The organism is Alkaliphilus hydrothermalis, from assembly GCF_016908555.1.
Lineage (GTDB): Bacteria > Bacillota > Clostridia > Peptostreptococcales > Natronincolaceae > Alkaliphilus > Alkaliphilus hydrothermalis.
The window spans coordinates 1-57,671 of sequence record NZ_JAFBEE010000004.1 but is presented as its reverse complement, the minus strand read 5'-3'; the positions used below and the strand labels follow the sequence as shown (position 1 = coordinate 57,671).

57 protein-coding genes, 1 other RNA gene and 2 riboswitches (1 of these 60 running past the window's edge) are annotated in these 57,671 nt (G+C 36.2%); of the genes, 51 read left to right on the top strand and 7 right to left on the bottom strand.

Annotated elements, in window-relative coordinates; genetic code table 11:
• Positions 1-326, top strand: the final stretch of a protein-coding gene (locus JOC73_RS04415) for a metallophosphoesterase (protein WP_204400655.1). Its footprint begins 766 nt before the window's first position; 326 of the gene's 1,092 nt are visible here — the last part of the coding sequence; its start codon lies beyond the left edge, outside the window; the stop codon is at positions 324-326.
• A 68-nt stretch (positions 327-394) separates the two neighbouring features.
• Here the strand turns inward: JOC73_RS04415 and JOC73_RS04410 are convergent, their stop codons facing one another.
• Both JOC73_RS04410 and speD read right to left on the bottom strand, forming a co-directional pair.
• Entirely contained in the window at positions 395-1,174 is a 780-nt protein-coding gene (locus JOC73_RS04410; RefSeq protein WP_204400654.1) for an MBL fold metallo-hydrolase, read from the bottom strand.
• Positions 1,175-1,303: 129 nt separating this feature from the next.
• Positions 1,304-2,128 (bottom strand): adenosylmethionine decarboxylase, encoded by an 825-nt coding sequence (speD, locus tag JOC73_RS04405; protein WP_204400653.1) that lies wholly within the window; start codon positions 2,126-2,128, stop codon positions 1,304-1,306.
• A gap of 526 nt (positions 2,129-2,654) precedes the next feature.
• On the opposite strand from speD, the gene JOC73_RS04400 reads away from it, so the two are divergent.
• The 9 genes from JOC73_RS04400 to grdD all read left to right on the top strand — a co-directional run bounded on the left by JOC73_RS04400 (position 2,655) and on the right by grdD (position 11,560).
• Positions 2,655-3,125 carry a tRNA (cytidine(34)-2'-O)-methyltransferase gene (locus JOC73_RS04400; RefSeq protein WP_204400652.1) on the top strand — a complete coding sequence of 157 codons (471 nt, stop codon included), beginning with the start codon at positions 2,655-2,657 and terminating at the stop codon, positions 3,123-3,125.
• 253 nt (positions 3,126-3,378) lie between these two features.
• Positions 3,379-3,490, top strand: a riboswitch (glycine riboswitch).
• A gap of 219 nt (positions 3,491-3,709) precedes the next feature.
• Positions 3,710-4,099 carry a GrdX family protein gene (locus JOC73_RS04395; RefSeq protein ID WP_243427856.1) on the top strand — a complete coding sequence of 130 codons (390 nt, stop codon included), beginning with the start codon at positions 3,710-3,712 and terminating at the stop codon, positions 4,097-4,099.
• Positions 4,100-4,190: 91 nt separating this feature from the next.
• Positions 4,191-5,138, top strand: a complete 948-nt coding sequence (trxB, locus tag JOC73_RS04390) for a thioredoxin-disulfide reductase (protein ID WP_204400650.1) — start codon at positions 4,191-4,193, stop codon at positions 5,136-5,138.
• 39 nt (positions 5,139-5,177) lie between these two features.
• On the top strand, positions 5,178-5,495 hold the full coding sequence (gene trxA / locus JOC73_RS04385) for a thioredoxin TrxA (RefSeq protein WP_204400649.1): 318 nt from the start codon (positions 5,178-5,180) through the stop codon (positions 5,493-5,495).
• A 68-nt stretch (positions 5,496-5,563) separates the two neighbouring features.
• Positions 5,564-6,850 (top strand): glycine/sarcosine/betaine reductase component B subunit, encoded by a 1,287-nt coding sequence (locus JOC73_RS04380; RefSeq protein ID WP_204400648.1) that lies wholly within the window; start codon positions 5,564-5,566, stop codon positions 6,848-6,850.
• A gap of 61 nt (positions 6,851-6,911) precedes the next feature.
• On the top strand, positions 6,912-7,382 hold the full coding sequence (grdA, locus tag JOC73_RS04375) for a glycine/sarcosine/betaine reductase complex selenoprotein A (protein ID WP_204400647.1): 471 nt from the start codon (positions 6,912-6,914) through the stop codon (positions 7,380-7,382).
• Between the two features lie 47 nt (positions 7,383-7,429).
• Positions 7,430-8,737: a glycine reductase complex selenoprotein B gene (gene grdB / locus JOC73_RS04370; RefSeq protein ID WP_204400646.1), complete on the top strand. Its 1,308-nt coding sequence runs from the start codon at positions 7,430-7,432 to the stop codon at positions 8,735-8,737.
• An 85-nt stretch (positions 8,738-8,822) separates the two neighbouring features.
• The gene (gene grdC / locus JOC73_RS04365; RefSeq protein WP_204400645.1) at positions 8,823-10,361 is read left to right on the top strand and encodes a glycine/sarcosine/betaine reductase complex component C subunit beta; all 1,539 of its coding nucleotides are present in this window, start codon (positions 8,823-8,825) and stop codon (positions 10,359-10,361) included.
• 11 nt (positions 10,362-10,372) lie between these two features.
• Positions 10,373-11,560 (top strand): glycine/sarcosine/betaine reductase complex component C subunit alpha, encoded by a 1,188-nt coding sequence (gene grdD / locus JOC73_RS04360; RefSeq protein WP_204400644.1) that lies wholly within the window; start codon positions 10,373-10,375, stop codon positions 11,558-11,560.
• A gap of 62 nt (positions 11,561-11,622) precedes the next feature.
• Here grdD and JOC73_RS04355 read toward each other — a convergent pair whose 3' ends face one another.
• Complete coding sequence (locus JOC73_RS04355) at positions 11,623-12,276, bottom strand: TetR/AcrR family transcriptional regulator (protein ID WP_204400643.1); 654 nt, start codon at positions 12,274-12,276, stop codon at positions 11,623-11,625.
• A 245-nt stretch (positions 12,277-12,521) separates the two neighbouring features.
• Here JOC73_RS04355 and JOC73_RS04350 point away from each other — a divergent pair, with 245 nt between their 5' ends.
• From JOC73_RS04350 to JOC73_RS04285, 14 genes are all read left to right on the top strand, one after another.
• On the top strand, positions 12,522-13,847 hold the full coding sequence (locus JOC73_RS04350) for a glycine/sarcosine/betaine reductase component B subunit (protein WP_204400642.1): 1,326 nt from the start codon (positions 12,522-12,524) through the stop codon (positions 13,845-13,847).
• Positions 13,848-13,859: 12 nt separating this feature from the next.
• Positions 13,860-15,176, top strand: coding sequence for a betaine reductase selenoprotein B (gene grdH / locus JOC73_RS04345; protein ID WP_204400641.1), 1,317 nt, complete (start codon positions 13,860-13,862; stop codon positions 15,174-15,176).
• A gap of 706 nt (positions 15,177-15,882) precedes the next feature.
• Entirely contained in the window at positions 15,883-17,373 is a 1,491-nt protein-coding gene (locus JOC73_RS04340) for a glycine betaine uptake BCCT transporter (RefSeq protein WP_204400640.1), read from the top strand.
• Positions 17,374-17,668: 295 nt separating this feature from the next.
• Positions 17,669-18,139, top strand: coding sequence for a glycine/sarcosine/betaine reductase complex selenoprotein A (gene grdA / locus JOC73_RS04335; RefSeq protein WP_204400639.1), 471 nt, complete (start codon positions 17,669-17,671; stop codon positions 18,137-18,139).
• Positions 18,140-18,405: 266 nt separating this feature from the next.
• A complete protein-coding gene (gene rpoN / locus JOC73_RS04330) occupies positions 18,406-19,806 on the top strand; it encodes an RNA polymerase factor sigma-54 (protein ID WP_204400638.1) in 1,401 nt (466 codons plus the stop codon).
• A gap of 362 nt (positions 19,807-20,168) precedes the next feature.
• Positions 20,169-21,191 (top strand): sugar-binding transcriptional regulator, encoded by a 1,023-nt coding sequence (locus JOC73_RS04325; protein ID WP_204400637.1) that lies wholly within the window; start codon positions 20,169-20,171, stop codon positions 21,189-21,191.
• A 95-nt stretch (positions 21,192-21,286) separates the two neighbouring features.
• On the top strand, positions 21,287-22,297 hold the full coding sequence (gene gap / locus JOC73_RS04320; RefSeq protein ID WP_204400636.1) for a type I glyceraldehyde-3-phosphate dehydrogenase: 1,011 nt from the start codon (positions 21,287-21,289) through the stop codon (positions 22,295-22,297).
• Positions 22,298-22,550: 253 nt separating this feature from the next.
• The gene (locus tag JOC73_RS04315; RefSeq protein WP_204400635.1) at positions 22,551-23,738 is read left to right on the top strand and encodes a phosphoglycerate kinase; all 1,188 of its coding nucleotides are present in this window, start codon (positions 22,551-22,553) and stop codon (positions 23,736-23,738) included.
• Positions 23,739-23,843: 105 nt separating this feature from the next.
• Positions 23,844-24,590, top strand: coding sequence for a triose-phosphate isomerase (gene tpiA, locus JOC73_RS04310; protein WP_204400634.1), 747 nt, complete (start codon positions 23,844-23,846; stop codon positions 24,588-24,590).
• Positions 24,591-24,611: 21 nt separating this feature from the next.
• The gene (gene gpmI / locus JOC73_RS04305) at positions 24,612-26,147 is read left to right on the top strand and encodes a 2,3-bisphosphoglycerate-independent phosphoglycerate mutase (RefSeq protein ID WP_204400633.1); all 1,536 of its coding nucleotides are present in this window, start codon (positions 24,612-24,614) and stop codon (positions 26,145-26,147) included.
• A gap of 33 nt (positions 26,148-26,180) precedes the next feature.
• A complete protein-coding gene (eno, locus tag JOC73_RS04300) occupies positions 26,181-27,473 on the top strand; it encodes a phosphopyruvate hydratase (protein WP_204400632.1) in 1,293 nt (430 codons plus the stop codon).
• 211 nt (positions 27,474-27,684) lie between these two features.
• On the top strand, positions 27,685-27,915 hold the full coding sequence (gene secG / locus JOC73_RS04295; RefSeq protein WP_204400631.1) for a preprotein translocase subunit SecG: 231 nt from the start codon (positions 27,685-27,687) through the stop codon (positions 27,913-27,915).
• A 40-nt stretch (positions 27,916-27,955) separates the two neighbouring features.
• On the top strand, positions 27,956-29,995 hold the full coding sequence (locus JOC73_RS04290; RefSeq protein WP_204400630.1) for a sodium-translocating pyrophosphatase: 2,040 nt from the start codon (positions 27,956-27,958) through the stop codon (positions 29,993-29,995).
• Positions 29,996-30,058: 63 nt separating this feature from the next.
• On the top strand, positions 30,059-30,376 hold the full coding sequence (locus JOC73_RS04285; RefSeq protein ID WP_243427855.1) for a DUF1294 domain-containing protein: 318 nt from the start codon (positions 30,059-30,061) through the stop codon (positions 30,374-30,376).
• A gap of 123 nt (positions 30,377-30,499) precedes the next feature.
• Here JOC73_RS04285 and JOC73_RS04280 read toward each other — a convergent pair whose 3' ends face one another.
• The 4 genes from JOC73_RS04280 to JOC73_RS04265 all read right to left on the bottom strand — a co-directional run bounded on the left by JOC73_RS04280 (position 30,500) and on the right by JOC73_RS04265 (position 33,245).
• The gene (locus tag JOC73_RS04280; RefSeq protein ID WP_204400629.1) at positions 30,500-31,360 is read right to left on the bottom strand and encodes an energy-coupling factor ABC transporter ATP-binding protein; all 861 of its coding nucleotides are present in this window, start codon (positions 31,358-31,360) and stop codon (positions 30,500-30,502) included.
• An 80-nt stretch (positions 31,361-31,440) separates the two neighbouring features.
• Positions 31,441-32,208: a cobalt ECF transporter T component CbiQ gene (gene cbiQ, locus JOC73_RS04275; protein WP_204400628.1), complete on the bottom strand. Its 768-nt coding sequence runs from the start codon at positions 32,206-32,208 to the stop codon at positions 31,441-31,443.
• Positions 32,205-32,507: an energy-coupling factor ABC transporter substrate-binding protein gene (locus JOC73_RS04270; protein WP_204400627.1), complete on the bottom strand. Its 303-nt coding sequence runs from the start codon at positions 32,505-32,507 to the stop codon at positions 32,205-32,207. Before JOC73_RS04270 ends, cbiQ begins: the two co-directional genes overlap by 4 nt.
• A gap of 45 nt (positions 32,508-32,552) precedes the next feature.
• Positions 32,553-33,245 carry an energy-coupling factor ABC transporter permease gene (locus JOC73_RS04265; RefSeq protein WP_330613107.1) on the bottom strand — a complete coding sequence of 231 codons (693 nt, stop codon included), beginning with the start codon at positions 33,243-33,245 and terminating at the stop codon, positions 32,553-32,555.
• A 137-nt stretch (positions 33,246-33,382) separates the two neighbouring features.
• A riboswitch (cobalamin riboswitch) is annotated at positions 33,383-33,559 on the bottom strand.
• Between the two features lie 194 nt (positions 33,560-33,753).
• Between JOC73_RS04265 and rnr the strand changes: the two genes are divergently transcribed.
• The 27 genes from rnr to JOC73_RS04130 all read left to right on the top strand — a co-directional run bounded on the left by rnr (position 33,754) and on the right by JOC73_RS04130 (position 57,481).
• Positions 33,754-35,880, top strand: coding sequence for a ribonuclease R (gene rnr, locus JOC73_RS04260; protein WP_204400626.1), 2,127 nt, complete (start codon positions 33,754-33,756; stop codon positions 35,878-35,880).
• 302 nt (positions 35,881-36,182) lie between these two features.
• The gene (locus JOC73_RS04255) at positions 36,183-36,872 is read left to right on the top strand and encodes a cation:proton antiporter regulatory subunit (protein ID WP_204400625.1); all 690 of its coding nucleotides are present in this window, start codon (positions 36,183-36,185) and stop codon (positions 36,870-36,872) included.
• Positions 36,873-36,938: 66 nt separating this feature from the next.
• Positions 36,939-37,406 (top strand): SsrA-binding protein SmpB, encoded by a 468-nt coding sequence (gene smpB / locus JOC73_RS04250; RefSeq protein WP_204400789.1) that lies wholly within the window; start codon positions 36,939-36,941, stop codon positions 37,404-37,406.
• A gap of 47 nt (positions 37,407-37,453) precedes the next feature.
• Positions 37,454-37,781: a transfer-messenger RNA gene (ssrA, locus tag JOC73_RS04245) on the top strand.
• 767 nt (positions 37,782-38,548) lie between these two features.
• Complete coding sequence (locus JOC73_RS04240) at positions 38,549-39,034, top strand: tyrosine-type recombinase/integrase (RefSeq protein WP_243427854.1); 486 nt, start codon at positions 38,549-38,551, stop codon at positions 39,032-39,034.
• Between the two features lie 181 nt (positions 39,035-39,215).
• Positions 39,216-39,428 carry a hypothetical protein gene (locus tag JOC73_RS04235; RefSeq protein WP_204400623.1) on the top strand — a complete coding sequence of 71 codons (213 nt, stop codon included), beginning with the start codon at positions 39,216-39,218 and terminating at the stop codon, positions 39,426-39,428.
• Positions 39,429-39,552: 124 nt separating this feature from the next.
• On the top strand, positions 39,553-39,933 hold the full coding sequence (locus tag JOC73_RS04230) for a hypothetical protein (RefSeq protein WP_204400622.1): 381 nt from the start codon (positions 39,553-39,555) through the stop codon (positions 39,931-39,933).
• A 362-nt stretch (positions 39,934-40,295) separates the two neighbouring features.
• Positions 40,296-40,805, top strand: a complete 510-nt coding sequence (locus JOC73_RS04225) for an RDD family protein (RefSeq protein WP_204400621.1) — start codon at positions 40,296-40,298, stop codon at positions 40,803-40,805.
• 424 nt (positions 40,806-41,229) lie between these two features.
• Positions 41,230-41,832 (top strand): GNAT family N-acetyltransferase, encoded by a 603-nt coding sequence (locus JOC73_RS04220; protein ID WP_204400620.1) that lies wholly within the window; start codon positions 41,230-41,232, stop codon positions 41,830-41,832.
• Positions 41,833-42,191: 359 nt separating this feature from the next.
• The gene (locus tag JOC73_RS04215; RefSeq protein WP_204400619.1) at positions 42,192-42,731 is read left to right on the top strand and encodes a hypothetical protein; all 540 of its coding nucleotides are present in this window, start codon (positions 42,192-42,194) and stop codon (positions 42,729-42,731) included.
• A gap of 313 nt (positions 42,732-43,044) precedes the next feature.
• Complete coding sequence (locus tag JOC73_RS04210) at positions 43,045-43,392, top strand: ASCH domain-containing protein (protein WP_204400618.1); 348 nt, start codon at positions 43,045-43,047, stop codon at positions 43,390-43,392.
• 606 nt (positions 43,393-43,998) lie between these two features.
• A complete protein-coding gene (locus JOC73_RS04205; RefSeq protein WP_204400617.1) occupies positions 43,999-44,487 on the top strand; it encodes a GNAT family N-acetyltransferase in 489 nt (162 codons plus the stop codon).
• A gap of 145 nt (positions 44,488-44,632) precedes the next feature.
• A complete protein-coding gene (locus JOC73_RS04200; protein ID WP_204400616.1) occupies positions 44,633-45,280 on the top strand; it encodes a hypothetical protein in 648 nt (215 codons plus the stop codon).
• Between the two features lie 219 nt (positions 45,281-45,499).
• Complete coding sequence (locus tag JOC73_RS04195; RefSeq protein WP_204400615.1) at positions 45,500-46,369, top strand: M23 family metallopeptidase; 870 nt, start codon at positions 45,500-45,502, stop codon at positions 46,367-46,369.
• A gap of 349 nt (positions 46,370-46,718) precedes the next feature.
• Positions 46,719-47,288, top strand: coding sequence for a class I SAM-dependent methyltransferase (locus tag JOC73_RS04190; protein ID WP_204400614.1), 570 nt, complete (start codon positions 46,719-46,721; stop codon positions 47,286-47,288).
• Between the two features lie 242 nt (positions 47,289-47,530).
• Entirely contained in the window at positions 47,531-47,929 is a 399-nt protein-coding gene (locus tag JOC73_RS04185; RefSeq protein WP_204400613.1) for a PH domain-containing protein, read from the top strand.
• Between the two features lie 290 nt (positions 47,930-48,219).
• Entirely contained in the window at positions 48,220-48,687 is a 468-nt protein-coding gene (locus JOC73_RS04180; RefSeq protein ID WP_204400612.1) for an NUDIX hydrolase, read from the top strand.
• Between the two features lie 204 nt (positions 48,688-48,891).
• Positions 48,892-49,248 carry a hypothetical protein gene (locus JOC73_RS04175; protein WP_204400611.1) on the top strand — a complete coding sequence of 119 codons (357 nt, stop codon included), beginning with the start codon at positions 48,892-48,894 and terminating at the stop codon, positions 49,246-49,248.
• Positions 49,249-49,577: 329 nt separating this feature from the next.
• Positions 49,578-50,015 carry an NUDIX hydrolase gene (locus JOC73_RS04170; protein ID WP_204400610.1) on the top strand — a complete coding sequence of 146 codons (438 nt, stop codon included), beginning with the start codon at positions 49,578-49,580 and terminating at the stop codon, positions 50,013-50,015.
• Positions 50,016-50,464: 449 nt separating this feature from the next.
• A complete protein-coding gene (locus JOC73_RS04165; RefSeq protein ID WP_204400609.1) occupies positions 50,465-51,511 on the top strand; it encodes a hypothetical protein in 1,047 nt (348 codons plus the stop codon).
• A 254-nt stretch (positions 51,512-51,765) separates the two neighbouring features.
• Positions 51,766-52,377 carry a nitroreductase family protein gene (locus JOC73_RS04160; RefSeq protein ID WP_330613105.1) on the top strand — a complete coding sequence of 204 codons (612 nt, stop codon included), beginning with the start codon at positions 51,766-51,768 and terminating at the stop codon, positions 52,375-52,377.
• Positions 52,378-52,532: 155 nt separating this feature from the next.
• The gene (locus JOC73_RS04155) at positions 52,533-53,057 is read left to right on the top strand and encodes a GNAT family N-acetyltransferase (protein WP_204400608.1); all 525 of its coding nucleotides are present in this window, start codon (positions 52,533-52,535) and stop codon (positions 53,055-53,057) included.
• A gap of 211 nt (positions 53,058-53,268) precedes the next feature.
• On the top strand, positions 53,269-53,931 hold the full coding sequence (locus JOC73_RS04150) for a Type 1 glutamine amidotransferase-like domain-containing protein (protein ID WP_204400607.1): 663 nt from the start codon (positions 53,269-53,271) through the stop codon (positions 53,929-53,931).
• Between the two features lie 398 nt (positions 53,932-54,329).
• Complete coding sequence (locus JOC73_RS04145) at positions 54,330-54,929, top strand: GNAT family N-acetyltransferase (protein WP_204400606.1); 600 nt, start codon at positions 54,330-54,332, stop codon at positions 54,927-54,929.
• Positions 54,930-55,041: 112 nt separating this feature from the next.
• A complete protein-coding gene (locus JOC73_RS04140; protein WP_204400605.1) occupies positions 55,042-55,242 on the top strand; it encodes a nitroreductase family protein in 201 nt (66 codons plus the stop codon).
• A gap of 111 nt (positions 55,243-55,353) precedes the next feature.
• Positions 55,354-56,286 (top strand): alpha/beta hydrolase family protein, encoded by a 933-nt coding sequence (locus JOC73_RS04135; protein WP_204400604.1) that lies wholly within the window; start codon positions 55,354-55,356, stop codon positions 56,284-56,286.
• 106 nt (positions 56,287-56,392) lie between these two features.
• Complete coding sequence (locus JOC73_RS04130; RefSeq protein WP_204400603.1) at positions 56,393-57,481, top strand: hypothetical protein; 1,089 nt, start codon at positions 56,393-56,395, stop codon at positions 57,479-57,481.
• The last annotated feature ends 190 nt before the right edge of the window (positions 57,482-57,671 follow it).

Here is a 57,671-nt window from a genome sequence, read left to right as displayed (position 1 = left end):
AAGGGGTGGCTAGATATAACAAGCCATTATTTAAACAAGTCTTGTCCCAATCAAAAGAGAGTCACTACAATGTATTACTATCCCATCAGCCATTATTCTTCCGTCAAGCAGTGGAAATGGGGGTGGATTTACAGCTTTCAGGACATACCCACAAGGGGCAAATACTACCATTAAGTTTGATGATTAACTTATTTTATAGATATGCCTATGGACTATATCAATATCGAGAGGGTCATATCTATACCACTTCTGGAACAGGTACATGGGGTCCCCCAATGAGGTTGTTTTCCGATTGTGAGATTGTGAAGTTAGTAATCTATCAATAAGAACACTGCAAAACGCCAGCAACCTTACGTATTTTTGTATACGTACCGGTAGCTGGCGTTTTTTTACTTTAAATCTTACCTCTGCAACAGGCAGGATGAGGCAAATTCTTACTAAACTGAATCATCTGTCCCCGCTGTTGAATTAAAGCGCTAGGGATTGAGTGACAGAGCATTTTATCTAAAAATTCTTTTGTAATATGGTACTGGTCTCCAAAATGGATGGGGACTAATAGTTTAGGTTGTAAAACTTGGGCAAAATATTGACCTGCTAGATGGAATGATTCTTCAAGTCGTGGATCAACAGGAACAAAGGCAATATCAACTTTTTCTGTGATTTTATTAACCTCAAACTTAAAATCTTCTTCTTCTTTAATTTGTTGCTCTTCAGTGAAGCTCTTCCAGTTCCACCAGTTTAAATCCCCTGAATGATAAATGTGTAGACCATCCACCTCCACCATAAAGGAGCCTCCTCTATCGGTGGTGCCGTAGGCTTTAATTAGCGTTTTATCCTCTATCGCTACAGACTCATATACTTTTAAGGTATAAGCGTTTTTAATGTGGGAAGGAATCTCAATTTCATCTGCAAAGATATAAGAAATATTGGGGTTGGCATCCTGCCATTGGAAAATTACAGGATTAAAGTGATCCCTATGATTGTGGGTAACAAGTACCAGTACATTTTTCTTGTCCTTCAATAGTTCAGCAGTAATAACGCCATTTTCTAAAGTTCTGGTCTGCCCTTCAAGTACTTCATCTAGGTAATAATCAAAAATTACAAAATGATTAGAGGTTTCAACTGCAAAACCACTGTGGAAAAGGTGATGAATCTTTGCTTCCAATTTAGCCATTTGGTGACCTCCTTTGATTATCTATAATATAATCATACCAAAATATCATCAAAAATAAACGAATTAGTTTGCTAATAATACTGAACTCAAAAAATTTAAAACGGTTACAGATAAACTGTAACCGTTTAATTATACTTTTGGAATATTTCTTCCGTAGAAGATTTCTGCCATCTCTTTTTTCAATCTTTGCTTTATCTTCTTTTTTTCACCAGGCAATAGGTCTTTTTTGGTAATACCGAATAGGTAGTTATCTAAATCAAATTCCTTAAGAATCATCTTGGTATGGAAGATATTTTCTTGATATACGTTCACGTCGATCATTTGATATCTATTTCTAGTCTCACCAGCAATGTAGTTTTGAATAGAATTAATCTTGTGATCAATGAAAAATTTCTTACCAGTCACGTCTCTAGTAAAGCCTCTAACTCTGTAGTCAATATACATAATATCAGAATCAAAACTATGAATCAGATAATTTAGAGCCTTTAGGGGAGAAATATGTCCACAGGTAGAAACGTCAATATCCGCCCTAAAGGTACTGATACCTTCATCGGGATGACTTTCTGGATAAGTATGGACTGTAATATGACTCTTATCTAAATGGGCAACTACACCATCTGGTAAAGGTCCTGGGGCTTCACTGTTGTGATCTTCTTCGCCGTGATTTTCATTGGAAGCTACTAAGCCTTCTGAAACCAGCATGGTAACACTGGCACCTTGGGGATCATAGTCTTGCTTTGCAATATTTAATATGTTGGCACCAATAATGTCTGCTACGTTAGTCAAGATATTGGTCAATCTCTCAGCACTATACTGTTCATCTATATATTCAATATAATTCTTCCGATCTTCCACAGTTTTGGCATAACAGATGTCATACATATTAAAGCTTAGGGTTTTAGTTAGGTTATTAAAACCGTATAATTTTAGTTTTTTCAATGGTTTAACGTCCATATCTTAAATTAGCCTCCTCCTTTGCATTAGTCTATATAAATAATAACTCTATTATTTATTATTCCTTGCGATTACAATTATAAACCTCTTGAAGAAATATATCAAGTAATTTAAATAACTTAAAAAGTATTTATATTTATGTAGTCGATGGATAGCAATAAAATCCTTTAAAAAAGCGAAAAAGGACCAATAAACCTAAAAATCAACACACAAAAAACCTATACTAGTTAAGAAATATGGTATAATTTATTTATTGTCCAGGAAATCATTATTTAGACTACAGGAATGAGTATAGAAATGTTAGACACAAATATGGGGCAAACTACTACAGCTAAAAATACCGCTATTCATCTTTTAAATGAGGGCTGTAAAATCGACATTACACCGCCGACGCTTAGCTGTGAGGGCAAAATAGTCAGTATTCAATAATTATTAATTAATAATTACTAATTACTAATTAATAACTAATAAATAATAAATATTAAATATTAAATAAACCTAAATAAATATAGTAGGAGGAAAACACATGCCATTAAACGTGGTTTTATTTGAGCCAGAGATTCCGCAAAACACAGGCAATATCGCAAGAACCTGTGTGATTACCAATTCCATACTACACATAATTGGACCCACGGGCTTTTCTTTAGATGAAAAACATGTTAAACGGGCTGGATTGGATTATTGGGACTTGTTGGATTTAAGGTATTACGATCATTATGAAGCATTTTTAGTAGCTAACCCAAATGCAAAAGTCTATTACTGTGAAACAAGGACCCAGACAGTATATAGTGACGTAGATTTCCCAGAAAATTGCTATATTATGTTTGGGAAGGAGACTACAGGTATTACAAAGTCAATTCTAGAAGCAAATCCTGATAATTGTATTCGTATACCAATGTTCCAGCATGAAAAAGCAAGGTCTCTAAATCTATCCAACACTGTAGCGATAGTAGTCTATGAAGTTTTAAGGCAATGGAATTATCCAGGTATGGTTTAAAAGCAGGGTATAAAACCATCAGTCCAATATTGTGAAAATTTAAAATCGTTATTGGTTCATGGGTTTTGATATGCCTTTAACAGTGCAAAATGCTCATTTATACAAAATAATAAAAATTACGATAAAAAAATACATTAAATTCATAATAAAAAGTGTTGCCACTGTCGAGGGTCTATAATATAATGAGTATTGTAATAGGAAATAACAATACATAAATTCATTGAAAAAAATTATAATTCAATATATTTACTGGAAGATAAATGCGGGAGAGACTCATTCCACTAGGATTGGGCGCCGAAGGAACAAGCTAAGGACTGCGCCAGATTCTTAGTGAACATCTCAGGCAAAAGGACCGTGTTTGGACAGTACTCTGGAAAGCGGGAGCACCGAAGGAGCAATTTCTATTTCTTACTTATATAGGGTAAGCTGGAAAGAATCTCTCAGGTTTTAAGAACAGGGACAACTATGGTAGAGGCGTTTTCATAGTTATTCCTGTTTTTTGTTTTTGTATAATTGTATATTTTTCTTGAAACTTGGAGATATCTAACAAACAGGTGGGTATGTCTTATAATGAGGTGTTAATATTGAAAAAGAAAGCTACAATCATTACCAACAACAAAGTTGTCTTAGATAAATACAATGATAAATTTCATTTAGAATTCATTGACGGAACACTGTTGGAGGTATTGAAGATTACACGAGATAAAATTCATGAAGGACATAAGTTGCTTACTCATCCTCTATCTGGTAGTGTAAAACCAAATGAAACCGTTTACAAAAGTGTGTTGGTTTCCAATGAAAAGGGTAAACTGGATATGGACTCCTTAATGATTATAGAATCAGCCATAGAGACGGCTGAAAAGTTCATTAATATGAAGCGACCGCCCCAATGGAACGAAGGGATATTGGAGGACTTTATGGAGATTGACTGTACTTTAATAGATAGTGGAATTGAAAGTATGAAGGGTTTCTAGAAAGGGTTTTCTTCAAAATGGTCTATTGCTTAGACTTTTGATAGATTTAGTACATAACAAACAATTATTTTAAATAAGGAGTGAATAGCAAATGGAAAAAATCTATGACGTTGTCATCATTGGTGCTGGTCCAGCAGGTTTATCAGCAGGATTATATGCAGCTAGAGCAAAAATGTCTACTCTAATTTTAGAAAAAAGTAAGACAGGTGGACAAATTGCAACTACAGAAGAAGTTGCCAACTATCCAGGATCTATTGAGCATGCATCTGGACCTTCTCTAACTGCAAGAATGGTAGAACAGTGTAAAGAGTTTGGTGCAGAGATGGAAAAGGACACTGTAGTTTCTGTAAATTTTGATGAACCAATTAAAGTAATTCAAGGTGAAAAGAATACTTACCATGCAAGAGCGGTAATCGCTGCTCCAGGGGCAAGTCCAAGATTATTGGGCGTACCAGGTGAGAAAGAATTAACTGGTAAAGGTGTATCCTACTGTGCAACTTGCGACGCTGACTTCTTTACAGATTTTGAAGTATTCGTTGTAGGTGGAGGAGACTCTGCAGTTGAAGAAGCAATGTTCTTAACTAAGTTTGCCCGTAAGGTAACGATTGTACATAGAAGAGAAGAATTAAGAGCAGCAAAATCAATTCAAGAGAAAGCTTTCAAAAATCCAAAGATTGATTTTATGTGGAATACGGCAATTAAAGAAATTAAGGGAGACGGTGTAGTAGAAGCTGTTACTTTCGAAAACTTAGTAACTGGTGAAATTACTGAATACGAAGCCCATGAAGATGATGGTACTTTCGGTATCTTCTGTTTTGTTGGTTACCTTCCACAAACTGATTTATTCAAAGGTCTTTTAGACATGGATAAAGCAGGTTACTTCATTACAGATGACAATATGAAGACTAACGTTCCAGGCGTATATGCGGCTGGGGACTGTAGAGTTAAGTCTTTAAGACAAGTAGTTACTGCTGTGGCAGACGGAGCAATTGCAGCTGTTCAAGCTGAAAAATATATTGATCATACATTCCACGAATAAGCTTTTTTATAAAAGGTTATTTTAAGGAGGTGAAGAGGGATGTTAGCAATCGATAAGGATACATTTGAAGCAGAAGTGCTTCAAGCAGAAGGATATGTTTTAGTAGACTTTTGGAGTGATGGTTGTGAGCCTTGTAAAGCATTAATGCCAGACATTGAAGTTTTAGAAGAGCAATATGGCCAACAAGTTAAGTTTACAAAGCTTAATACTACTCAAGCAAGAAGACTTGCCATCAAAGAGAAAGTATTAGGATTACCAACAATCTGCATCTACAAAGATGGTGCAAAAATTGATGAGGTAACTAAAGAAGATGCAAATAAAGCCAACATTGAGGCGATGATTAAGAAGTACGTATAGTACTACTGTATTTTAATTTTGGGCCTTTCTTAGCAAAGGCCCGTTACAAATAAAGGGAGGTGAAGCTTGTGCGATTAGAATTAGGTAAAATCTTTATTAACGATGTACAGTTCGCTGACACAACTAAAGTTGAAAATGGTGTTTTATACATCAATAAAGAGGAAATGATCCAAGAAATTGGTGGAGATGAGCACATTAAAAGCATAGATGTTGAATTGGCTCATCCAGGTGAAGAGGTTAGAATCACACCTGTAAAGGATGTTATCGAGCCAAGAGTTAAAGTAGAAGGTCCAGGAGGAATTTTCCCTGGGGTTTTAAGCAAGGTTGATACAGTTGGAACAGGTCGCACTCATGCATTAAAGAATGTAGCGGTTGTTACTGCTGGTAAAATTGTTGGTTTCCAAGAGGGAATTATCGACATGACAGGTCCTGGTGCAGAGTATACTCCATTCTCTCAACTACACAACGTTGTAGTAATCGCAGAGCCTATCGATGGTTTAAAGCAATATGACCACGAAGCTGCTGTAAGAATGATTGGTTTTAAAGCTGCTGCTTACTTAGGTAAGATTGCTAAAGACCTTCAACCAGACGAAGTTAAAGTATATGAAACTGAGCCTCTATTAGAATCAGTTCAAAAGTACCCAAATCTTCCAAAGATTGGATATGTATACATGCTTCAAACACAAGGACTGCTTCATGATACTTATGTATATGGTGTAGATGCTAAGAAAATTGTACCTACATTATTATACCCAACTGAGATTATGGATGGAGCAATCATCAGCGGAAACTGTGTATCTGCTTGCGATAAGAACCCATCTTATGTTCATATGAACAACGGTATCATCGAAGAGCTTTATGAGCAACACGGTAAAGAAATCAACTTTGTTGGTGTAATCATCACTAACGAAAACGTATATCTTGCTGATAAAGAAAGATCATCTAACTGGACTGCAAAACTTTGTAAGTACTTAGGATTAGATGGTGTAATCGTTTCTCAAGAAGGTTTCGGTAACCCAGATACTGACCTGATCATGAACTGCAAGAAGATCGAAGCTCAAGGCGTTAAGACAGTTATCGTAACTGACGAATATGCTGGTAGAGATGGTGCTTCGCAATCTTTAGCTGATGCTGATGTTGCTGCTAATGCAGTAGTAACAAACGGTAACGCTAACGAAACAATCGTATTACCTCCAATGAAGAGAGTAATTGGAACAACTAAATTCGTAGATGTAATTGCTGGAGGATTCGATGGTTCTTTAAGACCAGACGGTAGTATTGAAGTTGAAATCCAAGCGATCACAGGTGCTACAAACGAAACAGGTTTCGTTAAGTTATCTGCTAAAGGTTACTAATAGTTACCTAAATTAAACCCATTAAAATGGTAAAAATAAAAATTCAGGAAGGATGGTTAGAATGTCTTTATTTGATGGAAAGAAAGTTATCATCATTGGCGATAGAGATGGAATCCCAGGTCCAGCTATCGAAGAATGTTTAAAGGCAACTGGCGCAGAAGTATTATTCTCTGCTACAGAATGTTTTGTCTGAACCGCTGCAGGCGCTATGGACCTAGAAAACCAAAAGAGAGTTAAGGATTTTACTGAGAAATTCGGTGCTGAAAATGTTATCGTACTTCTTGGTGCAGCTGAAGCTGAATCTGCTGGATTAGCAGCAGAAACTGTAACAGCAGGAGACCCTACTTTCGCAGGTCCTTTAGCAGGAGTCCAGTTAGGACTTAAAGTATTACACGCTGTAGAGGCTGAATTCAAAGAAAACGTTGATGCAACTGTATTCGACGATCAAATCGGTATGATGGAAATGGTTCTTGATGTAGATGCTATTTCAGCTGAAATGAACGACATCAGAAGCCAATTCTCAAAATACTAATTCCTATAAAATAACATTCCCGTTAAAATTTAGAGAGGGGGGAAACTATGAGCAAAAAGAGAGTAGTTCATTATATCAACCAATTCTTCGCTGGTATCGGTGGAGAAGAAAAGGCGGACATCAAGCCTGAAATTAGAGAAGGCGTTGTAGGTCCAGGTATGGCATTAAATGCTGCAATTGCTGAAGAAGCAGAAATCGTGGCAACTGTCATCTGTGGTGACTCTTACTTCAATGAAAACGTTGAAGAAGCACAAGCAGCCATCATTGAAATGGTGAAGGGATATAATCCTGATTTGTTTATAGCAGGTCCAGCATTTAACGCAGGCCGTTATGGAGTAGCAAGTGGTACAATCGCTAAGGCGGTTCAAGACCAGTTACAAATTCCTGTAATGTCTGGTATGTATATTGAAAACCCAGGTGCAGATATGTTCAAGAAGAGTATCTACATCATTGAAACTGGTGATTCTGCTGCAGCTATGAGAAAGGCTGTGCCAGCTATGGCTAAGCTAGCTCTTAAGTTATTAAAGGGTGAAGAAGTAGGTTCGCCAGCAGAAGACAATTACATTTCTAGAGGAATCAGAAAGAATTATTTTGCTCAAGATAGAGGTTCTAAGAGAGCCGTGGACATGCTTCTTAAGAAGCTAAAGGGTGAGGAATTCGTTACAGAGTATCCTATGCCAGACTTCGACAGAGTAGAGCCAATGCCAGCAGTTAAGGATATTACAAAGGCTAAAATTGCCCTAGTTACTTCTGGTGGTATCGTACCAAAGAACAACCCAGATAGAATTGAGTCTTCAAGTGCTTCTAAATACGGAGAGTATGATATTTCTAACTTCAGCGATTTAACAGAAGCAGATCATGAAACTGCCCACGGTGGATATGACCCTGTTTATGCTAACATTGATCCAGATAGAGTATTACCTGTTGACGTATTAAGAGACTTAGAAAAAGAAGGCGCTATCGGTGAGCTTTACAAGTATTTCTACACAACTGTAGGAAACGGTACGTCTGTTGCTAACTCTAAGGCTTTTGCTGCTGAGTTTGCTAAGAAATTAATAGCTGATGGTGTAGATGCAGTTATCTTAACTTCTACCTGAGGTACTTGTACTCGTTGCGGTGCAACGATGGTTAAAGAAGTTGAAAGAGCTGGTATCCCTGTAGTACACATTTGTACTGTAGTACCAATCTCTTTAACAGTAGGAGCAAACAGAATCGTTCCTGCTATTGCAATCCCACATCCATTAGGAAACCCAGGATTAGATGCAGCAGAAGAAAAGAACTTAAGAAGAAAAATTGTTATGAAGTCTTTAGAGGCTTTAACAACTGAAGTAGACGGACAAACTGTATTTGAATAAATATAATAGGCCGGTTGTTAGTAGCAACCGGTTTCTTTTATATAAATAAAGCTAAACGTGTTTAAATTATTTGGAGGTGAATCTCATGGCATATGCAGTAGTAAAAGGTGCAGGATACATATTAGTCCATACACCAGATATGATTACTCACAATGGTACAACTCAAACAACAGAAAGATTGGTAAATCCAGATTCTGAGTACCTAAAGAAATTAACTAACTATTACCGTACATTTGAAGAGGTAGTAAGTTACCCACCAAACCAGACTTACATTGGTACAATTAAGCCTGAGGAATTAAAGAATTATCCAATGCCTTGGTTCCAACAAAAGGTTGAAGGGGCAACAAGAAATGGTAAGCAGGGAGAAATCATGCCTCAAGATGAATTCATTGCCCTGTTAAAGATTTCAGACGTTTTTGACTTAGTTAAGTTAAGTGCAGAATTTACTGCAATGGTTAAGCCTAAAATGGAAGCTCATCCTTTAATGACTGATGCTATGGTTGCTAAGCTTAAGGATGGAGACGATATGGCAGAAATCGAGAAGTTCATTAAGGAAGAACATGCTGAAGCACTGTACCACAACGAGCAATTAATCGGTTGTGTTAAGAGAGCCCATGACATAGATCCTAACTTAAATGCTCATATCATCTTTGAAAACTTAGTTGTTAAGGCATCAGGAGCTCTTGCTTTCCAAAACTTACTTGCAAAGAACAACATTGATCCTACAACAATCGAATATGTAATTGAGTGTTCAGAAGAGGCTTGCGGAGATATCAACCAAAGAGGTGGCGGTAACTTTGCGAAGGCTATCGCTGAGATGGTTGGAGCTGTTAATGCTACAGGTTCAGATACAAGAGGATTCTGTGCTGCCCCAACTCATGCTTTAATCGAAGCAGCTGCTTTAGTACAATCTGGTGTATTTGAAAACGTAGTAATCGTTGCTGGTGGAGCTACTGCAAAGCTTGGTATGAACGGTAAAGACCACGTTAAGAAGGAAATGCCAGTATTAGAAGACGTACTTGGTGGATTTGCGGTTTTAGTAAGCAAAAATGACGGAGTACATCCAGTGTTAAGAACTGACCTAGTTGGAAGACACAAGGTTGGAACTGGTTCTTCTCCACAGGCAGTTATCACTGCATTAATCACTGAGCCATTAGATAAAGGTGGTTTAAAGATTACTGATGTAAATAAATACTCAGTAGAAATGCAAAACCCAGACATCACTAAGCCAGCAGGAGCAGGAGACGTTCCAGAGGCTAACTACAAGATGATAGCTGCTCTTGCAGTTAAACGTGGTGAGTTAGAAAGAACACAAGTAGCTTCTTTCGGTGATGACCATGGTATGCCAGGTTGGGCTCCAACTCAAGGACATATCCCATCTGGGGTTCCATACTTAGGTCACGCTGTAGATGCTTTCTTAAATAATGAAATCCAAAGAGCAATGATCGTTGGTAAAGGATCATTATTCTTAGGAAGAATGACAAACCAATTTGATGGTATCTCTATCGTTATGGAAAAGAATGATGGTCAAACAGGAGATAAAGCTACAGGAGTATCAGAAGCAGAAGTAAAAACGATGATCGCAGAAGCAATGAGAAACTTTGCGTCACACTTATTACAATAGGGGTGAACTAAATGGCTGAAAATAAAGTATTAAAAGAAATGATCGGTAAAGTATTTAATGATATTGCTGATGCTATGGAAACTGGTCAATTCTCTAAACCTGTTCGAATTGGTTTAACGACTCTTGGTAGTGAAAAGGGAGTAGAAAACCTAGTAAAGGGTGGAGAACTGGCTTCTAGCCGTGGTGGAGGCTTTGAAGTAATTCTGATCGGACCAAAGGTAGATACAAAGCTACAGGTAGTAGAAGTAAACTCTGAAGATGAAATGCACAAGAAAATGGAAGAACTATTGGACAACGGAACAATAGATGCTTGCGTTACTATGCACTACAACTTCCCAATCGGAGTATCAACAGTTGGAAAAGTAATTACACCTGGAAAAGGAAAAGAAATGTTCATTGCAACAACAACAGGAACTTCTTCTCCCCACCGTACAGAGGCTATGGTAAAAAATGCTCTATACGGAATTATAGCTGCTAAAGCTACAGGTATTGAAAATCCAACAGTAGGAATCCTAAATGTTGATGGAGCAAGACAAGTAGAAAGAGCTCTTAAGGAATTAAATGCTAACGGATATACAGTTAATTTCACAGAGAGTGGCCGTTCTGACGGTGGAGCAGTTATGAGGGGGAATGACCTTTTAGCTGGAACACCAGACGTTATGATCCAAGATACATTAACAGGAAACATCCTTATGAAGATGTTCTCTGCCTTCACAACAGGTGGAGACTATGAAGCATCAGGATACGGGTACGGACCAGGAATCGGTGAAGGATTCGACAGAACAATTATGATCCTTTCAAGAGCTTCTGGAACACCAGTAGTAGCTGGAGCGATTCAATACGCTGCTGCACTTGTAAGAGGAAATCTTAAAGAGGTTGCTAAGAGAGAATTTGCAGCTGCTAAGAAGGCTAAGCTAGATGAAATTTTAAAGTCCCTTACAAAAGATACTAAGAAGGCTTCTGCCGATGATGAAGAAGTTACAGCTCCTCCATCAGAGGTAGTAACTGGTTCTATTTCTGGAATCGACATCATGGATTTAGAAGATGCAGTAAAAGCCCTTTGGAAAAAAGGAATCTATGCAGAGAGTGGAATGGGTTGTACAGGTCCAATCGTGATGGTTAATGAAGCAAAGATAAATGATGCAATGTCTGTTTTAGCTGAAGCTGGTTTCATAGCTAAAGAAGCAAGTCCTTGCTAGGCCTGAAAATTTAAATCAATAAAAAATCCCTTAACTGTGAAGTTAGGGGATTTTTTATTGAGCTAATCACTATAGCCCATGATGGTCCTATGAATGTATTTAACTGTTTTTTCAATTGCTTCTTCAATAGAGTATTCAATCTGGGAATTTAGTACTCTATTAAACATTCCTTGATAAATTAGCAAAGTCATTTCACTAATATCTTTAACATCTTCTTCTTTGATGATCCCTATCTTAACGCAGGAGTTGAGGGCAGCGATATTTCTGTCATAAATATTACGTTTTAGGAACATAGGAAGAATATCCTCCGTCTGTTCTCCTAATTCTTCAGGAAAAATAGAGTAGTATTCCTGTAGGGCCTCCTCAAGGGAATCGGTATGCTTATTAAAGAAGATACTCTGATATATTCGCGGATTACTAAAAGAATAATAGCAAAAGCATCTCCAAATCTCCAAGAATCGCTCAAGGGGATTGGTGGCTCCTTTGATATAGTTTGGTAGATCTAACACATAATCCTTTAAGTACTTAATTGAGGCATAGAAGGCTAAATGCTCTAGGTCTGTAAAGTAATTATAAAGGGTAGCGCTATTATATCCTGCTATATCAGCAACTTTCCTAACTGTAACGGCAGCCATTCCTTCTTCCTCTATAATTTGATTAGTTGCCTCAATGAAATAACTCATCATTCTTCGTTTTTGAATCTCTTTTTTATTCATTTATAAGTCACCTATCTTATTAGATTCTTGATTTTGCAAGTATCATATATTTAAAACCTAACAATTATTATACCACAATGGATATACAGATGCAAAAAATATAATTTATCAGGATATGCACAAATAATCAAGTTAATAAAATAATCGGATTTACTTTTTGAATATTTTGAGATATAATAATATCATCATTAGATGTAATAAATACAACAGTAATTTATTTTATAGAAGGGAGTGTAAATGTAAATATGAAACTACAATTTGGAAATTTTCATGTAAAAGAGATTCAATTCGGAACAGAAACAAAATACGAAAATGGAGTTCTAACCATCAATAAGGAAGAAGCATTGGCAGTAGTAAGGGAAGACGAGCACATTACTGAAGCAGAGCTTGTAATTGCAAGACCGGGAGACAAAACAAGAATTGTACCAGTGAAGGAGGCAATTGAGCCTAGACACAGAATTGGTGGAGGAACCATTTTCCCAGGAGTAACCGATGAATTAATGCAGGCAGGAAATGGAACAACCCATTGCCTAAAGGGTTGTAGTGTTTTGGTAGTAGGAAAGCATTGGGGTGGATTCCAAGATGGTCTAATAGACATGAGTGGAGAAGGAGCTAAATATACATACTTCTCTCAGTTACAAAACATATGCCTAGTAGCGGATACCGATGAGGAATTTGAAAAAAGAGAACAACAAAAGAAAAACCGTGCCTTAAGATGGGCAGGTATGAGATTAGCAGAGTATTTAGGAAAGGTAGTAGCAGAGCTACAGCCAGAAGAAGTAGAAACATTTGAATTAGAGCCAGTAACTAAGCGTACTGCAGAAGTACAAGCATTGCCAAGTGTTGTATACGTAATGCAGTTGCAATCTCAGATGGAGGAATCAGGATATAACGACCTAGTATATGGATGGGATACGAACCATATGGTACCAACCTTTATGCATCCAAATGAACTAATGGATGGAGCCATCATTTCAGGAAGTTTTATGCCTTGTTCATCAAAGTGGTCAACCTATGATATGCAAAACAACCCAACCATGAAGAGACTATATCAAGAGCATGGTAAAACCATCAATTTCCTAGGAGTAATCCTGTCAAACTTAAACGTAGCATTAGAGCAAAAACAGCGATCTGCCTTATTTGTAGCACAAATTGCTAAGAGCTTAGGAGCAGATGGGGCTATTGTAGCAGAAGAAGGCTATGGAAATCCAGATGCAGACTTTATCGCTTGTGTTGTAGAACTAGAAAAAGCAGGGGTAAAGACAGTTGGAATAACAAATGAGTGTACAGGAAGAGACGGAGGGTCTCAGCCATTAGTAGCCCTAGATGAATTAGCAAATGCAATCGTTTCCTGCGGAAATGTATCAGAATTAATTGAGCTTCCACCGATGGAAACAGTAATCGGAGAATTACAAGCCTTAGCAAGAGACGGATTATCAGGCGGATGGGATAATGACCCGATACTTGGACCATCAGTAAGAGAAGATGGGTCAATCATTATGGAAAACAACGCAATGTTCTGTGGAGACCGAGTATTAGGATGGTCTACAAAGACAATGGTGGAATATTAAGGAGGTGTAGGGATGAAAAAAGCAATATTATACTTGAATCAGTTCTTTGGACAAATCGGAGGAGAAGAATTAGCCGATCATGCACCAGAAATAAGAGAAGGGTTAGTAGGACCAGCCCTAGAGTTAAGCAAGCAATTGTCAGGAGTTGCAGAAGTAACCCATACAATTATTTGTGGAGATAACTTCATGGGTTCAAATCAAGAAGAAGCCATCAAAACAATTTTAGGATTTTTAGAAGGAAAAGAATTTGATATATTCTTTGCTGGGCCAGCCTTTAGAGCAGGAAGATATGGAAGTGCCTGCGGAAACATCTGTAAAGCAGTAAAGGAAAAATTTAATGTACCTGTAATTACTTCCATGAATGACGAAAACCCTGGAGTAGAGATGTTTAAGAAAGAAATGTACATCTTTGAAGGAGGAGCCAGTGCAGCAGCCATGAGAAAAGACGTAATGGCAATGGCTCAATTTGGTAAGAAAATCTTAACAGGGGAAGAACTGTTATCAGCTAAGGAAGAAGGATACTATCCTAGGGGAGAAAGACATCAAATCTGGTTAAATCCTCCAGTGTCAGCTTCTGATAGAGGGGTTGATATGCTAATTAAGAAATTAAAGGGGGAAGCCTATACAACAGAGCTTCCAATCCCAAAATCAGATTTAGTACCGATCGCTCCAGCTATTAAGGACTTAAGTAAAGCCACAGTAGCTATTGCCACATCAGGTGGGATCGTACCAGTAGGAAATCCTGATAGAATCCAATCAGCCTCAGCAACAAAGTGGGGAAAATATGATGTATCAGAGATTGACGACCTAGTAAAGGGAGAGTTCATGACAATCCATGCAGGCTTTGACCCAGCGGCAGCTAACGCTGACTCCGATGTAATCGTACCATTGGATGCCCTGAGGGCCTATGAAAAAGCAGGTAAAATTGGAAAGGTACATCAATACTTCTACTCAACAGTAGGAACAGGAACTACTCAAGGGGAAGCAGCGAGAATGGGTAGAGAAATAGCAGCAGAATTATTGGCAGATGGAGTGGATGCAGTAATCCTTACCTCCACCTGAGGTACTTGTACACGTTGCGGTGCAACGATGACAAAAGAAATTGAAAAAGCAGGAATTACAATTGTACAAATGGCAAACTTAATCCCGATAGCAAAAACAGTAGGCGCCAACAGAATGGTACCAACTATATCCATTCCATATCCTTTGGGTGATCCAAGCACACCAAAGGAAGAACAGTGGAAGTTGAGACATCATAGGGTAGGAGTAGCGTTAGATGCTCTAGCTACGGAAATAGAAGAGCAAACTGTATTTAAGGTAAAAATCTAAAGAGATAACACTGTATTTATTAATGCCCATCCGTTCACTGGAGAACGGATGGGCATTTTAAATTCCTCAGTAAATAATCTGATAGACAAGGATGACGTAGACCCTTATCCAGAAGAAACGAATAATTACATTCCTCACTAAAGACTAAAAGTACCACCAATGATTACTACTATGTTTATAAAATAATACAGATTAATCTACGAACATAGTTAATACATTAACGAACTTATATATTAATCATGGCTATAAAATAATCACGATTATACATTTTTTATAATAAATTTTCAGAATTTTGATCTTAAGTTCTTTAATAGAATCAATACTAAAAATAACATAAAATGCTGAAAGATGCAATGGTATAAAATATTAAAAGCTAGAGATAAAAAGAGAAACACGTTGGAAATACTAAATTTTTAAAGGGTCAGATTGTATTTGTTATTAAATTTTCAAAAAAAACAGATTATAATGAAAAAACATAGTTACAAAATAAACGCATATATGCTATAATAATTATTAGTTAGATGCATAAAAAAAGTATAGCAAATTATGAAAAATATACTATAAAAATGATATATTTTTCTGGCATATTGTTATATTTTTAACAAAGCATCAATTTTAAACTAAACTGTATCTTATCTAAGAATAAGAGGAGGGAAGAAGAGTTCTGAATGTTAATACTTAAAACTACTTAAAAGGAGAGGAATCTATGAAGAAAGATAATAATGTATTTATAATCTCTATTGTAGTTGTATTGGCAATTGTTGCTTGGGGACTAGCAGCTCCAGCAAACTTTGAAAGTACAGCAAACGGACTTTTTAATTATCTTGTAGGAAATTTTGGATGGTTTTATCTCGTTTCTATGTTTTCTTTTGTAGCCTTTTCGGTTTGGATTGCCTTTAGTAAGTATGGCAAAGTAAAACTAGGAGAAGATGATTCAGAACCTGAGTACAGCTATATTTCATGGTTTGCAATGCTCTTCAGTGCAGGTATGGGAATAGGGCTTGTATTCTGGGGAATCGCTGAACCGCTTAATCACTTTGTGGCTCCCTTAGGTATGGCGGGTGGTACTGCTGAAGCTGCAAGCTTTGCAATAAAAAAATCATTCTTTCATTGGGGACTACATCCTTGGGCAAACTATAGTGTACTTGCACTGGCATTAGCTTATATGCAATTTAGAAAAGGGAAACCAGGCTTAATTAGTAGTATTTTCATTCCTTTATTAGGTGAAGAAAGAGTTAAGGGGCCTATCGGTAAAACTATTGACATATTAGCAATATTTGCTACCGTTGCTGGAGTAGCCACTTCCTTAGGGCTGGGAACACTGCAAATCAATAGTGGGCTAAACTATATGTTTGGTATCCCTGAAAATGCAGCAGTTCAAATTATTATTGTCGCAGTGGTTACTGTATTGTTTATGATCTCAGCAATCTCTGGATTAGATAAAGGAATTAAGTTCTTATCTAATGCTAATGTTGGTTTAGCTACTATATTATTGATACTTACTATGATCGTAGGTCCTACCCTATTAATTATCAACTCCTTAACAGAAGGCATTGGAATGTATTTGGGTGAATTTATAAGAGATAGCTTCCATATTGAAGCCTTTGGTAATGGAGAATGGTTTGGATGGTGGACAATATTCTACTGGGCATGGTGGATAGCATGGGCACCTTTTGTAGGCACCTTTATTGCAAGAATCTCTAAAGGTAGAACGATTAAAGAGTTTGTTGGGGGTGTTCTATTAGCTCCAACCTTGGCTTCATTTATTTGGTTTGCAGTATTTGGATCTTCTGCAATAAACCTTGGAGTAGAAGTAGCTACTGAAGCTATAAAGTCAACACCAACAGCATTTTTCGTAGTAATGAGTAAGTATCCTCTAGGAGGGCTTATTTCAGTAGTAGCAGTTATTCTACTTTGTACCTTCTTTGTTACCTCCGCAGATTCAGCAACCTTTGTGCTAGGAATGATGTCTTCTAACGGAGACTTAAATCCTTCAAATCAGAAAAAAATAATCTGGGGAGTTATTCAATCCTTGTTAGCCTTAGCTTTAATGTTGGCGGGTGGATTGGGGATGTTACAGACAGCATCTATAGCTGCGGCTTTCCCATTTGCTTTTGTAATGATTTTTGCAATGGTATCTCTTGTAATGGTACTTCGAAGCGACTTCAAGGAAACAACTAAAGTTAAAGTAAAATAAACCGCGTAATATAAAGAATCTCCATTCCTAGTAGAGTGGAGATTCTTATTTTTGAACCCTTCAATTCATTACACGGCTCCTAGACGTACTGTAGTAATAATCAGAAAAATAATTACGTTTATAATGTAAACACATTTACAAATTTACTGAAAAGTGATATAATAGATTTGTTAGAAATTTATTTGAGAGTGCTTTTTAAAAGTACATAGAAGTTGATTCGTTCCGACGCAGAAGTTTAGCACTTGGATTAAAATTTAAGTAAACACAAAAGAAACTTAAGAAAGGGTGGTCAATAATGAGTATGTATGAAGGTAAAAAAGTCATCATCATTGGCGATAGAGATGGAATTCCTGGTCCAGCTATCGAAGAATGTTTAAAGTCCACTGGAGCCGAAGTATTGTTTTCTGCCACAGAATGCTTTGTCTGAACCGCGGCAGGTGCAATGGACCTAGAAAATCAAAAGAGAGTTAAGGATTTTGCTGAGAAATTCGGTGCAGAAAATGTAATCGTACTTCTCGGTGCAGCTGAAGCTGAGTCTGCTGGATTAGCAGCAGAGACGGTAACAGCAGGAGATCCAACTTTTGCAGGTCCTTTAGCAGGAATCCAGTTAGGACTTAGAGTATTCCATGCAGTAGAGCCAGAATTCAAAAACGAAGTAGATGCATCTGTATATGACGATCAAATCGGTATGATGGAAATGGTATTAAATGTAGATGAAATCATAAGCGAAATGTCTAGTATTAGAAATGAGTTTTGTAAGTTTTAATAACAAGTTTAATTAATATGTTAATATGATACTGCCATATCATAAATCCCCCTCTAACTATATGTTGAGGGGATTTTTTTGCCCAATTGTAGGAATGAATCATCGATGACAGAATACTATTATATTAGGACAGGTTATAGGAAGTTGAAAAAATTCCCAATGCAAAATACGTGCCAACTTTAAAGGATTTTCTGTAAAGTCTTTATTAATTATTGGTGGAATGTTATAATAGGACTATAAGTCTAAAAAGGTGAGGATGGTACAAAATGAGAATGGGCTACAACTTACAACTAGAGCAAACTCAGAAACTAGTAATGACGCCCCAGCTGCAGCAGGCGATCAAAATATTACAGCTAAATGCCATTGAATTGGACCGGTTTATTCAAAAGGAAATGGAGACCAATCCCCTTTTAGAAATCAATGAATCCTATGAGACGGAGTATGAAAAAGATCTTAATGAATCTACAAAGAATAAGTTAAAGGAGAAGGAGATTGATTGGAAGGAATTTAGTGATGATTATCATAGTAGAGGTATTCAACAGAGTGGGGGAAGCTACTCAGGGGATAACGAAATGAGTTATGAAAATATGATTTCCGTTAAACCATCATTACAGGATTTTTTAATGAACCAATATCACTTGACTCTTTTAAATAAGAACTTTAATGAAGTAGGGGAATACATCATCTATAGTTTAGATGAAAATGGTTATCTGAATATCCCCCTAATGGAAATTGCAGAAGAATTTAATATTGAGCCTTCTGTAGTAGAGAATATATTAACAGTAATCCAAACCTTTGAACCAGCTGGAATCGCAGCTAGAAATCTAAAGGAATGTTTAATCATACAATTAAAACAGCTAGGAGTTATGAAGGAAAATGCATATCAATTAATAGAGGAGTATTTAGTAGAGATTGCTGATAACAAGTACCCACAAGTGGCAAAAAAAATGGGTATAACAGTGGAGGAAGTCCAAAATATCTGTGACTTTATTCGAACATTGGAGCCAAAACCAGGGAGAAAATTTTCCTCAGCGAATCATACTTATATCGTACCTGATGTGGTGGTGAAAAAGATTGGTGAGGATTATGTTGTAATTATCAATGACCGCATTGGACCAAGATTAATGATTAGGGATGACTATCGTAAAATGTTATCCAACAATGATGAAAATTCTGATACGGTTAAGTTTATAAATGATAAATTAAACTCAGCCAGTTGGTTGATTAGAAGTATTGAACAGAGACGCCAAACTATCTACAAAGTGGTGGAGAAGATTATCGAAAAGCAAAGGGACTTCTTTGACCACGGGAAAAAATATCTAAAGCCCATGACCTTAAAGGAAATAGCAGAGGAAATAGAGGTTCATGAGTCCACCGTCAGTAGAGCCACCAATGGTAAGTATGTAGAGACACCCTCAGGGACCTTTGAGCTAAAGTATTTTTTCACCAGTGGGATTGAAGGGGAGGATGGAGAAGGAGTTTCTGCCGAGAGTATCAAGAGTATCATCAAGGAAATCATAAATGAAGAAAATCCTAAAAAACCCCTAAGTGATAGTAAGATTGCAGATATCCTTACGGAAAAGGGAATGCCGATTTCCAGGAGAACTGTAGCGAAGTACAGGGACGACCTGTTGATACCTGCATCATCTAAACGTAAACGATTCTAATTTGCCTGTTGAAAAGCCATCATCTTCTGCGTCACTGCAATAATCCAGCACCCTTGCGTATTACTTATACGCGGCAGTCGCTGGATTATTTTGATTCTTGAATCTAATGACTTTTGAACAGGCAAATACTTGACTCATTTGAAAAGCCATCATCTTCTGCGTCACTGCAATAATCCAGCACCCTTGCGTATTACTTATACGCGGCAGTCGCTGGATTATTTTGCTTGTTCTTTAAGAAAATCATTGAATTATAAAATTCTGTATTATATAATTACCTTAAGTTACCTGTATTTTTTTATAGCAATTGGGACATAATACGCATACGCGGGACTAATTAAGTCCCTGAGGAGGGAAGGTGAAAGATGAAGGATATTATTAACATTCAAAAGAAAATTATCCCCGAGGCTTTTGCCACATTTGAAAAGCGTTACGATATTTTGCGAAACATTTACATATTACAACCAATAGGAAGAAGAGCATTAGCCAATAGATTATCCATTGGGGAAAGAATAGTTCGAGGTGAGATGGAGTTTTTGAAGGAACAGGGACTCATTGATGTGAATCCAGCAGGAATGATGATTACCCATGAGGGATTAGTCTTGATGGATCAGCTGAAGGAGATTATTTATCACCTAAGGGGAATCAGTGGTCTACAGGAACAGCTCAAGAAAAAGCTTCAGATTAACAGTGTCTACATAGTACCAGGCAATATAGAAAATGATAAGTATGTATTGAGGGACCTATCTAAAACAACTTCCCGCATACTAGAGGGGTCATTGGTGGAAAATAGTATCGTTGGAGTAACTGGCGGTAGTACGATGGCTGAGGTAGCCAATGAAATGACCCAACAATCAAAGAAACGTGGGATTGTTGTTGTCCCAGCTAGAGGTGGTTTGGGCAAAAAAGTAGAGAGTCAGGCAAATACAATTGCGGCTGTTATGGCCAATAAGCTAAATGGGAGCTATCAACTACTTCATGCCTCAGATACAATGAGTCAAGAAGCCATAGAGAGTATTTTACAGGACCCAGAGATTAAGAAAATTACAGATTTAATTAAGCAGGTCAATATTTTAGTGTTTGGCATTGGTAGATCAGATAAAATGGCAGAAAGAAGGGAACTGTCTCAAGAAATAATTGAACTTTTGCAAAGTAGAAGGGCAGTTGCAGAAGCTTTTGGTCACTACTTCAATCGAGACGGAGAAATCGTTCACGAAATGAAGACAGTAGGAATCAACCTAGAGGATTTTTGTAAGGTCCCCACAACAATAGGTGTGGCAGGGGGGCCTAAAAAAGCTGAAGCAATTGTAGCCATCAGTAAAATCAAGAAGGACTTAATCCTTGTTACTGATGAGGGAGCTACTAGAGAAATACTAGAGAAATACTAGTATCATTTCTTTAATATAAAACGATGCATATAACCAATATTGTTATTGGAAAACTATTAAGAATTCATTTATATAAATCTAAGGAGGTTAAATTTATGACTGTAAAAGTAGCGATTAATGGATTTGGAAGAATTGGTAGAAATGCCTTCAAGGTGGCCCTTGAAGAACAAAGAGATTGGGAGATTGTTGCCATCAATGATTTAACCGATCCAGCAACATTAGGACACTTATTAAGATATGACAGTTTATATGGTAAATTTCAAGGAGAAATTAAGGCATTGGATGATGCGCTTGTTGTTAATGGCAAAACAATCAAAATTTATGCTGAAAAAGACCCAGAAAAATTACCATGGAAGGAAATCGGTGTAGATGTAGTTATTGAAGCTACAGGGGTATTTAGAAGTAAAGACAAGGCTATGAAGCACATCAATGCAGGCGCAAAGAAGGTTGTTATCACAGCTCCAGCGAAAAATGAAGATATCACAATTGTAATGGGAGTAAATGAAAAGGACTATGACCCAGTAAATCACCACATCATTTCAAATGCTTCTTGTACGACTAACTGCTTAGCTCCTTTTGCTAAAGTTATTGACGAGAATTTTGGTATCAAGAAGGGTTTAATGACCACAATTCATGCCTATACAAATGACCAAAGAATCCTTGACTTACCTCATTCGGATTTGAGAAGAGCTCGAGCAGCAGCTCAATCCATCATTCCAACGACTACAGGTGCAGCTGAAGCAGTAGCATTAGTATTACCTCAATTAAAGGGCAAATTAAGTGGTATGGCAATGCGAGTTCCTACTCCTACAGTATCTGTTGTTGACTTTGTAGCAGAAGTAGGAAAGAATACATCTGCTGAGGAAGTAAATGCAGCTTTAGAGGCAGCAGCAAAGGGAGAATTAAAGGGAGTGATGAATTTCTCTGATGAGCCTTTAGTATCTGCTGATTATCGCCAAGACCCACATTCATCAATTGTAGATGCTCTTTCTACAACTGTGATAGGAGAGAATTTAGTGAAGGTAATTGCTTGGTATGACAATGAGTGGGGTTACTCTGTAAGGGTAGTAGATATTGTATCCTACATCGTTAAGCAAGGATTATAGTATTGGTAAGATAGTAGAATAAACAACGTACAAAACATAGTATAAAAACATGAGAGTAAAGACAGCCTCAGCTTTTAGAGCTGAGGTTGTTATAAGCGTTATTGACTGTTTTATTTCATTTAAATAATTAGCAACATGTGGTAATATATATAAGGAATATTACAAAGAAGCTTTAACATCCAATTAGTATGTAATCCTATGAGATAAGCATAATAAGTAAAAAAGCTAAAAGGGTAAGAGGAGGATTTCTAAGATGAAAAAAACAGTAAAAGACTTTGACGTAAAAGGTAAGAAAGTATTGGTAAGATGTGACTTTAATGTTCCAATGGATAAGGAAGGGAACATTACTGATGATCGGAGAATTCAAGCGGCACTACCAACAATTACATATTTGTTGGAGGAAGGGGCGGCAGTGATCCTAATGTCCCATTTAGGAAGACCAAAGGGAGAGGCAAATCCTAAATATTCCTTAGCTCCAATAGCCCAAAGAATATCTGATTTATTAGATATGGAAATATTATTTGCTGAAGATGATGAAGTAGTAGGGGAAGTGACAAAGGAACAGGCGAAAGAACTGAGCCCAGGTAAAATTCTACTTCTACAAAATGTGAGATATAGAAAAGAAGAAGAGAAAAACGAAAATGGTTTCTCAGAAGAATTAGCATCTTTAGGGGATTTATTTATTAATGATGCCTTTGGTACTGCCCATAGAGCCCACAGTTCTACAGCAGGCATTGCAAATTTTTTACCATCAGGTATGGGTTTCCTAATTGAAAAAGAAATTAATTACATGGGTAAGGCTTTGGAAAATCCAGAAAGACCTTTTGTTGCAATTTTAGGTGGATCAAAGGTTTCTGACAAAATTGGAGTAATCGAAAACCTTTTAGAAAAAGTAGATGTTTTACTAATCGGAGGAGGAATGGCATACACTTTCCTTAAGGCCCAAGGGTATGAGATTGGAAAATCCTTATTAGAAGAAGATAAGATGGACTTAGCTTTAGAGATGATTAAACAGGCTAAAGAAAAAAATGTAGATCTGTTACTTCCTGTAGACTCGGTTGTAGCCAGTGATTTTGCTGCAGATGCAGCCCACAAAACTGTTATCAATGAAGATATGCCTTCTGACTGGATGGGACTTGATATTGGAAGCCAAACGGTTGAGTTATATGCACAAAAGATAAAGGAAGCTAAAACTGTTATCTGGAATGGACCAATGGGAGTATTTGAAATGCCGAACTTTGCTAAAGGTACAAAGGACGTTGCTAAAGCAATGGCAGAGAGTGAGGCCATTACCATTATCGGTGGTGGAGACAGTGCAGCAGCAGTTGAGCAACTGGGCTATGCTGACAACATGAGTCATATCTCTACTGGTGGTGGAGCATCATTAGAATTTCTTGAGGGAATTGTATTACCAGGGATTGAGGTATTGACGGATAAATAGAAGAAAGAATAGATAGAAATTGCAAATATGTAAATAGTTTGAGTAGTGCAATTTCACCTAATTGATAAAAGAAAACGAACGAAGGAAGAAGAAAGGGGTCTATTGATGCGTATACCTATTATTGCAGGGAATTGGAAAATGAATAAGAATAATGATGAAGCCCTTCATTTGGTGAATGAATTGAAGAATGAAGTCAATGATACAGATGTAGAAGTGGTACTTTGTTGTCCTTTTACTGCCTTATCGGAGGTAAAGAAGGCTACTGAAGGTACAAAAATTAAGCTTGGGGCTCAGAATATGCATTGGGAAGAGTCAGGGGCTTACACAGGTGAGATATCAGCCGACATGTTATTAAACATAGGGGTTGAGTATGTGATTATTGGACACTCAGAAAGAAGACAGTATTTTAATGAAACTGATGAAATCGTAAATAAGAAGGTGAAAAAAGCTTTAGAAAAAGGCTTAAAGCCAATTCTTTGTATGGGGGAAACCCTTGAGGAAAGAGAAGGGGAAAAGACTTTTGAAGTTGTAAAGCGACAAGCAATTAAGGGGCTTGAAGGTATCAGTAATGATGATCTTGAAAAAGTTGTGATTGCCTACGAACCAATCTGGGCAATTGGAACAGGAAAGACTGCTTCATCCAGTGATGCAAATGCGGTGATCGCCTACATTAGAGACGTTGTAAAGGAACTTTATAATGATACAATTTCTGAAAACATTAGAATTCAATACGGAGGAAGTGTAAAGGCCTCCAATGCATCTGAGATTATGATGGAGGAAGATATAGATGGCGCCCTTGTAGGGGGAGCTAGTTTAGAAGCAGAAGCCTTTCTAGGAATTGTACGCTTCTAATCACCGGAAAGGAAGATGAATATGAAGAAATCAGTTGCACTAGTCATTTTAGATGGTTTTGGTATTAACAATCAAACCTTAGGAAATGCTGTAAAGGCTGCTAAATTACCAAATTATCACTCCCTAATTAATCAGTATCCTTCAATGAATATTCAAGCCAGTGGTATGGCAGTAGGTTTGCCAGAGGGACAAATGGGTAATTCAGAGGTAGGACATTTAAATATCGGAGCTGGAAGAATTGTGTATCAAGAGCTTACGAGGATTTCCAGGGAAATTCAATTAGGAAATTTCTTTGAAAACCCAGCCCTTGTTAATGCTATGGAACACGCTAAAAACAACAAGACACAGCTTCACCTAATGGGATTAGTCTCTGACGGGGGGGTACATAGTCATATCAAGCATTTATATGCTCTTTTAAAGATGGCTAAGAGAATAGGGGTAGAAGATGTATTGATTCACTGCTTCTTAGACGGTAGGGACACCCCACCCCAAAGTGCCCTTCAATACATTGAGGAGCTACGAAATGCGCTTTTAGAAATAGGTGTAGGAAGAATTGCCTCCATCAGCGGTAGATACTATGCAATGGATCGTGACTTAAGATGGGAGAGAACGAAGAGTGCTTATGATGCCATTGTAATGGGGCAAGGTGTTATGATGAAGGATCCTTTAGAGGCCATCAAGGCATCCTATAACATTGATGAATTAGATGAATTCGTAAAGCCAGTAGTGATTCCTCAAGATGGTCAGGTACATAATGTTAACAACGGGGATTCAGTGATCTTCTTTAATTTTAGACCCGATAGAGCAAGACAAATGACTAGGGCTTTAATAGAGGATGAATTTGATGGATTCGTAAGGGTAAAGGGAAAATTAGCCCTTCACTATGTATCCATGACCCTTTATGATGCATCTATTAAAGGGGTAAATATCGCTTATCCACCACAAACACTGAACAATACATTGGGGCAATACTTGAGCCAAAACAATATTAAGCAATTTAGAATTGCAGAAACAGAAAAATATGCCCATGTGACTTATTTCTTCAATGGTGGAGTTGAGGAAGCTTATCCAAATGAGGATCGAAGGCTGATTCAATCTCCAAAGGTGGCTACATACGACCTGAAGCCAGAAATGAGTGCCCAAGAAGTAACAGATACATTAATTAAGGAAATAGATGGAGATAAATATGATTTTATCGTTGTAAATTATGCCAACCCTGACATGGTGGGACATACAGGGGTCTTTGATGCAGTAGTTAGGGCTTTAGATACAGTAGACAACTGCCTAGGTCAGGTGATAGATAAGATTCTTTCAAAAGGTGGAGCGGCAATCGTGACATCGGATCATGGGAATGCAGAGGCATTAATTGACGAGGTAACAGGCGGACCAGTAACTGCCCACACCACAAATCCAGTTCCTTTAGTTTTAGTGACAGCAGAAAAGCATCAGCTAGTAGACGAAGGCAAATTATGCGATATTGCCCCTACTATTTTGGAACTACTTGGAATAAATAAGCCATTGGAAATGACAGGAGAAAGTTTAATAAAAAAGCAATAAATCATTTATGAAGGATAGAGAGGAGAAACGAAAATGACAATTATTGAGGAAATTTATGCTAGAGAGGTATTAGACTCGAGAGGAAATCCAACAGTAGAAGTAGAGGTTTACTTAGAGAGTGGTGTAATCGGAAGGGCAATTGTTCCTTCTGGCGCTTCGACTGGAGCCTTTGAAGCAGTAGAGCTTCGAGATGGCGACAAGAGTAGATACCTTGGTAAAGGGGTACTTAAGGCTGTAGAGAATATAAATGATGTGATTGCCCCAACAATCGAAGGATTTGACGCTACTGATCAAGTAGGAATCGACGAAACTTTAATTATGCTGGACGAAACTGAAAATAAAGGTAAACTAGGTGCAAATGCCATCCTTGGCGTTTCAATGGCAGTGGCTAGAGCAGCGGCTGAGGCCCTAGGATTACCCCTATATCAATATCTTGGTGGAGTTAATGCAAAGGAATTACCAGTACCAATGATGAACATCTTAAATGGCGGAGCCCATGCCGATAATAACGTAGATATTCAAGAATTTATGGTAATGCCAGTTGGAGCTGAGACCTATAGGGAAGGTCTTAGGATGGGAGTAGAAATCTACCATAACCTAAAGGCTGTATTAAAGGAAAAAGGTCTTGCTACTGGGGTAGGTGACGAAGGTGGATTTGCACCAAACTTAGCATCCAACGAAGAAGCCCTGAAAGTAATCATTGAAGCAATTGAAAGGGCAGGTTACAAGCCAGGAGAGGAAATTAAATTAGCATTAGACGTTGCTGCTACAGAGTTATATGATGAAGAAAAGAAGGTTTATCACTTAGCTGGTGAAGGTTTAACTAAGACATCTGAGGAAATGGTTGCCTTCTATGAAGATTTAGTAAGTAAGTATCCAATTATCTCCATCGAAGATGGTTTAAGTGAAGATGACTGGGATGGTTGGAAATTAATGACGGATAGATTAGGAAAGAAAATTCAGATCGTTGGGGATGACTTATTCGTAACTAACACAACTAGATTACAAAAAGGAATTGAAATGGGTACAGCTAACTCAATCCTAATCAAAGTAAATCAAATCGGTACAATTACTGAAACTTTAGATTCCATTGCAATGGCCCATAGAGCAGGGTATACAACTGTAATCTCCCACCGTTCTGGAGAAACAGAAGATTCTACAATTGCGGATATTGCAGTTGCTTTAAATGCAGGACAAATCAAGACAGGTGCTCCAGCCCGTACAGACCGTGTGGCTAAGTACAATCAACTTTTAAGAATTGAAGATGAATTAGGATCTATTGCTAAATATAAGGGCGAAAAGGTTTTTTATAACATCAAAAAGTAATTAAGTCTTTTAAAAAGTATATGGTTTAAATTTTAAGACAATAATAGGGGTGAATATTTACCCTTATTATTGTTTTATAAATTAATTTTGGGAATTATCATTTTCTGAAATAGGCACGAACAAATGCAGTCGACTTAATAATATTTATTGATTTTATGGGTTGTCTGTGTTAAAATATGTATGTTAATCTCACAACAGGGGAGGTGGAAATATGCTAAAAACAATCTTAATGGTTATTCAAGTAATTACAAGTATTATTTTAATTGGAAGCATACTATTACAATCAGGTAAATCTCAAGGACTTTCTGGTGCTATTGGTGGTGGTGCTGAACAAGTTTGGGGAAAACAAGCTAGAGGTTACGAAGGCGTGTTAAGCAAAGTAACTTCAGTTGCCGCAGCGTTATTTATTATTGTTGCGATTACATTAGTAGCGATTCAATAAGAGATAAAAACTGAATAGATACGAGAGAGGAGTAAGAACAATGAACTTAGTCATCATAGCCCCTATTGTAGGTCTTGTTGCACTGGCATTTGCTTATATGCTTACAGCTAAAATCAATAAGGTGGCGATAGGTACAGATCGAATGAAGGAGATTTCTTCGTATATCCATGAGGGAGCCATGGCTTTCCTAACAAGAGAATATAAGTATTTAGTAATTTTTTCAGCTATTTTATTCGTAATCTTAGGTTTTGGTATAGATTGGATTACTGCAATTGCATTTATAGTGGGTGCAATTTTCTCTGGTTTAGCCGGGTTCTTTGGAATGAAGGTAGCTACAAAGGCTAACGTTAGAACTGCCAACGGTGCTAAAGAAGGGGGAATGAACAAAGCCCTAAGCGTAGCATTCTCAGGTGGTGCAGTAATGGGTATGTCAGTAGTTGGACTTGGTTTATTAGGAGTTGGAGGACTTTTTCTAATTTTTACTAATATGCTAAATGGTGATACAGCAGATGCTGCTGTTAGAATTACTGGATTTGCTTTAGGTGCTTCATCCATCGCTCTATTTGGCCGTGTGGGTGGAGGAATCTATACTAAGGCAGCAGACGTTGGAGCTGACCTTGTAGGTAAAGTAGAAGCAGGAATCCCGGAGGATGACCCAAGAAACCCTGCTGTTATCGCAGATAACGTAGGAGATAATGTTGGTGACGTTGCAGGTATGGGGGCTGACTTATTCGAATCTTATGTTGGTTCTATCATTTCTGCTATTGCATTAGGTTTAATTGCAACAAATGCTGCTGGGGAAGCTTACGGTATTAACGGTGCTCTTTTCCCATTAATGTTAGCAGCAATCGGTATTATTGCTTCTATTATTGGTACTTTCTTTGTAAAAGGTAATGAGAATACTGATCCACAAAAATCCCTAAAAACTGGTACATATGTGTCAGGAGCTATCACAATTGTGGCAACTTATTTCTTAAGTACAAATTTCCTAGGAAACTTAAGTGGTTTCTGGGCAGTTGTTACAGGTTTATTAGTAGGTATTGCTATTGGGCAATTGACAGAAGTTTATACTTCTGGAGACTTTAGATATGTTAAGAAAATTGCAAAGCAATCTGAAACTGGTCCAGCAACGACAATCATCAGTGGACTTGCAGTAGGTATGCTTTCAACAGCTTGGCCAATTCTTTTAATCGCAGTAGGAATCTTAATTTCCTTCGGAGTAGCAGGACTATACGGTATCGCCCTTGCGGCTGTAGGTATGTTAGCAACAGCTGGTATGACTGTAGCAGTAGATGCTTACGGACCAATCGCAGATAACGCTGGTGGTATCGCTGAAATGTGTGAATTACCAAAAGAAGTTAGAAAGATTACAGATAAATTAGATGCTGTTGGTAACACAACTGCAGCTATGGGTAAAGGTTTTGCCATCGGTTCTGCAGCTTTAACAGCTCTGGCATTATTTGCTACTTATACTGAAGCAGTTGAATTAAGCTCAATTGACTTAACAAGACCTACTGTAATCGCGGGTATGTTAATTGGTGGGATGTTACCATTCTTATTCTCTGCTTTAACGATGGAGGCGGTTGGTAAAGCTGCTTTTGAAATGATTGAAGAGGTAAGAAGACAGTTTAGAGAAATCCCAGGAATCATGGAGGGTAAAGGTAAGCCTGAATATGCTACTTGTGTTGATATCAGTACTGCTGCAGCCCTTAAAGAAATGGTTGTTCCAGGATTATTGGCAGTAATTGCACCAATCGCTACAGGAGTTCTTTTAGGAGCTGATGCAGTTGGTGGATTGTTAGCAGGTTCATTAGTAGCTGGGGTATTAATGGCGATCATGATGGCTAATGCTGGTGGAGCATGGGATAATGCTAAGAAATACATTGAAGAAGGACACCATGGTGGAAAAGGAAGCGAACCCCATAAGGCAGCTGTTGTAGGTGACACTGTAGGGGATCCATTCAAAGATACATCTGGACCTTCAATCAATATCTTAATCAAGTTAATGACAATTGTATCTGTAGTATTCGCACCATTATTTAAAGCTTATGGTGGAATGATTATTAGATTCTTTGAATAAGAACTAGATTAGTAAAGCCCTTAATCAACTGATTAAGGGCTTTTTCTAAAAGGGGGAAAATATATGGAATTTATCAATGAGTTAGCCAAGGAAGTCTCCACGGTATTTATGATTTATATCTCCATCTCGCTGTTAATTTCAATCGCAGGATTCGCTCTGATGGGCTATGATAAGTATCGGGCAAAACAAGGAGAATATCGAATTTCAGAGTTAACCTTAATGGCCTTTTCCTTCTTTGGTGGGGCTATAGGTGTCCTCCTAGGGATGGTTTGCTTTCATCATAAAATCAGTAAAAAGAAATTCTACATTGGGGTACCTGCCTTATACATCTTCAATCAAATCTTTCATCTGATCATATTTTATCGGACGATGAAGCTATAGGCTTCTAAAATCTTATAAGCCTTATAAGTTTACCCTAGCCTCCTTTGGTATTTCAGTATCCAAAAGGAGGCTAGGGTTCTTTATTACTCGTATATTATAATAGGGTATTAGGAGACATCGAAATCAATCTCGACTTAGTTCCTTTGTCATAAACTTAAATAACGCTTGTTTAGATTTAGGGATTTGTTCATCCTTTGAAGGTGGCTTATGTTTGATAAATTCCTCATAAACCTCCAGAATTAGTGGCTTATGGAGCCCAGCCTTTTTCAGTGTTTCACTGTTCATAAAAACTTCTCCAGGAGGGCCTTCTCCTATGAGGCTACCCTCATTCATAACATAAACATAATCAGCCCAAGGATAGACACGATCCATATCATGGGTAGATAAAACAATGGTGACCCCCTCTTGGTTTAGCTCATCAAAGAAATCCATGATTTCATTACTGGTGACAGGGTCAACAAATGCAGTGGGTTCATCTAAGAAAATTACACTGGGCTCCATAGCTAATATATCTGCTATGGCAACTCTTTTTTTCTGTCCACCACTAAGAAAATGTGTCGGCTTGTTTTTTAAGTCTATAATATTTGCCTTTTCAAGGGCTGAATTGACCCTTTCTCGTACCACTTCTTTAGGTAAACCAAGATTCATGGGACCAAAGGAGACCTCCTGAAAGACATTGGCGGAGAATAGCTGGGAGTTGGAGTCTTGAAAAACAATGCCGATTTTTTGACGCAGATCCTTAAGCTCCTTCTTACTGTAGGAGATCCTTTGACCGTCAAAGAATACTTGTCCACCTGTGGGCTTGTAGACCCCATTTAAGGTTAAGAATAAAGTAGTCTTTCCAGCACCGTTAGCACCAATAATGGCTATCTTTTTACCCTTTTCAAAGGAAATAGATAGCTTTCTTAATGCTTGGGTACCATCAGGATAGATATAATGTAAATCTTTTGTTTGCAGGATATATTCACTCTTAGAATCATCCATAGGGTCTCAACTCCTGTCTTTCCAAGACTTCTGATCAAAGCTTTCAAATAAGTTTGTATAAAAAAGCTAACTCAAGATAGTTATAATATAAATGCCAACACAATAAAAATAACCTCTAAAAAAGCAATCATTAGGATGTGGGTAAAAGAGAGGACTTTTGCCTCTTCTAAAACATTAAAGTCTCCCGTATATCCTCTAGCAGTTAGAGAAATGAAGAGTTCTTTTGACCGTAGAAAAACTTTGAAAAACAAATTAGATATTAACCCCCCTAAAGAAACATAGCTTCTCTTAATAGAAGAATAGCCTAGTCTACTGTCTTGGGAAATGTAAATCAAGGATGCAGTTTCTAGTAAAACAAAAATAAATCGATAAATGATAATCATTAAATCAGTCAAGATGCTAGGTAGCTTTATTTTTCTAAGTACCCATATAATATCAATCATGGGTGTAGTCAAGGCTAAAAAATACATACAGCCTATACTACTATAGGCTCGAAAAAAAAGTATACGTGCACTTTGAATGCCTTCTAAACTGAATCCAATGAACCAACTACCTAAGCCTATACCATAGGTTAAGATTAGAGGGTTTTTCGTAATGATAAAGGCCACTCCAAAGCAGCTAATCCCCAGAAAGGCCAGGGGGATCAGCATAATCTTTAGATAGGTGCTAAAAGGGATTTTAGCTATCCCTATAATTATTGTAGACATCACTATGAAAATGATCAAATGCAGTAGGGTAGACTTAGTAAAAAGGCAGATGATCAATGACATTAGGGCAAGTATAAACTTTTCCAGTGGATGAATTTCTTTTAATCCATTGGTATAAGCGTACTGATCAATAACAATCATTTTGCTAAACCTTCACTACCCTTCTTTTTTCCTATACTGTATCCAATAAAGTAGGTAATAAAACCTGTGCCAATAGCAGCTTGAAGAGCAAACAATAGACTTTCAATTTCACCACTAGGAGGCTCCCAGATTGGGCTAAACCATGGTTCGTATTCTGGCTGAATTTCAGTAACTAACTCTTCGGCAGCCCCATCAGCACCGCCATATTCAGCATTTGGATTGATAAGTAACGGAACAATTGCTAATAGGATAACTACCAAAACAAGTAAAATGTTTTTTTGAACAAGCTTGAATTTCATTAATTTCCCTCCTCTGAAAAAGATAATTCCTGTAAGTCTTCTTTATTATATGTTGCCAATAGGTTGAACAACGGTTAAAATACCTTCACTGATGGCTAAAGGAAGCTGGGTAAAGGCAAAAATACCAACGAATTTCATGATGGCTGCCAGTACTCCTGCCTCTGTAGGGAAAGCAAGACCTAACTGAATAGAAGTCACGATGTAAGTTACAAGACTTCCAAGGGCTGCAGCTGAAAAGATACTAACTGATTTTGAAGCTCCAGCTTTGTTAAGCCCCTTGTAGATTAAGAAGGATGCAATGGGACCTGCTATCCCCATCGAAAAAACGTTTGCTCCTAGGGTAGATAAACCGCCGTGGGCCAACAATAAAGCTTGAAATAATAGAACAATTAAGGCTAAAATACTTGTGGCAGTAGGGCCAAATAGTATTGCTCCTAATCCTACTCCAGTAGGGTGAGAACAACTCCCTGTAATGGATGGAAGCTTTAAAGAAGATAATACAAAGGCAAAAGCTCCACATAGGGCCAGTAACATTTTTAAATTGGGGTTATTAGTGGTTTGCTTCTTGATGGATTTCATTCCGTAGATTAATACAGGAATTGACAGGGCAAACCATAGGGCAGCCCAAGCTGGTGGTAGAAATCCCTCCATAACGTGCATTGCGAAAACATAGGTTGGTGAAAGCAGTAGAACAAAGACAGTGATGATGCTTGAGTACAAAATGCGTTTCTTTTTCAAATTAATCCCTCCGTATTTGTTTTTTCCTATGCAATAAAAAAACCTACATAGGTTTTACAATGTAGGATTATGATTTTATGCTCTCATGACAAAACAGAAAACATAAATCTAATCTCTTTAATCCATACACCGTAGATCTAAAGAATTTTAAATAAGCAGGTATCCTGGCTCTGGTTCATAGTACCATCACACCTTCCCAGAATTAACTCCAGTGGCTATTGTGATGGACTCCCCATTACAGTGGCGGGACCGCGTTGGATTTACACCAACTTCCCTTTTAATCTCTTTCGAAAACTTATTTAACGTATTAAGTTCATTTATTAATTTACCATAATAATGGTATAATAGCAATATCGACCACAAAAATAGCAATAATTATTAGTCAAAATAAGCAAACTAAAGAAAAAGAAAGAACTTGAAACTTATATTAGTATAATTTATAGAAAGGGTTAAAATATAAGGTATATAGAATTCTTTTTTATAAAGGCTTTAAATTAGGAGGGATTACATGTCATCTAAAGAAAGAATTGTACAATTTATGAAGGAAACTGCCTATAATCCAATGCTGGAGGAAGAATTAGCCAAAGCATTGAATCTATCAAGAGATGAGAGGGGACATTTTTCGAAGTTACTGGAGGAAATGGAACGAGAGGGGCTTATTGTAAAGACCCGTAAAAAGCGATATGGTCTTCCAGAACTAATGGGCCTTGTGGTGGGTAGACTACAGGGTAATTCAAAGGGCTTTGGTTTTGTTATCTCTGATGATCCTGATATTCAGGATGTATTTATACCTTCCAACCTGATGAATGGTGCAATGCACAATGATAGGATTGTCGCTCGAATCAATAATGTCAATAACAAGACTAAAAAAGCTGAAGGGGAAATCATTAGAATCCTTGAAAGGGCAAATAAGGAAATAGTTGGTACTTATGAGGACAGCAGAAACTTCGGGTTTGTTGTTCCAGATGATGCTAGGATCAATGCAGATATTTATATTCCGAAGAGTGAAAGTAAAAAGGTGAAGAATGGCTACAAGGTCGTCTGTGAGATCACCCGTTACCCAGAAAAAAGAAGAAATCCAGAAGGCATCATTAAGGAAATTATCGGACACAAGGATGATAGCGCAACTAACATAGCAGCCGTCATGAGGAAATTTAACCTTGAGGCAGAATTCCCACCAGAAGTTGAAGAAGAGGTTGCTTCTATTCCTGATGAGGTACAAGAAGATGAGATTGCAAGACGTAGGGATTTAAGAGACTTAAAGATGGTTACAATCGACGGTGCCGACGCCAAGGATTTGGATGACGCAGTTTCTATTGAGGCATTGTCAAACGGAAATTATCGTCTAGGGGTACATATTGCCGATGTGACCCATTATGTAAGGGAAGGTACAGAACTAGACAGAGAGGCTTTAAATAGGGGTACCAGCGTCTATTTAGTGGATCGAGTAATCCCTATGCTACCCAAGAAGCTTTCCAATGGTGTATGTAGTTTAAATCCTAAAATCAATCGTTTGGCTCTAACAGTAATGATGGAGATAGATAAAAAGGGTAAAGTAGTGGATCACGAAGTATTCGAGAGCGTTATCAAGACCAATGAAAGAATGATTTACACAGATGTATCAGACATTCTTGAAAAGGATGATGAGGTACTCAAGGAGAAATATAAGGATTTAGTTAATGATTTTAAAATAATGGAGGAGCTTTGCAAAATCCTAAGAAAACGAAGGGATGATAGAGGAGCCATCGACTTTGACTTCCCAGAGGCTAAGGTAATCCTGGACGAAAAGGGTAAGCCAGTTGATATTGTAAAATATGAAAGAAGAATTGCCAACCGCATTATCGAAGAATTTATGTTGGTTTGTAATGAGACTGTAGCAGAACATTTCTATCACTTGAATGTTCCTTTTGTCTATCGTGTCCATGAAGACCCAAGTGTTGAAAAGCTAGAGGATTTTAACAAGTTCATCCATAACTTTGGCTATCACCTCAAGGGACTGACAAATGAAGTACACCCTAAGGTGCTACAGGAGTTGTTAAAGAAAATAGATGGAAAAAGAGAAGAAGCAGTAATCAATACCCTTATGCTTCGATCCTTAAGAAAAGCTAGATATACTGGAGATAACCTAGGACATTTTGGATTGGCTGCTGAGTACTATAGCCACTTTACATCTCCGATCCGAAGATATCCTGATTTAGCCATCCATAGAATTATTAAGGCATTCTTAAAGGAAGGTGTTCAAAGTAAATGGCTGGAGAAAGTAAGTGGATTGGTAGGCTATATTGGTGAGCAGTCTTCCATAAGGGAAAGAAATGCCGAGGAAGCCGAAAGGGAAACAAAGGACATGAAGAAGGCTGAGTATATGGCAGATCGAATCGGTGAAGTCTATGAGGGAGTTATTTCCGGTGTCATCTCTATTGGTATGTTTGTGGAACTGGAAAACACAGTTGAAGGATTAGTAAGGGTAAGCTCCCTAGAAGATGACTATTACCGTTATGATAGTGAACAATACTCCCTAACTGGAGAAAGAAAGGGTAAAGTATATAGAATTGGTGATGTTGTTAAGATTAAGGTGAGTAAGGTGGATGTGTTGCAGGGTGAGATTGATTTTACGCTTGAAAAGGACGAATCATAATCTGACTGTTGAAAACCCATCATCTTCCGCGTCACTGCGAGAAACCAGCACTCTCACGTATTATTGTATACGCTACGGTCGCCGGTTTCTCTTGTTCCTCGAATCTAACGGGTTTTGAACAGTCAATAAGTAGCGGGGTGGTTGAAAACCCATATTTTTCAATAAATTGGAGAGGAGATTTCCTCCTCTCTATTTATATATATGTTGAATTTTTAGTTAGCTGGGTATATATAATATATTGAGGGAGTTTAGAAATATTCAACGTCATATCATAAGTGTTTTGTGAAAAGGGGGGAAGTGATATGCCGTTTACCTATGGTTTGCTAATTTTGTTCTTTATTGCTTTACTGGTGGAGGTCTTGTCAGTGGCTTTAAAGGTAACAGGTCTAGATATACAAAAGGCTAGATTTCAAGTGATTTCAATTATTACCCACACGGGTTTTACCACAAGAGAATCTGAATTAATCACCCAGCATCCCACTAGAAGGAAGATTGCACAGGTGCTTATGCTGGTGAGTTATGTTAGTACTGCAACTTTAATTAGTGTTATTTTAAGTGCCCTTAGAACCCATCAAACCTTTGTTCATTTTTCTTTATATATGTTGGGGGTAATGCTTTTGATCTTATTCTTAATGAGGAATAAGCATATCATCATGGGACTTGAAGGACTAATCGAAAAACAACTGATTAAGCAAATGAAAAAAAATTTAAGGTATAAAACAGTGGAGGAAGTGTTAAAACTAAATGATGAATATGGTGTTGGGGAGTTTATCATTGACGAGAATAATGAACTGATTGGAGTCACCTTGGAGAAGTCTGGCCTAAAGCAAAACTATATTCAGGTGTTGAACATTGACCGTGGTTCCCATATAGTTCATTTTCCAAAAAACAATATGGCTTTTCGACAGGGAGATAAGGTTGTGGTCTATGGACAGCTGGAAAAGATTAAGGAATTTATTATGGCACAGAAGAGAAATGAAAAAAATATTTGACTTTTTGGTGGTGATATGATAATGTAGAAAGAGTCACTCATTATAAAAGTCAAGAGGGTGAAGGTTATGGTAAAGGAAGCAAGAAAAGTAATAGCCACCAACAAGAAGGCTAGACATGATTACTTTATTGAAGAATCCTATGAGTGTGGGATAGAGCTGAAGGGGACTGAGGTAAAGTCCATCCGACAGGGAAAAGTTAACATACGAGAAGGTCACGCTAGGGTTGAAAATAGTGAGGTTTTCCTGTATAATACCCATATAAGTCCCTACGAACAGGGCAACATTCACAATGTTGATCCCTTAAGGCCTCGAAAGCTTTTACTCCACAAGAGGGAGATTTTGAAGCTGATTGGTTATATTCAACAAAAGGGTTATACACTTATTCCTTTAAACATCTATTTAAAGCAAGGCTTGATTAAACTTGAGCTGGGGGTAGCCATCGGTAAGAAGCTTTATGATAAGCGTCAAGATATTGCCAAGAAGGAATCCCAAAGAAGGATTGATAAGGAATTAAGAGCAAGACAAAAAGTATAAGATTTAAGCTTTGGTGGATTCAGTTCTGCCCATATACAAGGGGGCGTACTGGTTTCGACGGGGGTTTAGATCCTTGAGTAGCGAGCCATGTTTAGCTTGGTACCATGTAAAAAACTGAGCACGAAACATAAACGCAAACGATAATTACGCATTAGCTGCCTAGTTGCAGCTCGTTTCTACCTGACCTCCTGCCGTTAGGATAGAAACGCCATTCATGCAGGGAACGGCTTGAGGGTTGCCTTGACCTCAAGTGGCACAATCGGGGCTGGTCGAATCTAAAGTTTGTTGTTAGACGCTAGAGGAGACGAGATCTAAAATAGCAACTGCGCTCGGAGAAGCTGAAGGTGAAGGGCCTTCGGACAGGGGTTCGATTCATAAAAGAGTCGCCTTGTGGAGTGATCTACAAGTGAAAATCTGGCTTACATCGGTGAAACCGTAACGTAAAGACGACGGCAATACCGAGGGGTAAAGGGAGAAATCCTGAAGCCCTGTATCGACTCATAGGCTCCTAAATCGAGGATATGGAGTACTAGGATGAAGGGTAAAAACGATAATAAACCTTTCATAACACGCCAGAGGGGTTGAGAGAAAGACTTAACTTCAAGATATAGTCAGCACCATTGGAAACAATGGAATAGGGTGTCCCCTCGCCTCCACCAATAGAATAATTAATAAAAAGCCGCACATAGTGCGGCTTTTTTGCGTTGTTTCGTTGACAGACTTGCAAAAGGGCACTTATTAATGAAGGGTAAATCAGGAGAATAGAAATAAAAACTATGTAAAGTTTGCAGTCACCCGTGAAGAATGTATTGCTGTTATTAATCAAAATATACAAAAGGCTTGGAGTATATTAAAATAGCAGGAGGGGCTAGTCATAGTCGAAGATTCATTACCAGAGTCATTTGAGCTATTAAATAGCCGATTAGAAAAATTAGATAAGGACAAAATGCTTGCAGTCCTTTGTACCTATAAGATTAACGAATCTATTATTGTATATAGACACTGTTTTAAATGTGTCGAAATAAATCGAAAAAAAGGTGAAGGAATTTGTAAATAAGTAAGGAATTTTACATATAGAGATTTTTCTATAAGAATAGGGATGTATAATGAATTGTAAAATAAATATTAGTGAGTTGATAAGAATGGAATTTACAGTAGCAAAAAATCAGGATAGGATCATGAAGGTACAGGACATTGATAGCCAAAGAATGTTAATACGGGTAAGTCAAGGAAAAGGAAGAAAAGACAGATATAGCATTTTATCAAATACGATCTTAAATGAGTTGAAATTATATTACAAAGAATATAATCCTAAAGAGTATTTATTTGAAGATCCAAGTAAAAAAGGGCATATAACGGAGAGGACTGTCCAGAGAGTATTTAAAAAAGCTTGTGAAAAAGCAAAAATCCACAAGAATGTAGGTATTCATGCATTAAGGCACTCTTTTGCAACACATTTGCTAGAGTATGGAACAGATTTAAGGTATATACAGGAGTTGTTAGGGCATTCAAGTTCAAAAACTACTGAAATATATACTCATGTTACCCAGAAAAGCATATCAAAGATTATTAGTCGATTAGATAGAGCTAATGGGGATGTTCCCGACATGCGTCAGAAAACATTCTAATAAGGACGTGTTCCCGACCTGTGTCGGTAATGCATTAGTTATAAGAAATGAAGATATCGGGGCTATTCTTTGAAGTTTAATTTGATAAAAACTGCGTGTTAAGCAATATTAGCAGACAATAAACTAGTATGATTGCATAAGGTAAATATTAGTCTTATTTTCAAGAATGGAGGATATTTGAATGAAATCAAAAACAGAAATAGTTCTTATTGGTTTTGCAGTTATTTCAATAATTATAGGTATTGTACAAATCGTTTTAGGACAAATAGAAAAGAATTCTATCTTGGTTGGTCTTGTTAACTCATATAGATATTTTACTATTAGCTTAGTTATGTTTGGAATGGCAAAGATGATTGACTTGTTACAGAATATAAAGAGTAAATTTGAAAAATAGCTCTTGCTAGAAGTATTTCTATGCTACGTAACAGTAGGATTATTTTAAGAAAAGGATAATTTATATTAGCTACTGTCATAAAAATCATTTCTAAATGGTTATGTTAGTAAAGGAGGTAATCAATATGAAGAAACACCAAAATTTATTGATGGTTGTTGTTATTAGCGCAATTCTTTTATCGATAGTTATTGTAGGGTGTACTCAACAAGTAGAGAATAAAGATGACAAAGGACAACAGTGGGATTATAAACCTATGATTTCTAAAGAAAGCCATGTATATGGCGATACTGGAAATACAAAAGAGAGTTTATCAGAAGATTGGGTTCTATTGGGGAAAGTAGACGAGAAAGTTTCTCAAACAGAACCTATGGTAAAAGGGAAAACATATTTTGTATCAAATACATTACCAGTTAAAACCGAGATATACTGGAATAAAAAGGATAGAAAAATAATCTATGCAAAATACAATGATACATTTATTAAATATGAGTTAAATGAAGAATAGAATAGGTTTAGGAGAGGTTCCTAAATCGAACAAAAGAGAATGGCATTATTTTTTCTAATTAATTATATAGGTAGGATGCATTGTTTGCATTCTGTTAAGAACTATGACGAAAAGATGTCGTCACTTCTTATAACATAGCATTTACAACAGTCCACAAAAAGCGTGTGGACCATCGCAAAATACTAAGAACGTTCTCCGAAAACACACGAAAAGGTCGCGACGTCCTGTCGCGAATTGTGAGCAGGTGCATTGATGTCTAGATTGATGCATATTAGTAAGATTAAGCGCATTAAAGGGAAGAGTAAAAAAGTCTAATTATTGTTGCAAAAAGAAGAATAAAATATTTTTTGTGAGGTGTGTTAATGAATGGGGCTAATTTTAAAATAAGGATAAAAGCTTTAATTATAGATTATTTATGTATTTTGGCTTATTTAATAATACTTTTCATTATTACGATAAGCATCTATAATTTTCTTTTGAAAGGGATACCTCAATTCACTGAAATAGAAAGTCAATGGATATCCTTTATATCAACGGTTTTCCCAATAACGACATATTTTATTATTAAAGAATCAAGAAAACCTTATGCATCTTTTGGTAAGAAAAAGATGGGACTGAAAATAGTTTATAAGGATAATCCAATTAAAGGAAGTATAATAAGAAATATTTTCAAGTTTTTACCTTGGCAATTTGCCCATTTAAGTATTATAAAAGGTATATATACTGGTTTTGATTCATTTTTTGTTTTAGGGTTTTATGTGCTAGCTGTCCTTTTGCCAGTAGTATATATTCTTATGGTTGCTTTTAGGAAAGACCATCGACATCTACCTGATTTATTTGCTTGTACTAGGGTTGTAAGTAAGACAAGATAATGAAAATTACTCTTGTTGATTGTGCTATAATTGCTAATGAATTTGTTGCACATCATTCTTATATTGCGTAATACCAAGAAAAATGTTTAGTCGAATCTTATTTTAAGTGAATGATAAAAGTGTTATATAAGGTTTTGAGGAAATAGAGGATTTGAGGTAATGAGACAGCATGTAACAATGTGTCTTCACAAGGGTAATGGTAGCATGTTTTAATTGAAATGCCAGAGTACCACATCCCTTCACTGGGTGCAAAGCACCGCCAAGGGGTATTCCTTTGGTGTCCAGTTCAGGGACGTTGCAGACACAGAACCGTTATAGAAAATAGTGATATCGGGGATGTTCTTCTAAGTCTATTTAAAAAAAGTAGTGCATGAAAGTAGAATTAGTTGAGTGAAGGAAGGTACAAGAGAAAAGGAGAATTTTAATGGAAATCAAGAATAGCAAGATCATATTAAGAGATTTTATTGAAGCTGATATAGATGATAGAATACATTGGGAAACTATAGAAACTGAATGGCAATTATGGGATGCTCCTTGGGAAAATGATGAAAATGCATTCGATCCCTACTCCTATCGTAAAGAATGCTTAGAATGGCTTGCAAAAAAGAAAGACGAAAATAGAGTGCGTATGGGATTTCAAATATGCATTAATGATGAAAGTCGAAAGCACATTGGGTGGTGCAATACCTACTATATTGATGATAACTGTGAGTATACAAAAGAAGAGGGACATTGTACTATAGGAATAGGAATACCAGATTTATCTTCACGTCGCAAGGGATATGCAACGTTTTCTTGGAAACTGTTCATTCAATATTTAATAGATAATGGAATTAAGGATATATATACTCAAACTTGGTCAGGGGATGAAAGGGTACTAGGTTTAATTAAGAAACTTGGTTTTGAAGAATGCAACAGAAAATATAAATTTAAAACTGTTAGAGGTCAAATATATGACGCACTAACTTTCAAGTTAAATAAGATAAAGTACAATGCATTTTGTGAACTAAACAAGATGAATGGGTAACACTATTTCTGAAATTAACTATACAGCAACACGGACACAGTATGTATTAGGATCAGAATTATAGCCATAAAAGATGTCACTACTCTCTATAACAATACGTCTGCACAAGGGTGCTGGGAGTACGTTTATAGGGATAGGTCAGAGCACCACATCCCTTCACTGGGTGCAAGCACCACCAAGAGGTATTCCTTTAGTGTCCAGTTAAGGGACGTCGCAGACACGAGACGTTATACGCAACTTTATTGAAAAAGAGTAACTGTTCAAAGTTTCTTAGTTTTAATGAAAAAAGCATTAGATTATGATTAAAAATTTTTTGCATACATTTAAACATATATGCTGATATAGTTTTGGAGGTTGAAATGATCATTAAAGCAGAAATTATAGATCAACCATATTCAGGTGAATACAAGGAAAAGATATATGATATCACAAGTACATGGAACTCACAGAACTGGACCTGGGTTAAGTTTTTAAATGAAGATTTTACTGAGTGGTGTGGGGAATTTAGAGGATTAGGGAGAGGTATTGCTATTTCAAAAAAATACAATCAAGTATTAATTCTTACTTCAGATTATCTATTTCAAATTAATTGTATAAATTTTGAAATAATTGATTACGAATGCCAGCCACAATATCAGAATTTAACGGTAACGCCATTAGGAGATTTTCTATTAGCAGATTATTATGACATCTATCTTTTAGGAGCTTCACTAGATGATAGAACACCTTTAGCAAGCCCATTTAATATGGATATGATTACATTTAGAGGATGGTCAAATAATAAATTACAATTAACATGTGATAAATTTTTAAATTTGGATAAACATGTGGAATTGCAACTTGATTTTGAGACATTAGAAATATCTTTAAAAAAGCAAAACAGGAATAGTGAAGGTTAAAACTGATCAGATCACAGTACAGTAGTTAAAGCTACGTATAACAATATGTCTGCACAAGGGTGCTGGAGGGCACGCCTTAGGGGAAAGTCAGCGCACCACATCCCTTCACTGGGTGCAAGCACCGCCAAGCGGTATTCCTATGGTGTCCAGTTCAGGGACGTTGCAGACATAGAACCGTTATCTTCAATATGGCGTAATGCTGGGCATCCTTGCCCAGGTCTACTAGGGAGGTTTTCTTGGGACCTTATATTACTTATATTTGCAAAAAAACTTGAAATTTAGCTTTAAATTTTTTAAAAGGAGTGTTTTATGAATGATACACAGTATGACATTAAATTCTAATGAATTTGAAAGTATAAAAAATGGAATTAAAACAAGGGAATATAGACTATACGATGAAAAAAGACAACAATTAAAAATTGGTGATAGAATTGAATTTTTTAGATTACCGAATATGGATGAAAGTATATTAACAAAGATAGAGGGTTTATTACTTTATAAAAATTGGTATAGTTGCTATGAAGATTTCTTTGAACAAGATTTAATAGACCATTATGAAAGCATTAAAATGGCAGTACAGGACACATATGATAACTGGTGGTCAAAAGAAAAGGAAGAGAAATATGGCTGTTTGATTATAAAAATTAAAAAGATTGATTGAGAAATATTAGCATAGTTTGTAAATAGAACTGAACACAATCTATCTTGCACATCAGATGAATTGTGTGTAACAACCAGCTTAGGAGGTGAAAGTTTTGAGAAAAAGAGAATTTATATAATTTTTAGTTACCTATATCATAGCAAAAGGAATTAGTTTAATAACTGATTTTTCCTATAATGTTTTTAGTGAAGAATTTAATTTCGTACGATTTTTAATCGATTTGACAATATGGATAACTACTTACTGTGGAGTAAGTCTGTTTTTTTCTAAGTTATTAAATAAAAAGAAAAATATAGTATAGTTAAGTAAATGTACACAATAATTATAAAAAGTGTAATAGAAAGGTTTTCTAAGGAGTTGACCTCCATGTTAACTTCTGAGCAAGGGGTCGCCATACTAAAGATAACAATGTACTCAAGTCAGCTTTACTAAACTAGGGTCAAGACTTTGGGGAGTCAAAGCACATTCCTTCACCGGGTGGCAAACACCACCTACGAAGAAAGGCTCTGTGGTCCTGTTCAGGAACGTCTTGAGTGCGGGACGTTAGGCGAAAATTTTCTCCCAAAATAGTACAAGAAGCTTTTTTAAAGGAAGTGAGGAACAACAATGAAGATTTCAATTCGTAAAGCAACTTTACAAGATTGTGAGACAATTCATCATATGCAAAGGAAGGCTTTTGCTTCATTACTTGAAAAATATAAGGATTATGATACAAATCCAGGTAAGGAGGAGATTGATCAGATATATAGACGATTTAATCAATCCTTTACAGATTATTATTTGATTGAAGATGAAGATAAAGTATTAGGGGCAATAAGAATAATTAGAAAGGAAAATGAAAACATGTGTAGAGTTAGTCCCATTTTTATTTTACCTAAATACCAAGGTCTAGGGATTGCACAAAAAGTATTTAACATAATAGAAAACACATATCCATGGGCTAGAAAATGGGAACTTGACACAATTTTACAGGAACAAGGACATTGCTATTTATATGAAAAGCTTGGTTACAAAAAGACTGGAAGAGAAAATAAGATAAACGAGAAAATGACTATTGTATATTATGAGAAAATGATGGATGATTTAGATAAATGAAAAATTTGGGTAATAATCATCGCCTAACATACAGTTTCCAATATCCTACAAAAGTTGTAGGACATCGGAAACTGTAGAAACGTTATCTGAAAGACCAAAATATTGAGGTGAGAATATGAGGCTTTTTAAAGTAAAAAGTCCATCAATGAATGAAAAAAAACTAATCAATAAAATTGTTACCCCATTGGGAGAAATTTTGTTAGATATTGAATTCATTAATTTTAATATATCAGATATTAATTATAGTACATGTTGTAATATTAATGGTAAAGGTTACATTACAGGTTGGTATACAGATGTTTTTGAAGCAGAATTATTAATTTGTAGACCTAAGTTAAATCTTCCTTCACATATGAAGGTTGATGATTGTTATAGTGCTATGTGGAGATTAAAGGTTAAAGAAAATAGCTTAAAGTGTAAGTTTTGTACACGATGGGTTGGGAATTATAGATGGACAAGTGGTAGTGCAAATTCTGGAGAAGGGTTAGATGCTCAAACTTGGGAAAATGAAAAGACCATTATTACTTTAGGAACACAAGATGGAGAGAAAATAATGTCTAGAAAACAGAAGGAAGATAAAATGCCTATAAAATTTGACTCTGATATAGATATGTATTCTTTCATTCAATATGAGAATAGTGGTTTAAGTATAGAAATAGATGAGTTAATTCCTAATGAAACTTGTCAAGTACATTTCGCAGTTGCTTGGGCTAACAAAATAAATAATGATATTTCTACTTGGCTTGCAGTTGATTTAAATGAAAACGATATAATAGGCGAGATAGTTAAGTAAAGTTATGGTCAATCAGATAACATAGCATTTGCAACAGTCCACAAAAACCATGTGGACCGTCGCAATATTCTAGGAACGTTCTCCGAAACCACATGAAAAGGTCGCGACGTCCTATCGCGAATAGTGAGCAGGTGCATTGGGGTCTATATTGATTCACATTAATAGATAAATGCGAAGTGAAGATTATTTTATATTTGATAAATATTGAAAGGGGATAGTATGTACTATTTATATCAATTTTCTAAAACGGCAAAATATATAGGTATAGTTAGTTTAGTTGCAACTTTTTTTAGTGATTTAATGATTTTCCAACTACTTTGCTTGTTTGGACTATTTGCATTTGTAGAAATATCATTAAATTTCTCCGCTTGGAAATGTTCAGTTTTCCAAATCATTGGTAAGTATAAAGTAAATAGAAAATTTGGAAATGAAGTGCCCTCTGTATTCAATTACAAAAGTGAAATTGAGTATACGTTGCCTTTTGAAGGAAAGTGGGTAGTTGTAAATGGTTGCTATACTAAAGAATTCTCGCATTCTTGGAATATTCCAACTCAGCGATATGCTTATGATTTTATTATCTTAAAAGATGGAAAGTCCTACGAAAATAATCCGAAATCTGTAGAAGAGTATTATTGTTATAATAAGTCTATCTTAGCACCAGCAGATGGAGTAATAGTGGAAGTTGTAAATAATGCAGAAGATAGTTTGGTATTTGGTAACGGTAGGTTTTATAGTAGAGCTAAACATATCGCGGGGAATTATATTGTAATTCAACACAATGAAGCAGAGTATAGCACACTTGCACACTTAAAAAAAGACAGTATTAACGTAAAGGCAGGAGAAAAGGTGATACGAGGGCAGATAATTGCTAAATGTGGAAATACAGGAAACTCAACAGAGCCACATTTACATTTTCAACTGCAGGCAGGCAAAAGTTTTTATAGTAGTGCAGGGTTGCCAATAAAGTTCAATAATATTAAACTTACTATTGTTCCTAATTATGAAAGATTTGATGATAGACTATCTATGCCAAAGGAGCAAATACTAGAAGGGTACATTTCTCGTGGATACAATGTTTCTGATGGTTAGAGGTCACGAAAAATGAGTTGTATCTTATTAGGCTTAAGTCGTATTGTTCTTTAATGTGAAGTACAGGTCAAGTTCAGTGTTTAAGGGGACGACGTCCTGTCGCCCTCTGAGCCACGGGCCGTGTGGCATCGGAGAACAATGTGTCTGCACAAGGGTACTGGTAGTATGTTTTTATTGGAATGTCAGAGCACAACATCCCTTTACTGGGGGTGCAAGCACCGCCAAGGGGTATTTCTCTGGGGTTCGGTTCAGGAACGTCTTGAGTGCCAGACGTTAGACGCAATTCAGTAAAAAAGTATTTAATTAATGATAATTTTAAAATGGTTATTTTATACAAGGGGGAATTGTTTTGAATCAAGATGAAAGAATGTATATAATTGAGAATCAAAAAGTAACAATAGAAAGGGAAATAAATGGGGATAAAATTTTGGATATTGGTGGTGGTGGAGAGGGAGTAATTGGCTTATGCTATGGAAAAAATGTAGTTGCTATTGATCCAAGGAAGGATGAATTGGAAGAAGCTCCAGATGGTCCACTAAAGATAGTTATGGATGCAAGAGAATTATCATTTCTAGAAAACTCATTTGATGCGGTTACATCCTTTTTTACATTAATGTATATTAGCAAAAAGGAACATGAAAAGGTTTTTAATGAAATTTATAATGTATTGAAAAAAGATGGAGAATTTGTTTTATGGGATACCATAATACCCAAGTATGATGGAGACGGTAAAGATATCTTTGTTATTCAACTTGAAATAATTACACCTGCCAAACTATTAAAGACTGGTTATGGAGTGTCAAGAAAAGATACCGAACAAGATATTGAGTATTTTGTTAAACTTGGCCAGAAAATTGGTTTTAATGTGATAAAAAGGGAAAAACAAGATCAAATATTTAAAATTGTTTTTAAGAAGTAGTGCCTCTTAAACTCCGTCTAACAATGCACTCAAGTTTGCTTTGGCTAAATTAGGGTCAAGCCTCTGTAGTAGCCAAAACACATTCCTTCACCAAGCCAAGTCTGGCTAGGCTCAGGAACGTCTTGAGTGCTAAACGTTAGGTGAAATAGGCTTCCAACGGTGATTGTTAGTCGGAAGTTTTTTGATAGCTGTCAAATTATACGCTGATAATTTCTTATAATGGAGAATAGGGAGGATTTTTTATGCGGTTTAACTCAAAAAAAGATTTATGGCTTGGTCTTTTAATTTGGATTCCAATTGGTGGAGGATTTATTGATTCACTTATGAGTGAAGGTTGGTTAATTAAAATTCTAATGCTAGCAACAGCAATTTTTGCTGGTTGGATATGGTTTGGTACAAGCTATTATATTTCAGAGGAAATACTTATTATAAAATGCGGTCCATTCAGTGAAAAGATATCAATTAAAGATATTAAAAGCATTAAAAAAACACGAAATCCACTTTCATCTGCTGCTCTTTCAATTAATAGGATTGAAATTAGGTATGGATTTTCGGGTATGACCTTAATATCTCCAAAGGATAAGGAGCAGTTTGTTGGACTCATTTTACAGAAAAATAACAATATAGATATTAAAATATAAGAAAGATAAAAAAATGCTTAGAGATAGTCGAGGTTTGCGGTGTGTGCATACCTCACACATAACAGCGTGTTTACAGGAGGTGCGGGTGGGCATGTGTTAAGGCAAAGATCAGCACACCACATCCCTTAACCGGGAACGAAGATCCGCCAAGACGGTCTATCTTTAGGGTCCGGTTCAGGGACGTCGTAAACACGGAAACGTTACATGAAATGGATAGTTGAAAGATGAGGGATCTAGAAAGTAGTATTATTAAAGTATTTAGTTAGGATTTCAAAAATGGAGGGATTGGATTGGGAGATTATATTGAAGATTTGCGAAAAGTTGTAGGTAGAAGACCGATTATTATGTGTGGAGCAAACGTTATTTTGATAAATTCGCAAAATGAAATATTATTGCATCATCGAACGGATAGAGATTGGTGGGGATTGCCTGGAGGGGCAATGGAGTTGGGCGAAAGTCTTGAAGAAACAGCAAGACGAGAAGTATTTGAAGAAGTAGGTTTAGAATGTGGAGACTTAAAGTTATTTAATGTATATTCGGGAGAAAAACAGTATTACAAATACCCAGATGGAAATGAGGTTTACAATGTTACTGCAACTTACTTATGTAATAATTATACTGGTAAGATTTCTGTTGATTTAAGCGAAGGTAGAGATGCAAGGTTTTTTCCTTTAGAACGGATACCATCTAACCTAAGTTATACAATTAAAGGTACGATAGATGAATTTATAGAGAGAAATCGACAAAGGAATCTTTAAAAAAATACTGTAAGAAAACATGGTATGGTAGACAGACATGAATGCCTGTCAAATATTATAAACTACCCACTCCATATATCAATGTGTATATGGGAGGTGCTGGAGGACACGTTTATGATCGGTCAGCGCACCACATTCTTTCACCGGGAGCGAAGCTTCGCCGTAATAAGCAGTAGTTATTAGCTATTTTAGGGAGAGATCATATTGAAGGAATGGAGAATAAAAATAATAATGATTCTTGCTTATTGTGTTCCATATACATATTTGGCAATGAATGGTGATGCGAGTTTTGGAACAATGATATTTTATGGATTTATGATAGCTTGTTTGGGAGGTCTTTGTTCTATTGCTATAAAAACAAAGAATGCTACTGTAGTTATTGTGGGGAATATTTCAAGTTTTATTTCATCGTATTTATTTACTTTAAAATATCAAACTGAAAAATGGGAATGGTACTTTAAGCCATTCACTTCTTTTGGTCTTTTGGTATTTATAACAATTATTTCTTTAATAATTCAAATCTTATTCTCAAATAAATTGAGAACTATATTTAGCAAATAATTCACAAAATTAAGTTACACATTTCTTATATTGTGTTAGACTAATAAATATGTTTAGTTGAATCATATCTTAAAGGAGATATTAAAGGATTTGATAGTATTTAGCGTATTTAGAGGATTTGAGGTATCAAGACAGCATGTAACAATATGTCTACAAAAGGTTACTGGAAGCACGCTTCAAGAGAAAAGTCAGAGAACCACATAACTTCACTAGGTGCAAGCACCACAGAAGGGTATTCCTATGGTGTCCAGTTCAGGCACGTTGCAGACACTTTATCTGAAATAAATAGGTAAATAAGTTTGAGATTTCTCAAAATTTGGAGGAATTTTATGAGAGAAGAAAATAGTTTTTATGTAGCCATTAAAGGATTAATATTTTGTGGTAGTGAGTTTTTAATAATACAACGTTCAGACAAATCAAGAGGAGAATTTCATTATTGGGAGTTTCCAGGAGGAAGAGTGGAGTTCGGAGAAAAACCAGAGGATACATTAAGAAGAGAGGTAAAAGAAGAAACCGGATTAGGAATTGAGATGATTTACCCTTTTTCTGTTTGGACTTTTTTTAGAGAATCAAATAAGCAAACAGTTGGGATTAACTTTTTGTGCTCTACAGCCAATCAAGAAGTAAAACTATCAAATGAACATATTGATTTTAAATGGATTGAGAAAGCCGATATATTAGCTTATAATTTTCATCCAACTATAGCAGATGATATGCATCAATGGAATTGGGAAGAAATGTTCCAAAAAATAAAAGAGAGAAAATAACTTTAAAATTTTTTTTAGATAACAGGTTTAGATAATCAGAATGAAATTAGGAAATTAATAATTGTTATTTCAAGAAATATAGTGGTACCTATTTACTCCAGATAACACAATGCTTGCACAAGTGTGCTGGGGCCACGTATGTAGGGTAAAATCAGCGCACTACATCCATTCACTGGGTGCAAGCACTACCAAGGGGTATATCTCAGGTATCCAGTTCAGGGACGTTGCAGACATAGAACCGTTATCTACTATCCCTAAAGACAATGTAGACTATTAACATAAAAATAAATAAAAAAGAAATAGAAAATCCCAAATTAAGAACGAATTAGGTATATCATATAAGTTCTATCACTTGGCACATGAATTATTCATGTATAATCAGGTAAACAGGAATTTGCAAGTTGATTTTAGAGATATAAGGCAAAGTAAATTACAATGGGGTGAAACACATGAGAAAAACACTTAAGGATGTGGCAAGCTATTTGAAGGAGATTTTGTTGCCCGAAACACACGAAGCATATGAGATTAATCCTGTATATTCAAATTTTGCAGTTGAAGAGAGCATACATGAGGGCGTTCTGGCATTCAGAGCATTTTTGGTTCGGCTTTACGATGTTTTATACACCAAAGGCGATTTCTATGATAATAGTAAAAAAGTTGCCCATAAATATGAAAACCGCACCACTCTTTCAGTGTATTATCCGTTCCTACACAATGTAAGAACCATACTAATGAACATAGGTTATCATGGTATGTTAGTTGAAAATGCACAATCTCTCGCCTGCGGAAACACCGTATTTAATGGAAAATTGTCTGTTACCAAAAACCTTGAGTGCCTTAGGTTTCTGGCTGATTGCGGAATTTGCATTGACGGCATAGATATAAATAAAAAAAAGCAAAACTTGTCAGATATCAAAACCATAAAAATTACATATCCAGATAATCCCACTATGCTGACAGGCCTGAAGGTGATGGCAATCGCCGAAATGGACCATGGCACCCTAGTCAACCAGGATGTTTTTTTGCGCTGTGATTACAGGGTATTGAAAAGGGATGAAACCGATGTATTTTCTATCGTGCAGGATACGATAAAGCCTTTATCTACAGATGTACAGGATTTCATTCTGCAACTGCATCAGCGCTATCTGGATAAAGGTCTTACCTGTGTGGTGGAAATAAAAGGATTCCATATCTATATGAAGTACCGTTATAAACGGAAAGATTTATGGGGAATTAACGCTTCCCTCAACAACGGATATCATATCAATGTGAAATCGACAAAGATGCACGAATACACTGACACCATCAAAACCTTTCCTCCAATTTTGCAGGAATTGATAGCAAAGGGATATGGCTGTGGTAGAAAAAGAGAAATCGGTCATTGTGATGGCGGTTGCCGTGGACTTCCCATAACATTAGATGATTCTGTTTTAGATATACAAGATGACATTGTAATATGGTTTGATCAAGAATTGTCATGTTTGCAAAAGAAATAAACATTTTATTCATTGCGCCTTTCAAGCATAAGCACGACAAAATTCAATATGTAGTTATGATGATGAATAATGTTCAGCCTGTTGAATTATTCTGTATTCTATATAAAATGAAACATTAAACCACAAAAAAGCGATGTGGATATAGTAGATTTGACGACACGGGACAGATAACATAAATTTGCGACAGTCCAAGAAAACCATGTGGACCGCCGCAAGATTCTAGGAACATTAACTGTTCGGTATAGTATATACGTGTGATTATATTGGTTGCTACAAGATTTACAGTAATCGAAAAGGATTGGTGTACAAATATGGATATATTTGATTGCATTAACAAAAGGCGGAGTATTAGAAAATATAAGAACTTAGAAGTAGAGAAAGAAAAGATTGACTTATTAATTAAAGCAGGTATGGCTGCTCCTTCTGCGTGTAATAGACAACCATGGGAGTTTATTATTATCACAGATGATAAAGTATTAACTGAATTAAGAGAAGGAATGCAATTCGCTAGGTATAATGCACCTGTAGCTATTGTTGTTTGTGGGAATACAAAACTTGGTAAAGGTGTGGATGCATGGGATAAGGATTGTAGTGCTGCAATTGAAAATATTTTGTTAGCAGCTACTGGGTTAGAGTTAGGTTCAATCTGGATTGGGATACATGGCTTACCTGCTGCTGAGAAAATTTCAAGTAGAGTTTTAAATATTCCAAAGTATGTTATCCCATTTGGCATGGTTTATATTGGGTATCCTGATGAAGAAAAAGGAATCAGAGCTCAATATAATGAGAAAAGAGTATATTGGCAAAAGTATGATCAGTCTCGGAAACATAAAGCTAGACCTAAAGATCTTAAGCACAAAGCTTAGAAATAAGGTATGAGATGATTGGAAGTTGTCCCAGATAACGATACTTAACTGAAAAAATCTACCTCAACATATGAAAGAGGTATTTATTATATTTGTGATATTGAAAAAGTAGGATAGAAATGCTGTGAAACTGTAATTAGAAGGAGAAATATAGAATGAAATTAAAAAAAGTTTCTAAAGAATTACCCAATGGTTTAATGGAGTTTCTTTATGATTTTAATAAAGGGGAAAATGGGGTAGTGGGTCCACATGTTGATGACCTAAATTTTAGCGTAGAAAGTTATATAAATAGTTTAATTAATATGGAAAACATCAAAAATCTTAAACCAGGCTATGTTTCGGAGAGTTCATATTGGTTACTTGATGAGAATGACCAGGTTATTGGAATAAGTAAACTAAGACATGATCTTACAAAAGAACTTTTAAATCGTGGTGGACATATATCTTATTATCTAAAAAAGTCTGAAAGAGGTAAAGGAATTGGAACTTTATTACTTAAAAAAATACTTGTTGAAGCAAAGAAGTTAGGTATAGAAAAAGTATTAATTACAACAGATGTAGTTAATGTCTCTTCTATTGGAATTATAATAAAAAATAATGGTAAATTGGAAGACCCCAGATATGATGAAAAATCAAAACAAAATTTTAATAGATATTGGATAAGTTTAAATGAAATTTAAGAGAGGCAAAAACTTCACCTAATAATGCATCTGCATCTGTACAAGGGCGCTGGAAGTGCAATCGAAATCTATGAAAGCAGCAGCTATGGATGTGGGTGATAATGGGCTGGGCTTTATACCCTAATATTGAATCACCAACGTAATTGTAATGGCATCAAGAAGCAAAACATACAAGTTTGCTTATATTATATAAACTTACTAGGAGGTACTTATGAAAATTCACTATTATTTAGGTTGGTTTAATGATGTTTTTGATGAGAAATTGGTCAGATTGTTGCAAGAGGATATAACTGATAGAAAATCGCTAGTTATGATTAGCGCGAATCCATTTCTTCATGAAGATGAGGAAGTTGGTGCTACTGAACGCTCGTGGCTTGATCAGGCCAACATTATGTTTGATGAATATCATTTAATTGATTATGGCGTGCAGAAGAAAGAGGCCCAAAAATTAATTCAAAATGCTTCGGTAATTTTTCTGTTGGGCGGATATGCTGTCGAACAGAATGGTCTTTTGATTGAATATGAATTATCGGACTTGATTAAAAAAAGCAAAGCTGTTGTGATGGGAACCAGCGCTGGTGCGATAAACATGTCTGCTAAATGGTTATTCTCCAAATACACTGGCTGTAAAGTTGAAACAAACTCTATTTACGAAGGTATCGGCCTTGACAATTTTTCTGTCCTGTCTCATTATGATCTTGAAAATAATATTACGCAGATTCAAGATGGACTATCTCCCTTATTAGAAGAAATGAATGTCTATGCATCAAACAAAGATTGCGCTGTACGTGTAAAAAGTGACAAAATAGACATTTTAGGCAATGTATATTTAATATCCCACTCAAAGATTCAGAAGTTGGATGAGACGCTTTAGTTGTAGTAAGTGGCTACGGCTTAGTTGATTTAATTTATTTATGTAAAACTCCTACCACAGGAAAGGTCAGGCACCTCATCCCTCCCCCTTAGCGAAGCTCTGCTAAGGGGGAGGGACTTTGGGGGCCTGTTCAGGGACGTAGCAAATGTCAGACGTTAGTAGGAATATTCTTGAAGTTATAGATGTAGTAGTAGATAAATGGGTTTAGGTGATTTAAGTACGCTACAGTATACTGGATTTTAACGAAGTATAAGTTGTGAATGGGTTAAGGGATAGAGAGATAAATAATGTTATGCTAAGAAAATGATTTAGGTTCTTTTAAATCAATTTTTAAAAATGTAGTGCATGAAAATAGAATTAGCTGAATTGAGGCAAGTACAAGAGAAAAGGAGAATTAAATGGAAATCAAGAATAGTAAGATTATACTAAGAGATTTTATTGAAGCTGATATAGATGATAGAATACATTGGGAAACTACTGAAACTGAATGGCAAATGTGGGATGCTCCTTGGGAAAATATAGATAAATTTAATCCAGACCAGTATCGTAAGGAACGCCTAGAATGGCTTGCAAAAAATAAAAATGAAAATAGAGTGCGCATGGGATTTCAAATATGTATTAATGATGGAAGACGCAAGCACATTGGGTGGTGCAACGCCTACTATATTGATGATAACTATAAGTATACAAAAGAAGCGGGACATTGTACTATTGGTATTGGAATTCCAGATTTAACTTCACGTCGCAAAGGGTATGCGACATATTCATGGAAACTATTCATTAAATACTTAACAGATAATGGAATTAGGGATGTATATACTCAAACTTGGTCAGGGAATGAAAGGGTAATAGGTTTAATTAAGAAACTAGGTTTTGAAGAATGCTACAGAGAGTATAATTTTAGAACTGTTAGAGGTCAACTATATGATGCACTAACTTTCAAGTTAAACAGGATAAAATACAATGATTTTTGTGAATTAACCGAGATTAATGAGTAACATTATAAAATTAACTATACAGAAACACGGATACAGTACGAATTAGGATCAGAATATAGCAATAAAATATGTCACTACTCTCTATAACAATAAATTTGCACGAGGTAAAGGTGTGGATGCATGGGATAAGGATTGTAGTGCTGCAATTGAAAATATTTTGTTAGCAGCTACTGGGTTAGAGTTAGGTTCAATCTGGATTGGGATACATGGCTTACCTGCTGCTGAGAAAATTTCAAGTAGAGTTTTAAATACTCCAAAGTATGTCACTCGAAAGGGGGGGGATATGTATTTAAAGAGGGGTAAATTTAGATAGATTAGGCATGTCCCAACATATGAGGGAATTGAATAATTATCAGATAGCTGAAGTTAAATCTAAGTCTTACTAAAAGGTTACTTTAGCTTGATAAAAAGGGGGAAATGTTGAATGATGAATGACCAATTAAGATTAAATATTAATGAATTCATTAAACTAAACAAGCAAAACCATGCACCAGAGTATAATGTTATTTATCAAGATGAACTTAATGAATATACACGTCTTTTAATCAATTATGTTGGAAGCGAAAATGATAATATTCCAGCATTTTTACTAATACCAAAGGGCGATGGACCATTTTCAGCAGTGCTGATTCATCATCAACACAATGGGGAGAGACATTTAGGCAAAAGCGAAGTTTGTGGACTTTATGGTGATCCTTTGCAAGCATTTGGTGCCGAATTAGTAAAGAAGGGTTTCATTGTACTTGCACCTGATTCTATCTGCTTCGAAGATAGAAGAAAGAATAAAAATGGTATAACTCCAGATGAGGAGGGGGATTTCTTACAACATTATAATGAAATGTGCTATAGGATATTAAAAGGTAGCTCATTAATGAAAAAAGTGTTAGAGGATGCCGATATTGGGTTTAATATTCTTAAAAATCATCAGAAGGCAGACAAAAATCATATTGGAGTATTAGGGCATTCATATGGTGGGAATACTGTTTTATTCCAAACAGCTATCAATGAAGAAATTAAGTTTGCATGCTCAAGCGGTGCAGCTTGTACATACAGAAATAAAATTGAATTTGGAACAGGTATTGAAATGGCAGAAGTAATACCTGGTTTCATTGAGAAGTATGATATTACCGATTTAGTAAAATGCATTGCACCAAGATCTATTCTTATAGTTTCTGCAACAAATGATCAGTATTCAAAGGATGCTGAATATATTGAACTTCAATCAAAAAGTGCGTTTGAAGAACTTGGAGTCGCTGAGAATTTGGAACACAAAAAATATAATGGTGGGCATGCATTAACCAAGGAGCGGTTTGATTATATAATTGACTGGATAGTAAATGCAGTAAAGAGAATCTAGCACATTAAGTTTGATGAATATCATTTAATTGATTATGGCGTGCAGAAGAAAGAGGCCCAAAAATTAATTCAAGGAAGTTAAATTATTAATTTCTAGGAGTGATTTAATGCAATATGCTATTAGTGATATGGCGAGATATATAAAAAATATTATTCCTCCAAACATACCAGAAACATATTCTCTTAATGCTATATTTGAACATGTTTCAGGAGAAGAAAATATAAGAAAGGGAGTTCTTGCTTTCAGAGATCTTCTCTATTTAGTCTGCGATCGTTTAATTGATGATGGTAGCTTATATGACAAACCTGTCAAAAACAAGCAAACTAATGCTTCTCATCTAAGTTTGCCTGTAAGTTATCCATTCCTCAACAATGTTAAAAGCATATTGTTCAATATAGGATATCATGGAGAACTTATGGAAAACGGTGAATCAATATTGATTGATGACATAAAAATACTTACTTCGGTTATAGGTGCAGAAGGAAGGCAGATGAAAGTCAAAATTTCTGGTCCAAAACTAATTGAAGCCTTAAAATTTCTGACTAGTTGTGGTATTTATTTTGATGGTTTAGACTTAGATGGACCAATATCAGAGATATTAAAAACCACATCACTTAAGATTTCTTATCCGGATAATCCTGTTATGCTTATTGGTGTAAAGGTTATGGCCATTGCCCAAAAAGATTTGTATACTAAGGGGAATCACGATATTTTCCTGCGGTGTGATTATAGAGTTTTGAAAGATAAGGAGACAGAGGTCATTTCTATCTTAAAAGATTTTGTTGCTCCGTTGCCTGACGTTGTACAAGAGTTTGCGTTGAATCTACATCAACGTTATTTAGAAGCGGGGTTAACATGTAGAGTGGATGTATTCTATCTTGGTATTCGGTTTATCTATTCACATAAGAATAAGGAAATATGGACGTTTTCAGCAGCCCAAGACTCGGGTTACCGAATTCTCATCAAGGCACAAAAAACTCACTTATACTCTGATGTTATTGATAGATTTCCATTAGTTTTACAGGAAAAAATCTCTAGGGGTTATGGATGTAATAAGAAGTTATTCAAAGAACCTTGCCAAAAAGGTTGTCACGGGTTTAGCTTTGCATTAGACGATTCAATAATTAATATAAGCTGGGATATTAGAGCATGGCTTGATGAAGAGGTCGCATGTTTACATAAAAAAATAAAGTGAAAAATTAATAGGTATTACTAGATAGTAGTAAGTGTGATGTCAGCTATTTTAGCCGATTGAAAAAATCGTGCACTCAGAGTCAACAGAGAGTCAACAGGGACGGTTCGTGCGCCAAGCAAAGGGCGCACCATATAGTGGGTGGGAACCCCGCTGAGAAAGATTTAGCAAATCACTCATAGCGAGTCTTGGG

Coding starts and splice junctions, on each gene's coding strand:
- grdD (WP_204400644.1), top strand. CDS start 10,373: ATGGCTGAAAATAAAGTATTAAAAGAAATGATCGGTAAAGTATTTAAT.
- trxB (WP_204400650.1), top strand. CDS start 4,191: ATGGAAAAAATCTATGACGTTGTCATCATTGGTGCTGGTCCAGCAGGT.
- trxA (WP_204400649.1), top strand. CDS start 5,178: ATGTTAGCAATCGATAAGGATACATTTGAAGCAGAAGTGCTTCAAGCA.
- speD (WP_204400653.1), bottom strand. CDS start 2,128: ATGGACGTTAAACCATTGAAAAAACTAAAATTATACGGTTTTAATAAC.
- JOC73_RS04285 (WP_243427855.1), top strand. CDS start 30,059: ATGGAATTTATCAATGAGTTAGCCAAGGAAGTCTCCACGGTATTTATG.
- secG (WP_204400631.1), top strand. CDS start 27,685: ATGCTAAAAACAATCTTAATGGTTATTCAAGTAATTACAAGTATTATT.
- JOC73_RS04340 (WP_204400640.1), top strand. CDS start 15,883: ATGAAGAAAGATAATAATGTATTTATAATCTCTATTGTAGTTGTATTG.
- JOC73_RS04400 (WP_204400652.1), top strand. CDS start 2,655: ATGCCATTAAACGTGGTTTTATTTGAGCCAGAGATTCCGCAAAACACA.
- eno (WP_204400632.1), top strand. CDS start 26,181: ATGACAATTATTGAGGAAATTTATGCTAGAGAGGTATTAGACTCGAGA.
- JOC73_RS04215 (WP_204400619.1), top strand. CDS start 42,192: ATGATCATTAAAGCAGAAATTATAGATCAACCATATTCAGGTGAATAC.
- JOC73_RS04150 (WP_204400607.1), top strand. CDS start 53,269: ATGAAAATTCACTATTATTTAGGTTGGTTTAATGATGTTTTTGATGAG.
- rnr (WP_204400626.1), top strand. CDS start 33,754: ATGTCATCTAAAGAAAGAATTGTACAATTTATGAAGGAAACTGCCTAT.
- JOC73_RS04315 (WP_204400635.1), top strand. CDS start 22,551: ATGAAAAAAACAGTAAAAGACTTTGACGTAAAAGGTAAGAAAGTATTG.
- JOC73_RS04210 (WP_204400618.1), top strand. CDS start 43,045: ATGATACACAGTATGACATTAAATTCTAATGAATTTGAAAGTATAAAA.
- JOC73_RS04135 (WP_204400604.1), top strand. CDS start 55,354: ATGATGAATGACCAATTAAGATTAAATATTAATGAATTCATTAAACTA.
- JOC73_RS04270 (WP_204400627.1), bottom strand. CDS start 32,507: ATGAAATTCAAGCTTGTTCAAAAAAACATTTTACTTGTTTTGGTAGTT.
- gpmI (WP_204400633.1), top strand. CDS start 24,612: ATGAAGAAATCAGTTGCACTAGTCATTTTAGATGGTTTTGGTATTAAC.
- JOC73_RS04255 (WP_204400625.1), top strand. CDS start 36,183: ATGCCGTTTACCTATGGTTTGCTAATTTTGTTCTTTATTGCTTTACTG.
- JOC73_RS04240 (WP_243427854.1), top strand. CDS start 38,549: ATGGAATTTACAGTAGCAAAAAATCAGGATAGGATCATGAAGGTACAG.
- grdC (WP_204400645.1), top strand. CDS start 8,823: ATGGCATATGCAGTAGTAAAAGGTGCAGGATACATATTAGTCCATACA.
- JOC73_RS04280 (WP_204400629.1), bottom strand. CDS start 31,360: ATGGATGATTCTAAGAGTGAATATATCCTGCAAACAAAAGATTTACAT.
- JOC73_RS04170 (WP_204400610.1), top strand. CDS start 49,578: ATGAGAGAAGAAAATAGTTTTTATGTAGCCATTAAAGGATTAATATTT.
- JOC73_RS04155 (WP_204400608.1), top strand. CDS start 52,533: ATGAAATTAAAAAAAGTTTCTAAAGAATTACCCAATGGTTTAATGGAG.
- JOC73_RS04220 (WP_204400620.1), top strand. CDS start 41,230: ATGGAAATCAAGAATAGCAAGATCATATTAAGAGATTTTATTGAAGCT.
- JOC73_RS04145 (WP_204400606.1), top strand. CDS start 54,330: ATGGAAATCAAGAATAGTAAGATTATACTAAGAGATTTTATTGAAGCT.
- JOC73_RS04325 (WP_204400637.1), top strand. CDS start 20,169: ATGAAGGATATTATTAACATTCAAAAGAAAATTATCCCCGAGGCTTTT.
- JOC73_RS04205 (WP_204400617.1), top strand. CDS start 43,999: ATGAAGATTTCAATTCGTAAAGCAACTTTACAAGATTGTGAGACAATT.
- JOC73_RS04410 (WP_204400654.1), bottom strand. CDS start 1,174: ATGGCTAAATTGGAAGCAAAGATTCATCACCTTTTCCACAGTGGTTTT.
- JOC73_RS04350 (WP_204400642.1), top strand. CDS start 12,522: ATGAAACTACAATTTGGAAATTTTCATGTAAAAGAGATTCAATTCGGA.
- JOC73_RS04355 (WP_204400643.1), bottom strand. CDS start 12,276: ATGAATAAAAAAGAGATTCAAAAACGAAGAATGATGAGTTATTTCATT.
- JOC73_RS04230 (WP_204400622.1), top strand. CDS start 39,553: ATGAAGAAACACCAAAATTTATTGATGGTTGTTGTTATTAGCGCAATT.
- JOC73_RS04165 (WP_204400609.1), top strand. CDS start 50,465: ATGAGAAAAACACTTAAGGATGTGGCAAGCTATTTGAAGGAGATTTTG.
- JOC73_RS04290 (WP_204400630.1), top strand. CDS start 27,956: ATGAACTTAGTCATCATAGCCCCTATTGTAGGTCTTGTTGCACTGGCA.
- JOC73_RS04185 (WP_204400613.1), top strand. CDS start 47,531: ATGCGGTTTAACTCAAAAAAAGATTTATGGCTTGGTCTTTTAATTTGG.
- JOC73_RS04235 (WP_204400623.1), top strand. CDS start 39,216: ATGAAATCAAAAACAGAAATAGTTCTTATTGGTTTTGCAGTTATTTCA.
- smpB (WP_204400789.1), top strand. CDS start 36,939: ATGGTAAAGGAAGCAAGAAAAGTAATAGCCACCAACAAGAAGGCTAGA.
- gap (WP_204400636.1), top strand. CDS start 21,287: ATGACTGTAAAAGTAGCGATTAATGGATTTGGAAGAATTGGTAGAAAT.
- tpiA (WP_204400634.1), top strand. CDS start 23,844: ATGCGTATACCTATTATTGCAGGGAATTGGAAAATGAATAAGAATAAT.
- rpoN (WP_204400638.1), top strand. CDS start 18,406: ATGAGAATGGGCTACAACTTACAACTAGAGCAAACTCAGAAACTAGTA.
- cbiQ (WP_204400628.1), bottom strand. CDS start 32,208: ATGATTGTTATTGATCAGTACGCTTATACCAATGGATTAAAAGAAATT.
- JOC73_RS04200 (WP_204400616.1), top strand. CDS start 44,633: ATGAATGAAAAAAAACTAATCAATAAAATTGTTACCCCATTGGGAGAA.
- JOC73_RS04130 (WP_204400603.1), top strand. CDS start 56,393: ATGCAATATGCTATTAGTGATATGGCGAGATATATAAAAAATATTATT.
- JOC73_RS04225 (WP_204400621.1), top strand. CDS start 40,296: ATGAATGGGGCTAATTTTAAAATAAGGATAAAAGCTTTAATTATAGAT.
- JOC73_RS04195 (WP_204400615.1), top strand. CDS start 45,500: ATGTACTATTTATATCAATTTTCTAAAACGGCAAAATATATAGGTATA.